The organism is Morganella sp. HMSC11D09 (genome assembly GCF_001807955.1).
Classification (GTDB): domain Bacteria; phylum Pseudomonadota; class Gammaproteobacteria; order Enterobacterales; family Enterobacteriaceae; genus Morganella; species Morganella morganii.
In genome coordinates, this window is sequence record NZ_KV791672.1 from 1 (window position 1) to 57,671 (window position 57,671).

Below are 57,671 nucleotides of genomic sequence, written 5' to 3' on the forward strand. Positions count from 1 at the left end.
CACTCGCTGAGATCACGCAAGTGTTTATTTGAAAAAAATGTTTGTTCGCGTTTTTTTTAGACAAAACAGGTATATTTGAGCTTTTATTCGCCTGTTTTGTCATTAATATGCCCATAATGCTTCTTATATATCATTATCCCGCTTTGTTAATGCATCACACCAAGGAATCAGAATGCAGTTTTCAGAACAACTCAATGCGTCACAAAAGAACCTGTCTTATCTTCTGGCTGAAAAACTGGGACAGCAGATTTTATCCGGCAAGTATCCGCCGGAATCTATTTTGCCGGGAGAGATTGAGTTGGCGGAGCAGTTCGGGGTAAGCCGGACCGCTGTCCGTGAGGCAGTAAAAATGCTGGCGGCGAAAGGAATGGTTTTACCGCGCCCGCGCATCGGCACCCGGGTGATGCCGGTGATAAGCTGGAATTTTCTCGACCATGACTTTATTAAGTGGTGGCTGAGCAGCGGAGACCACCGGCAGGTACTGACGTATTTCCGCGAGCTGCGCGCCGCGATTGAACCCCAGGCCTGCGCACTGGCCGCCATGAATGCCGGAAAAGATCAGAAACAGTCACTTTCGTTTCTGTTAAAAGAGATGACCTTATTATCCGCCCATTTTGAGCGGGATAAATGGATAACCGTTGATCACCGCTTCCACCACCTTATTTATCAGGCGTGCGGAAATCCGTTCTTTTCCTCTTTCGCTAATTTATTCGATTTTGTGTATCACAACTTTTTTGAATCCATCACCACTAATCAGGTTATTGAGATTGATCTCCACAAAGAAATTGTGGATGCCATTATCGACGGGAACGGAGAACGTGCCCGTCAGGCATGTCAGGTGTTGTTGAGTAAAGTGTGAATATGTAATAGTTACACTACTGACTATTCAGAGATAATGCATTAAGGGAAAACATGTTTAAAACAGCCCGGAATATGGCGGGCCTGCCGTGGATTGCCGCAATGGCGTTCTTTATGCAGGCGCTTGATGCCACCATTCTGAACACCGCTCTGCCGGATATAGCAAGAAGCCTGAACCACTCTCCGCTGGCGATGCAGTCCGCTGTTATCAGTTACACACTGACAGTGGCGCTGCTGATCCCGGTCAGCGGCTGGCTGGCCGACCGCTTCGGTACCCGCAGGGTGTTTATTATCGCGGTGATTCTGTTTTCTCTCGGTTCTTTATTATGTGCCTTTTCACCTAACCTGCCGTTTCTGGTGGTGTCACGGATTATTCAGGGGATAGGCGGAGCAATGATGATGCCGGTGGCCCGGCTGGCACTGCTGCGGGCTTATCCGCGCAGCGAGCTGCTGCCGATTCTCAACTTTGTCACCATTCCGGGATTGGTCGGCCCGGTGCTGGGGCCGCTGCTCGGCGGGATCCTGGTGACTTATGCCACCTGGCACTGGATTTTTATCATTAATATACCTATCGGGATTCTGGGGATTATTTACGCCATCCGCCATATGCCTGATTTCACCATGCCGAAACGCCGCTTTGATACACTCGGTTTTGCCCTGCTCGGTGCCGGGCTGGTCTCTGTTTCTGTCAGTCTGGATCTGTTCGGGGATAATGCTCTGGCAGCGGCAACGCCGTTCCTGGTGATGGGCAGCGGTTTTGCGCTGCTGACCTTCTATGCCCTGCACGCCCGCCGTATTTCTGCGCCGATTATTCCGCTGAGTCTGTTCCGCACACGGACATTCAGTGTCGGGATCGCCGGTAACGTTGCCACGCGCCTCGGCACCGGCTGTATTCCGTTTCTGATGCCGCTGATGTTACAGGTTGGTTTTGGTTATCCCGCTGTGGTGGCAGGGATGATGATGGCACCGACGGCGATCGGCTCTATTCTGGCAAAATCGGCGGTCACGCAGATTCTGCGCCGCTACGGTTATCGCCTGACATTATTTGCAATCACACTGGTGATCGGCGCAATCATTTCTTCTTTCTATTTCCAGTCACCGGGAATGTCGATTTACCTGCTGGTGCTGCCGCTGTTTATTCTCGGCATGGCGATGTCCACTCAGTTCACCGCGATGAATACCATTACCCTCGCAGATCTGACTGAGCATAATGCCAGTTCCGGTAACAGTGTGCTGGCTGTGACCCAGCAGCTTTCCATCAGTTTCGGGATAGCGGTGAGTGCGTCTGTATTACGCTATTTTGAGTCTCAGGATTGGGGGTCAATCGTTGATAATTTCCACGCGACCTTTGTAACGGTCGGGGTGATGACGATTCTGTCGGCGTTTGTGTTCCTGTTCCTGAGCCGGACTGACGGGCGGAATATGATTAAGAAGAAAACCCGCCCCTCAGACAGCCCGGCCTCACATTAACCGCAGATAACAGATCCCCGGTTTATCAGTGCCGGGGTCAGCACCAGCAAATCAGAAGGCGCGTCTGCGTCATCCATGCGGCGCAGCAGCTTATCCACCGCCAGTTTGCCCAGTTCATCTTTCGGCTGGTGAATGGTGGTCAGCGGCGGGGTGAGAAATGCAGCCAGATCGATATCATCGTAACCGACAACCGCAATATCCTGCGGAATACGCAACCCTTTCTGCCAGATAGCCTGATAAGCACCGACCGCCATCGCATCGTTACCGGCAAATACCGCCTGCGGCGGCACCGGCAGTGAAAGCAGCTGATTCATGGCACTGAAACCGCCGCTGAATTCAAAATCACTTTCCAGTACATACTCCGGCGGCACATCCAGCCCGGCCTGCGCCATTGCGCGGTAAAAACCGTCCAGACGGGATTTGGCCGGTGATTTATCCAGCGGTCCGGCAATACAGGCAATCCGGGTAAAACCGTTTTCGATCAGATGATTGGTGGCGATTTCACCGCCGAGGAAAGAGTTATCCTGAATCACATCCCCGCCGAACGCAAACGGCGACCAGTCCATCATCACCATCGGCAGACGGGGATAGCGGCTGAACACCTCCGCTGACGGGCCTTTTATCTCGGTGCACATCAGCAGCAGGCCATCCACCCGCTTTTGCAGCAGGGTTTCCAGGCTGCTGTTCATCCGTTTGTGATCCCCTTCGGTATTACAGAGGATCAGGCTGTAGCCGCGCTCGTAGCAACTGCGCTCCACGCCGCGGACGACTTCCGCATAAAACGGGTTATTACTGGTGGTCACCAGCATTCCGATGGTGTTTGTGCGGTTCATTTTCAGGCTGCGCGCAAGTGCAGACGGCGCATAGTTCAGCTCGGCAATAGCATCATTTACTTTCTTGCGCACGCCGTCACTGACAAAACGGTTATTGTTGATGACATGTGAGACTGTCGAGGTGGATACCCCCGCCAGCCGCGCCACATCTTTCATCGTCGCCACAGTCTTAACCACGCTCCGCAAGGAATGCATCAATTTCACGGCGCCACGGCACCGATGGCTGTGCACCCCGGCGGGTGACAGCAATTGCGGCAGCGGCATGGGCAAAACGCACCGCTTCATCTGCCGGTTTTCCTTCCAGCAGCGCCGTGACATACGCGCCGTTAAAGGTATCGCCGGCTGCGATAGTGTCCACCGCATTAACTTTAAAGCCCGGGATCCGGCGGCCTTCACCGTTGACGCTCAGCCAGACACCGCGGCTGCCCAGGGTGATCAGTACCTGTCCGATACCTTTATCATGCAGTACCTGCGCCGCTCTGGCTGCGCCGGTTTCATCACTGACAGAAATACCGGTCAGCTTTTCCGCTTCGGTTTCATTCGGGGTGATAACATCCACCAGCGTCAGCAGGCTGTCCGGTAATTCCCGCGCCGGGGCCGGATTGAGGATCACTCTGGTCTGATGATTTTTTGCAGCCTGTGCGGCGGCAATCACCGTTTCCAGCGGGGACTCCAGCTGCATCAGCAGGGCATCGGATTGCTCAACGAGCCCTTTATAAGGCGCAAAATGTTCCGGTGTCAGTGCGGCATTGGCACCGGCACTGATGCCGATGACGTTTTCACCGTCTTCATTAACAAAGATCATCGCCACGCCGGTGGCCGCTTCCGGCACCACGCTGACTGCAGCAGTATGGATACGGTCGCGCTGCAACTGCGCCAGGATTTCCGCGCCGATGGCATCATCCCCCACACAGGCAATAAAGGTAATATCAGCACCGCTGCGCCCGCAGGCCACCGCCTGGTTCGCGCCTTTGCCGCCGAAGGCTGTCTGATATTGCTTACCGATCACCGTTTCGCCGGGTGCCGGGAACTGTGCAATATTCATAATATGATCGACATTAATACTGCCGAGAACGGTCAGACGGGATGTTGTCATTACCTTTATTTCCTTAATTACTGACAATACTCCCCGGCACGGTGTACCGGGGAGGCTGATATCGTTAGTCTTTTACAATCAGTTCTAACTCAACCGGAATGGTTTTGTCGATTTTTTCGCCTTTCAGGACTTTATCGGCGGTCTGAATACCAATGATACCGATCTGGTCAGGACGCTGTGCCACGGTTGCACCCAGTTTGCCGCCTTTCACAGCTTTGATGCCGTCAGCTGTACCGTCGAAGCCGACCACCAGCACATCATCACGGCCTGCAGTCTGCAATGCACGCTGCGCACCTAATGCCATTTCATCGTTCTGGGCAAATACTGCCTGAACAGCCGGATGTGCAGTCAGCAGGTTCTGCATAACGTTCAGACCTTTGGTACGGTCGAAATCTGCCGGCTGGCTGGCCAGCACATTCATTTTATGCTCAGCAACCGCCTGTTTGAAACCTTCGCCGCGCTCACGGGAAGCTGAAGTCCCGGTGATACCTTCCAACTGGATAACTTTGGCATCCGCGCCGGTTTTACGGGCAATATAATCACCGGCCAGTTTGCCGCCGAGAACGTTATCAGAGGCAACGTGGCTGACCACTTCACCTTTATTGGCTACACGGTCCAGGGTGATAACCGGGATATTGGCTTTGTTAGCCAGGATCACAGCGTTACCGACCGCATCAGAGTCTGTCGGGTTAATCAGCATCAGTTTGGTGCCTTTCACGGTCAGATCCTGCACGTTAGCCAGTTCTTTCGCCGGGTTATCCATGGAATCCAGAACCACCAGGTCGTAACCGAGTTTATCCGCTTCTTTCTGCGCACTGTCTTTCATGGTGACAAAGAACGGATTATTCAGTGTGGAGATCACCAGGGCAATGGACTCTTTTGCCAGTGCATTGGCGCTGATAGTGGCGCTCAGTGCAACAACGGAGAAAAGGGTCGCAATCTTTTTCAGTTTCATGTTTCTGTTCCTTGCAGGATTCGGGTAAGTGGATTATTTACTGCTTTTGTTATCAACGAGTACAGCCAGCAAAATCACAACCGCTTTAACAATCATCTGGTAGTTGGAGGAGATCCCCAGCAGATTCAGCGCGTTGTTCAGAAAACCTAAAATCAGCGCCCCGATCAGGGTGCCCATAATACGGCCTTTACCCCCGGCGAGACTGGTGCCGCCGAGTACCACCGCCGCAATCGCATCCAGCTCATAACCGTTACCGGCCATCGGCTGTGCGGACGATAAACGCGCCACTTCAATCACACTGGCTAATGCCGCCAGCAGACCACAGAGAGCGTAAACAATGATTTTAATTTTATCGACATTAATACCGGACAGGCGGGTTGCGGATTCATTACCGCCCAGCGCATAGATATAACGGCCCAGACGGGTGTGATGCAGCAGATACCAGGCCGCCGCGAAAACGACAATCATCAGCCAGACCGGTGCCGGAATACCAAACAGACGGCCGATACCAAACCAGCTGAACACATCGGCGTTATCACTGAATCCGGTGCTGATCGGGCTGCCGTCGGTATACACACGGGTCACACCGCGCAGTAACAGCATCATCACCAGCGTGGCGATAAAAGCCTGCACTTTCCCTTTCGCGACAATCACTCCTGTCACACCACCGATAGCCGCCCCCAGTGCCAGCGCACCCGCGACAGCAACAATGGCGTTAACATCCGCGCCCACCATGGAGGCCGCCACCGCACCGGTCAGTGCCAGCAGAGAACCGACAGACAGGTCAATCCCGGAGGTCAGGATCACCAGTGTCATACCCACCGCCATAATGGCGTTAACAGAGGTCTGCTGGAGAATATTGAACAGGTTATTCAGGGTAAAAAAGTTCGGGCTGATCATGGAGACAATCACAATCAGGATCAGCAGCGCGATCAGTGATTTCTGCTCAAGCAGCCATTCTTTGGAAAACCAGCGTTTTGACGCCGGGGTTGAATCTGTACGCATATCTTACTCCTGCCCTGCGCCATATTGTTTGCCGACTGCGGCGGCCATTAATGCTTCCTGAGTGACGTTCTCCGCGGCAAACTCCCCGCTGATCCGTCCTTCGTGCATGACCAGGATCCGGTCACTCATCCCCATCACTTCCGGCATTTCAGATGAAATAAGGATGATACTCAGGCCTTCCTGTTTAAATTTGTTGATCAGCTGATAAATCTCTTTCTTCGCCCCGACATCCACACCGCGTGTCGGTTCATCGAGGATCAGGACTTTCGGCCGCGTCATCAGACCGCGGGCGATCGCCACTTTCTGCTGATTACCGCCGGATAAGAACCCGATTATCTGATCCATGCCCGGGGTTTTGATATTGAACAGCTGAATAAAATCGCTGACGGTCAGATGCTCTTCTTTATGGTTAAGACGTCCGGTTTTGCTGCTGAAATACGGCAGCGCCGTCAGAGACATGTTCTCTTTTACTGACATCCCCAGCACCAGACCATCACGTTTGCGGTCTTCGGAGATATACACGATGCCGTTATCCAGCCCGGCTTTCGGTGAGTTTATCTGGCAGGCTTTACCGTCCATTTCAACCGTTCCGCCGGTTTTTGCCATCGCACCGTAAATGATTTTCATCAGTTCGGTACGCCCGGCGCCCATCAGCCCGGAAACACCGAGAATTTCATTCTCATGCAGCGTGAAACTGACATCATGCACATCGCGGCCGCACAGGTTTTTTACCACCAGCTTCTCTTTGCCGCGCGGCAGAGTCAGACGCGGATACTGATCTTCCAGTTTACGCCCGACCATCATTTCGATCAGGCTATCCTCCGTCAGGTCAGACACCGGTTTTTCACCGATAAACTGTCCGTCGCGGAACACCGTCACATCATCACAAATCTCAAAAATCTCTTTCAGACGGTGGGATATATAGACAATCCCGCAGCCCTGCTCGCGCAGTTCGCGGATCACACTAAAGAGGGATTCGGTTTCGGTGTCTGTCAGGGCATCTGTCGGTTCATCCATAATGATGACTTTTGACTCAAAACTGAGCACCTTGGCGATTTCCACCATCTGCTGATCGCCGATAGACAATTCAGCCACCAGCCGGTGGCTGCTGTAAGTGAGATTCAGACGGGCCAGTAATTTATCCGCTTCGGCATACATTTTTTTCCAGTCAATGTTACCGAAACGGCCGGTAAACTCGCGGCCGAGGAAAATGTTTTCTGCAATCGTCAGTTCCGGGATCAGGTTCAGTTCCTGATGAATAATCCCGATACCGGCTTCCTGAGACGATTTCGGCCCCGTAAACTGACGCTCCTGCCCCAGAAACAGAATCTGACCGGCATCTTTTTTGTAGATCCCGGTCAGCACTTTCATCATGGTGGATTTACCGGCGCCGTTCTCTCCGACCAGCGCCATCACTCTGCCGGGATAAACCCGCAGGGCAGCACCGGATAAGGCTTTCACACCCGGGAAAGCTTTATCGATACCTTTGAGTTCAAGTAACGGTTCCATAAACACCTCAGAATGTCACGCCGGAGAACAGCATCACATTGGCAAATGGTGTGCACTCACCGGTCCGGATCACGGCACGGCTGTTTTGTGTCTGTAACTTGAAAGAGGCGTGAGTCACATACTGAATCTGAATCACATTACCCTGCTGTAATTCCAGTGCTTTCAGATGTGCCACGATAGCATCGTGCAGCTCACTGTTATGTGTCTGGATATCTTCCGCCATCAGTGCGGCTTCCACCTGCATCTCCTGCGTGATGACTTTAAACACCGACATAAAATCAGGCACACCCTGTGTTAATGCCAGATCAATACGTGGCGTGGCGGGCGGGATTGGCAGCCCGGCATCAGCAACAGTAATATGGTCGGTATGACCCAGACGCGCGATAACCGCGGAGACATCACCGTTCAGTAAAGCCCCTTTCTTCATAAAATCCTCCTGAGCGAAACGTTTCGCTTTTAAACTATGGTAGGAAAAATACGGGAAAACTCAATGTTCATCCATAAAAAATGTGATGGTGATCGAAACGTTTCGCTTAAGAATATGTTAAATGAAAAAGCTAACTGATTGAATGAGTTATAGCTGAATGGATTCAATTATACCGGCAGAAAAATACCGATTATCCGGCAACTTCCCCCCTGAAATCACCGGTTCTCCCCCCGGATATCCCGGATTTTTTATCACTCTGTTACACCACTAATAAGTTATGACATCGCAAAACATATCCCGGTGTTGTTATGTTGATTTTCCCCTCTCATACCGGAGATCTTCTTATGATGAAAAAAACGGCATTTGCCGGCATACTTTTCTGTTTACTGACTTCTCAGGCGTTTGCTCACGGCTATATCACTGAGCCGGCTTCACGGGCAGCAAACTGCAAAACAGGTAAAAATCCGGCCCACATGTGTGGTGCCGTCCAATGGGAACCACAAAGTATTGAAGCATTATCCGGATATCCTGAAGGATATTATCCGCCGGACGGCCAACTTGCCAGTGGTGGTATTGAGCGCTTTCTGCCGCTCGATGTTCCCCGTGATAACTGGCATCAGATGACGGTAAAACCGGGAACAACTATGTTCACCTGGAAAATTACAGCGGCCCACAAAACCCGTAACTGGCGTTACTACATCACCAGGCCGGACTGGCAGCCGGGAACCCCGCTGACCCGGGCATCATTTGAACCCGAACCATTCTGTAGTTATGACGATAAAAATCAGGTTCCGCCGCAGACAGTGACACATCAGTGCACCATTCCGGAACGGAGCGGCTATCAGGTTATTTACGGTGTATGGGAATTCGCGGATACCGCCAACAGTTTCTATCAGGTGATTGATGTCCGGTTTGACTGATGTTTTGTTTTACTGATTAACAGCATTGCCGGTATCCCCGGCAATTTTTTTATCACCATTTGCGCAAAAAGCAGAAGAAACGTGATTTCACGCAGTAAACGCGGTAGCTTTTTTGGTTTATAAACGCAGAAACTGCATCAGTAAATTCACGGGAGTCCCATGCAACGTTCTGAACGTATTGCCCGGCTGAGCCGCCACCTGGAATCCGGGCTGTATGAACGACAGCACGCCATCCGGCTCTGCTTGCTGGCCACCCTCAGCGGGGAAAGTGTTTTTCTGCTCGGCCCGCCGGGAATTGCCAAAAGTATGATAGCACGGCGCATGAAACTGATTTTCAGTGACGCCCGTGCCTTTGAGTATCTGATGACCCGCTTCTCCACCCCGGAGGAGATCTTCGGTCCGCTCTCGATTGCAGCACTGAAAGATGAAGGGAAATACCAGCGCATCACGCAGGGATATCTGCCGGATGCGGAAATTGTGTTTCTCGACGAAATCTGGAAAGCGGGTCCCGCAATCCTCAACACCCTGCTGACCGCGATTAACGAACGCAAATACCGCAACGGCGACAGCGAAAATGCTATCCCGATGCGGCTGCTGGTGGCCGCCTCCAACGAACTGCCGGACGATGACAGCAGCCTGGAAGCACTCTATGACCGGATGCTGATCCGTTTATGGCTGGATAAACTTCAGGAAAAACAGAGCTTCCGCGCCATGCTTATCAGCACACCGGGGGCATCGGATGAACAGATCCCCGCGCATCTGCAGGTAACCGATGAGGAATACCATCAGTGGCAGGAAGAAATTGACCGTGTTGTGCTGACCGATCAGATATTTGAACTGATTTATCAGCTGCGTCAGCAGATTGAGCGGCTGGATAACGCACCGTATATCTCAGACCGGCGCTGGAAAAAGGCACTGCGGCTGTTACAGGCCAGTGCGTTTTTCAACGACCACAGCAGTATCACACCTCTTGACCTGATTTTGCTGAAAGATTGCCTGTGGCATGATTCCGCCTCACTGAAATCCGTTCCGCTACTGCTGACACAACTGATGTGTGAGCAGGCCTATCAACAACGCAGCCTGCTGCTGAAACTGGAAAAATACTATCAGGAATGGATCCTGGAAACGCAGACTCAGCAACAGCGGGATGCCTTCAGTGTGATCCGCAGCAGTGCCCGTTTCGGGCGCAAAGTCAGTTACGCTCTGCCGGATACGCTGCCGCCCGGCCCGGTCACCCTTTTTCTGCATAACCCGCTGACATTACATGATATGACAGTCACTCATGTGACTATTGAACGCAGTGCCTTTGATACCTTTTTTGATAAAGGCGTCTTTGATAAAGGTGGGAACATTGCGGCAAAACTCAACGGCATCGGCTTTACCCAGTCTGTATCCGCCGCAGTGAATGATAACGGCCTTCTGGAACTGCGTGATGTCAGTCTGCGCAGCAGCACCCTGTTCCCGGCGGGTACCGAAAGCCGGATGACAGAGGCGCAGAAGCAAATCTGGCTGGATAAGCTTTCAGCGATACGCCAGACACTGGTACAGCAGCGCCAGCTGTTTGCACAGCATCAGCCCGCCCTGTTTGTCAGTGATGACTGGATTGCACAGATAGAGGAAAGCTTTCTGCCGGTGACAGAGCGCCTCGATAAACTGACTCAGCAAATGAGCAGCACCCTGTGTTAAGTCTTTCAGCACTGGATCTGGCGCTGGCAGTTAATGAAGGGGAACTCATTGAGGAGATCCTGCTGACACTGCTGGCCGCTCCGCAACTGGCCTGGTTTTTCGAAAAGCACCCGCGGTTACGCCGTGCGGTGCTGACTGATATGCCGTCATGGCGGAAATCACTGGAAGAACGGGTGAAAGAGGCGCTGGTTCCGGCCGCTCTGGCAGATGAATTCCGTCTTTACCAGAAAAGCACCGCTGCAGACCGGACAGAATTTTACCGCCTGCTGCCGGAGATCCTCAAAGCGCTGGAGGACATACACTCGCCGTTCTCGCCGGAAGCACACCGCCTGCACAGAGATGAGCAGGAAACCACCTCCCATCAGATATTATTCAATCAGCGCTGGCGTCTCAGCCTGATTTTACAGGTCACCACCTATCATAAAGAAATCCTGGAGCAGGAAAAAGAACAGCTCCTCGCCGAACTTCAGCAGCGCCTGGCGCTGAGCGGCAATCTTGATCCGCTGATCAGTGAAAATGAGCAGGCTTCCGGTAAGTTATGGGATCTGGCGAAAGGATCACTTAAATCCCCCGGCCCGGCGGACGATCTCCTGCTGCGTTACAGCGAATTTTTAAAATCCCAGCCGGAACTGGAAAAACTGGCCTCACTGCTGGGGCGCAGCCAGACGGCAAAATCCGTTCCTCAGGACAGTGCGGTGACAGAGCCGGTCACCATTACCGAGCTGGTGCCGGATCAGACCCCGGAAGAGGTCAGCGGGGTCGGACTGAGTGATGATGTGCTGCGTCTTCTGCCCGCCGAGCTGGCGTTACTCGGCATCAGCGGTCTGGAGCTGGAATTTTACCGGAAGCTGGCCGAGAAACAGTTATACACCCACCGGTTACAGGGCGATCACTGGCAGGAACGGCAGGTGATGCGGCCTATCGTTCATCATAAAGATGAAAAACAGCCGCGCGGTCCCTTCATTATCTGTATCGATACTTCCGGCTCGATGGGCGGTTTTAATGAGCGCTGCGCCAAAGCATTTTGTCTCGCGCTGGTCAAAATCGCTATGGCCGATAACCGGCAGTGCCATGTCATGCTCTTTTCCACTGAACAGGTGCATTATGATTTTCTCGGCCCGGACGGCATCGAGCAGATGACCCGCTTTCTGCTTCAGAGTTTTAAAGGCGGAACAGACCTGGCGTCCTGTCTGACAGAAGCGGCAAAACGACTGGAAACGCCGCAGTGGCGTGATGCGGATGTGGTGGTGATGTCTGACTTTATTGCCCAGCGGCTGCCGGATGAGGTGGTGAAGCTGGTTAAACGTTCGCAGCAGCAGGGAAAACACCGCTTCCATGCGGTAGCCCTGTCCCATTACGGAAAGCCCGGTATCATGCGGATTTTTGATCACATCTGGCGTTTTGATACCGGCTTAAAAAATCGTCTGTTGCGCCGTTTCAGGCGGTGAGCCTCCGGGCTCACCGTACAACAGTGTATTACAGCATGTCAGTGATGATTTCGCGCACTTCCGGTGCCCACACACTGCATTGTACCTGGCCGATATGGCTGCGCTGGAGCAGTAACATCACCAGACGTGACTGGCCGATCCCGCCGCCGATAGTCTGCGGCATTTCACCGGCTGCCAGCGATTTGTGCCAGTCCAGCTCCATCCGCACCTGCTGACCGGTCAGATCCAGCTGACGCGCCAGGGTGACCGGGTCGACACGGATCCCCATTGAGGATAACTCGAACGCATCCTGCAATACCGGGTTCCACACGAGGATGTCCCCGTTCAGCCCTTTGTAGCCGTCACTGTTCTCAGTGGTCCAGTCATCATAATCCGGTGCACGGACATCATGGGACTCACCATGAGATAATTTACCGCCGATACCGATTAAGAAGACGGCACCCAGTTCTTTCGCGATGGCGCGCTCACGGCCTTTGGCATCCAGGTCCGGGTAGCGTGCAAGCAGTTCTTCAGAGTGAATAAAATGAATTTGGTCCGGCAGGAACGGTGTCAGACCAAATTCCTTACTTACTGCAAGTTCTGTTTCTTTTATTGTCTGATATATTTTACTCACTGTCTGCTTCAGATAAGGCAGCGTACGCTCCTCATCTGCCATCACTTTTTCCCAGTCCCACTGATCAACATAGACAGAATGGATTGGGGTTAAGCGATCCTCATCAGGACGCAACGCTTTCATGTCGGTGTACAGACCCTGACCCGGCTGAAAATCAAAACGCCCTAAGGTTTTGCGTTTCCATTTAGCCAGTGAATGCACGACTTCAAAGGTTGAGCCCGGCAATGATTTAACTTTCACCTGAACCGCTTTCTCGCTGCCGGATAAATTATCCTGAGTACCATCACCCACGCGGCTTAAGATTGGCCCCTGGACTTCAATAAGGCCCAGTTGTTTTTCCAGCAGACGTGAGAAGTAAGACTTCACGAAGCTGATTTGCTGCTGCTGTCGGATGAATGATTTTTCCATGATAATAATCCTTGATATGCGGAACATGTATTGCCTGTGAAATAGATTAAGCAACAGAATGGGGTATAAATTCAATATCCTTTATCAAAAATACCCTTTGCTATTTATAAAATTCATTTTTATGATACTAAAAATGAATTTTCGTTAATTTAAGGGACATAAAATGGCCGAAATTTATCAGATCGACAATCTGGACCGTGACATACTTCACGCTTTAATGGCGAATGCCCGCACACCTTACGCTGAATTAGCGAAAAAATTTGCCGTCAGTCCCGGTACGATCCATGTCCGGGTCGAGAAAATGAAGCAGGCGGGTATCATTACCGGCACCCGGGTGGATATCAGTGAAAAACAGCTGGGATTTGATGTGACCTGCTTTATCGGCATCATCCTGAAAAGCGCCAAAGATTACCCGGCCGCCCTCAAGAAACTCGATAAGCTGGATGAAGTGGTGGAAGTCTATTACACCACCGGGCAGTACAGCATCTTTATAAAGGTGATGTGTAAAACGATAGAATCTCTGCAGGACGTACTTATCAACAAGATCCAGAGTATTGATGAGATACAGTCCACTGAAACCCTGATCTCCTTACAGAACCCGATCATACGGACGATCCGCCCGTAAGAAAAAATTCTTATAACCACATTATCCACAGGTAGATCCCAGCTGTTTCACAGCGTACAATAGCGGCTCTTTACAGCAGGGGATCACCATGACCACAGTTACTCTCATTACCGGCAGTACCATGGGCAGCGCAGAATATGTTGCCGAGCATGTTGCCGAAATCCTGGAAAACGCCGGTTTTACCACGGATGTGCAACACGGGCCGGAAGCGGACGATGTACCGCAGCAGGACAGTACCTGGTTAATTGTCACCTCCACTCACGGTGCCGGTGATCTCCCCGAAAATATACAGCCGTTCGCTGATGCCCTGCGTGAGCAGCAGCCTGATCTCAGTTCCGTCCGTTACGGTGCCATCGGGATCGGCAGCAGTGAATATGACACCTTCTGTGGTGCAGTCCGTACACTGGATGCTCTGCTCACCTCTCTGGGTGCGAAAAAAATCGGTCAGTCACTCGAAATTGATATTCAGAAACACGAGATTCCTGAAGATCCGGCTGAGATCTGGATCGAAGAATGGAAAAATTTACTCTGATTTGCTGATAAAAACAGCAATCAACTGTGGATAACTCGGGGATCAACTTGCGATCAACCCGTAGTTATTCATTGTATAAGATCACTCTCCGTCAGGCCCTGTGAATAAGTACCCGTTTTGATCCCAGCTTATACTGAACAGGATCAACGGTACTTCACAGGAAATGATCCTTTACAGTTTTATGATCTTTATGGGGATTTAACACTTATCCACAGAGGATCGCGATCCTAATAAAAGATCTAATAAAGAGATCTTTAAATAAAAAGATCTTTATATAATTACCTGCGTCTTTACCGCTCATGGTCAGACGGCAAGAGTTGAGTTATATTCTCTCCCCCGATGCGCTACTGCATTTTGTAATGAAGGTTTAACATGTTTTATCCGGATCATTTTGACGTCATTGTTATCGGCGGTGGCCACGCCGGTACTGAAGCTGCAATGGCAGCGGCACGTATGGGCCGTCAAACACTTTTACTGACTCACAATATCGACACTCTGGGTCAGATGTCCTGCAACCCTGCTATCGGTGGGATCGGTAAGGGACATCTGGTTAAAGAGATCGATGCACTCGGCGGACTGATGGCACATGCCACTGACCGTGCCGGTATTCAGTTCAGAACCCTGAATGCCAGCAAAGGACCGGCAGTTCATGCCACCCGTGCTCAGGCTGACCGCGTGCTTTACCGTCTGGCAGTGCGCACAGCACTGGAAAACCAGCCTAACCTGATGATTTTCCAGCAGCCGGTAGAAGATCTTATCGTTGAAAACGATACCGTTACCGGTGCAGTGACCCGGATGGGACTGAAATTCAGAGCCAAATCGGTTGTACTGACTGTCGGGACATTCCTGGACGGCAAAATTCATATCGGACTGGAAAACTACAGCGGCGGCCGTGCCGGTGATCCGCCATCAGTCTCACTGTCACACCGTCTGCGGGAACTGCCGCTGCGTGTCGGCCGTCTGAAAACAGGAACACCGCCGCGTATTGACGCCCGGACCATCGATTTTGCTCAGCTGACACCACAATTCGGTGACAACCCGATGCCGGTATTCTCCTTCATGGGCAGTGCGGATGAGCATCCTGAACAGATGCCGTGCCATATCACGTACACCAATGAAAAAACCCATGAAGTGATCCGCAATAACCTCGATCGCAGCCCGATGTATGCCGGTGTGATCGAAGGGATCGGCCCGCGTTACTGCCCGTCCATTGAAGACAAAGTGATGCGCTTTGCGGATCGTAACCAGCATCAGATCTTCCTGGAGCCGGAAGGCCTGACAAGCAATGAAATTTACCCGAACGGTATCTCCACCAGCTTACCGTTTGATGTGCAGATGCAGATTGTTCACTCGATGAAAGGCATGGAAAACGCGCGTATTGTGCGTCCCGGTTATGCTATCGAGTATGATTTCTTTGACCCGCGCGACCTGAAACAGACCCTGGAAAGCAAATACCTGCACGGCCTGTTCTTTGCCGGACAAATCAACGGTACCACCGGTTATGAAGAAGCGGCTGCCCAGGGGCTGCTGGCCGGTCTGAACGCCGCCCGCTATTCTGCCGATCAGGAAGGCTGGTTCCCGCGCCGTGATCAGGCGTATATCGGCGTGCTGGTGGACGACCTGTGCACACTCGGCACCAAAGAACCGTACCGGATGTTTACCTCACGGGCGGAATACCGTCTGATGCTGCGTGAAGACAACGCAGATGCCCGTCTGACCGAAACCGGCCGTGAACTGGGGCTGGTGGATGACGCACGCTGGGCACACTTCAGTGAAAAAATGGAGCTGATCGAGAAAGAGCGTCAGCGCCTGAGAGATATCCGCGTCCACCCGCAGTCCGAAAGCGTGAAAGAGATCAACGCGATCCTGAACACTCCTCTCTCCAAAGAAGCGACCGGGGAAGATCTTCTGCGCCGTCCGGAAATGGACTATAACCGTCTGATGACCCTGAGTGATTTCGCGCCGGGGGTTAATTCACCGGCAGCGGCACAGCAGGTGGAAATTCAGGTGAAATACGAAGGGTATATCTCCCGTCAGCAGGACGAAATTCAGCGCCAGCTTCGTAATGAGAACGCCACACTGCCAGTTGATCTCGATTACAAACAGGTGAGCGGGCTTTCCAACGAAGTGGTGGCAAAACTCAACGACCACAAACCGACCTCTATCGGCCAGGCATCGCGGATCTCCGGTATCACACCAGCTGCTATCTCTATCCTGCTGGTTTGGCTGAAAAAGCAGGGCCTTCTGCGGCGGAGTGCGTAACGGATGAGTGATTTACAGCAACAACTTTCCGCGCTGCTGCGCAGTGCGGATATCCGGCTGACCGATCAGCAGAAACAACAACTGACCGGTTATGTGGAGATGCTTCACAAATGGAACAAAGCCTATAACCTGACGTCTGTCCGCCAGCCGGAACAGATGCTGGTGCGTCATATCATGGACAGTATCGTGGTCGAACCGCATCTGACCGGCCGCCGGTTTATTGATGTCGGCACCGGCCCCGGGCTTCCCGGCGTGCCGCTGGCGATTGTCCGCCCGGACTCTCACTTTGTCCTGCTCGACAGCCTGGGTAAGCGTGTACGCTTCCTGAAACAGGTACAGCATGAACTGGGGCTGAGCAACATCGAACCGGTTCAGAGCCGCGTGGAAGAGTATCAGGGCGAACCATTTGACGGGGTTATCAGTCGTGCATTTGCATCACTGGATGATATGCTCAGCTGGTGTCATCACCTGCCGGTACCGGAAACCGGGCGCTTTTTTGCACTGAAAGGCAGTGTGCCGGAAGAGGAATTAACCCGGTTACCGGAGGGGATTTCTCTCGTCAGTGTTGAAAAACTGGTCGTGCCGCAACTTGACGAGCAGCGCCATCTGGTGATTCTTAAAGCAAATTGAGTTTGCTGTACGTCAAAAAACAGAAATATTTTTAAGGGGACGGAGTCAGCGCATTTTCTGCACCGTCCCTTTGTTTTGCCGGAGACGAAAATAAAATGCGTAACGGGGCCGTTACAAAGTGACAACGGCAGATTGGTTACTTTCCGGTAAGTTTATCTGCGAAAAATTTCATGCCGGATCGTTTTTACTGATAACGCATTATTTCAAAATTATTTATTTTATTTAAAATTAATCTGTAAATATCAGTTAAATGTTTATTTTTTTAATTAACTGGTTGATAGATATTGCTATTTTTACAACCGCTGATCGCTATAAAATGTTAATTCAACTAATGTATTTTATGTTATGTGATTTTTGTCACGTTTCAGAAATGAGTTGCACGTCGTATTCCGAGGTAGGGTAGACTCTATTTTTTGTACGATTTGTGGCGGCGGCAAAGAAATTAAATTTTTATTCACTTTTTCGCTACTTATTGATTGAAAACAATCTGGCTGCCCGTATAATTTGCACGTTTTTGTCTCTTGACACTCTCGCTCAAAGGCAGTTTTATACATCATTCAGTAAGCCTGACCCCGGAAGGTGCACACGGAGAAACTAAATGTCATGTCTGTCTCCCTTTTCAACGGAAAATTGACCAAAAAACTGTTGTTTTTGCAGTTTATGACGTTTGTTGTTCTTAGTGCGCTTTTTTGCATAAAAAGTATCGAGTGGGGTGCTTCCGCGCTGGCCGGGGGAGTTGCCGCATGGATACCGAATGCGATTTTTTTGCTGATCAGTAACCGGCAGAAAGCGCATGAGGAACCGCAGTCGTACCGGATTGCATGGTTTTTTGTGGTAGGGGAAGGGTTTAAAGTTATCTTCGCGATAGCGATACTGATGATTGCTTTAGGAGTGTTTAAAGCGGCAGTTGCACCACTGGTCTTGACCTATTTAGCGGTGCTTTTCGTGCAGATTATCGCACCGGCCGTGCTAAGCGGTTAGCGGTTTTAACAACAAAGGGTAAGAGGCATCATGTCTGCATCAGGAGAAAGTTTAACCACAAAAGAGTATATCGGTGGCCACCTGAATAACCTTCAGCTGGACCTGAATACTTTCGAGTTGGTCAATCCCCATGCGAACGCGACTCCATCTTTTTGGACGCTGAACATTGACTCCCTTTTCTTCTCAGTCGTATTAGGTATTTTCTTTTTATGGCTTTTCAGAAGGGTGGCAAAGAAAGCGACAAGTGGCGTTCCCGGGAAATTTCAGACTGCGGTAGAAATGCTTATCGGCTTCGTTGACAGCAACGTCCGTGATATGTATCACGGCAAGAGCAAGGTTATTGCACCTCTCGCATTAACTGTGTTCGTGTGGGTGCTGCTGATGAACGCACTGGACTTATTACCAATCGACTTCATTCCGTATATCGGTGAACACATCCTCGGTTTACCTGCGCTGCGTATCGTTCCGACCGCAGACGTAAGTATCACACTGTCGATGGCGATTGGTGTATTCGTTCTTATCCTCTTTTACAGCTTCAAGATGAAAGGCGTGAAAGGATTTGCAAAAGAGCTGACATTACAGCCTTTTAATCATCCGTTATTCATTCCTGTCAACCTGATTCTGGAAGGGGTAAGCCTGCTGTCAAAACCTGTTTCCCTCGGTCTGCGACTGTTTGGGAACATGTATGCAGGTGAGCTGATCTTCATTCTTATTGCAGGTCTGCTACCGTGGTGGTCACAATGGTTACTGAGCCTTCCGTGGGCGATTTTCCACATACTGATTATTACGTTACAAGCCTTTATTTTCATGGTTCTGACGATCGTCTATCTGTCGATGGCGTCTGAAGAGCATTAATTTTATTACCAATAACTGTGATTTAACTGAAACAAACTGGAGACTGTCATGGAAAACCTGAATATGGATCTGCTGTACATGGCTGCCGCTGTAATGATGGGCCTGGCGGCTATCGGTGCTGCGATCGGTATCGGCATCCTCGGTGGGAAATTTTTAGAAGGCGCTGCACGCCAGCCGGATTTAATCCCTCTGCTGCGTACTCAGTTCTTCATCGTAATGGGTCTGGTTGACGCCATCCCGATGATTGCTGTGGGTCTGGGCTTGTATGTAATGTTTGCGGTTGCGTAGTGATACGGCCACTCCCGGATATTTACATCAACTCAATTAGATAAAGAGGTATTGTGCTGTGAATCTTAACGCAACAATCCTCGGCCAGGCCATCGCGTTTGTCCTGTTTGTTTTGTTCTGTATGAAGTATGTATGGCCACCGATCATGGCGGCCATTGAAAAACGTCAGAAAGAAATTGCTGACGGTTTATCTTCCGCAGAACGTGCTAAAAAGGACCTGGACTTAGCGCAAGCCAATGCGACCGACCAAATGAAAAAAGCGAAAGCGGAAGCATCTGCCCTGATCGATCAAGCGAATAAACAACGCGCTCAGATCATCGATGAGGCAAAAGCAGAAGCGGAAGTTGAGCGTAGCAAAATCATAGCACAGGCGCAGGCGGAAATTGACGCCGAACGCAAACGTGCTCGTGAAGAGTTACGTAAACAGGTCGCCATTTTAGCTGTCGCGGGTGCCGAGAAAATTATTGAACGTTCCGTGGATGAAGCTGCTAACAGCGACATCGTTGATAAACTTGTCGCTGAACTGTAAGGAGGGTGGGGCATGTCAGAAATCGTTACTGTAGCTCGCCCCTACGCCAAAGCAGCTTTTGACTTTGCTGTGGAAAACCGGGCCGTTGAAAAATGGCAGGATATGCTGGCATTTGCCGCTGAAGTGACACGCAATGAGCAGATCGACGATCTGATTTCCGGTTCTTTTGCTCCGGAAACCCTGGCTCAGGCGTTTATCACTGTTTGCGGTGAGCAGATTGACGAGCATGTTCAGAACCTGGTTCGTATCATGGCTGAGAATGGTCGCTTAGTGACCCTGCCGGAAGTTAGCCGTCAGTTCGCAACACTGCGGGCTGCGCTGGAGTCAACTGTTGAGGTTGAAGTCACTTCAGCCGGCGAACTCAATGAACAGCAGCTGGCGAAAATTTCTGCAGCGATGGAAAAACGTCTGTCACGCAAAGTTAAGCTGAATTGCAAAATTGATAAGTCAGTTATCGCGGGGTTTGTATTGCGCGCCGGTGACCTTGTCATCGACAACAGCATTCGCAATCGACTCGAGCGTTTAACCGACGTCTTGCAGTCTTAAGGGGACTGGAGCATATGCAACTGAATTCCACCGAAATCAGCGAACTGATCAAGCAGCGCATTGCTCAGTTCAATGTCGTGAGTGAAGCTCACAACGAAGGTACGATTGTCTCCGTCAACGACGGTATCATTCGTATCCACGGTTTAGCCGAAGTTATGCAGGGTGAGATGATCTCTCTGCCGGGCAACCGTTATGCTATCGCACTGAACCTGGAGCGCGACTCTGTTGGTGCGGTTGTGATGGGTCCTTATGCCGACCTGGCAGAAGGCATGAAAGTCAAATGTACCGGTCGTATTCTGGAAGTGCCGGTTGGCCGTGGCCTGTTAGGCCGTGTGGTCAACACCCTGGGTGAGCCTATCGATGGTAAAGGCCAGGTTGAGCACGATGGTTTCTCACCTGTCGAAGTTATCGCACCGGGTGTTATCGACCGTCAGTCCGTTGATCAGCCTGTACAGACCGGTTATAAGTCTGTCGATGCGATGATTCCAATCGGCCGTGGTCAGCGTGAGCTGATTATCGGTGACCGTCAGACCGGTAAAACCGCACTGGCAATCGATGCAATCATCAACCAGCGTGATTCCGGCATCAAATGTATTTACGTCGCAATTGGTCAGAAAGCGTCCACTATTGCTAACGTTGTCCGTAAATTAGAAGAGCACAATGCGCTGGCCAACACAATCGTTGTGGTCGCGAGTGCGTCTGAATCTGCGGCACTGCAATACCTGGCACCGTATTCCGGTTGTGCTATGGGTGAATACTTCCGTGACCGCGGTGAAGACGCGTTAATCATTTATGATGACCTGTCAAAACAAGCGGTTGCTTACCGTCAGATCTCCCTGCTGCTCCGTCGTCCGCCTGGACGTGAAGCATATCCCGGTGACGTTTTCTATCTGCATTCCCGTCTGCTGGAACGTGCTGCGCGTGTTAACGCGGAATATGTGGAAGCGTTTACCAAGGGTGAAGTGAAAGGCAAAACCGGTTCTCTGACCGCGCTGCCAATCATCGAAACTCAGGCAGGGGACGTATCAGCGTTCGTTCCGACTAACGTTATCTCCATCACTGATGGTCAGATCTTCCTGGAATCCGCGCTGTTCAACGCCGGTATCCGTCCTGCGGTTAACCCGGGGATCTCCGTATCCCGTGTGGGTGGTGCAGCACAGACCAAGATCATGAAAAAACTGTCCGGTGGTATCCGTACCGCTCTGGCACAGTATCGTGAACTGGCGGCGTTCTCACAGTTCGCATCTGACCTTGATGATGCAACCCGTAAACAGCTTGACCACGGTCAGAAAGTTACCGAGTTGCTGAAACAGAAACAGTATGCACCAATGTCAGTGGCACAACAGTCTCTGTCACTGTATGCAGCTGAGCGTGGTTACCTGGAAGATATCGAAATTTCGAAAGTCGTGCCGTTTGAAGCTGCTCTGATTGGCTACGCCACTCGTGAACATGCTGATCTTCTGAAAGAAATCGACCAGACGGGTAGCTATAACGATGATATCGAAGCGAAGTTGAAAAACGTGCTCGATACCTTCAAGGCGACTCAGTCCTGGTAATACTAAACGGCCTGTGTGAACAGTACAGGCCGTCTGGTTCATGAGGAGAGCAAATGGCCGGCGCAAAAGAGATACGTTCTAAGATCGCCAGCGTACAAAATACGCAGAAGATCACTAAAGCGATGGAAATGGTCGCGGCGTCCAAAATGCGTAAAACGCAGGACCGCATGGCGGCCAGCCGTCCTTATGCAGAGACCATCCGCAGTGTGATTGGTCACATTGCATTAGGTAATCTGGAATATAAACATCCATACCTCGAAGAACGCGAGGTTAAGCGTGTCGGGTACCTGGTTGTTTCTACCGACCGTGGTTTGTGTGGTGGTTTGAACATTAACCTGTTCAAGAAGCTGATTGTCGAAATGAAAGACTGGTCTGACAAAGGTGTTCAGACTGATCTGGCTCTGATCGGGTCCAAAGCAACATCATTCTTCTCCTCTGTGGGCGGGAATGTGGTTGCTCAGGTAACCGGCATGGGGGATGACCCGTCGCTGGCTGACCTTATCGGTTCGGTAAAAGTCATGCTTCAGGCCTACGACGAAGGTCGTCTTGACAAGCTGTACATTGTAACTAACCGGTTTGTGAATACCATGTCTCAGGTTCCGACCATTGTTCAGGTTCTGCCGTTACCGCCAAGCGATGACGAAAACCTGAAGAAGAAAACCTGGGATTATTTATACGAACCTGATCCTAAAGCGTTACTGGATTCCCTTTTACGGCGCTACATCGAAGCGCTGGTATACCAGGGCGTTGTGGAAAACCTGGCCAGTGAGCAGGCCGCCCGTATGGTTGCAATGAAAGCTGCAACTGATAACGGCGGTAACATGATCAAAGAGCTGAATTTAGTTTACAACAAAGCGCGTCAGGCAAGCATTACACAAGAACTCACCGAGATTGTGTCCGGTGCTGCCGCGGTTTAACACCCGGGTTTTACGAATTACGTAGAGGATTCAAGATGGCTACTGGAAAAATCATCCAGGTTATCGGCGCCGTTGTGGACGTCGAATTTCCTCAGGATGCAGTACCGAAAGTGTACGATGCGCTTGAGGTAACAAATGGTAAAGAAAAACTGGTGCTGGAAGTTCAGCAGCAGTTAGGCGGCGGGGTTGTCCGTTGTATCGCTATGGGTACATCTGATGGTCTGAGCCGTAATCTGGAAGTAACCGATTTAGGCCACCCGATCGAAGTCCCTGTCGGCGTGAAAACCTTAGGACGTATCATGAACGTTCTGGGTGATCCGATCGATATGAAAGGTGACATCGGCGCAGAAGAAAAATGGTCTATTCACCGTGCTGCACCAACATACGAAGAACTGTCTAACTCCCAGGAACTGCTGGAAACAGGTATCAAAGTAATGGACCTGATCTGCCCGTTCGCGAAGGGTGGTAAAGTCGGTCTGTTCGGTGGTGCGGGTGTGGGTAAAACCGTAAACATGATGGAACTGATCCGTAACATCGCGATCGAGCACTCCGGTTACTCTGTATTCGCAGGGGTCGGTGAGCGTACCCGTGAAGGTAACGACTTCTATCATGAAATGACAGACTCCAACGTTCTGGACAAAGTATCACTCGTGTACGGCCAGATGAACGAGCCACCGGGAAACCGTCTGCGCGTTGCTCTGACCGGTCTGACCATGGCGGAAAAATTCCGTGATGAAGGCCGCGATGTACTGCTGTTCGTTGATAACATCTACCGTTATACCCTGGCCGGTACTGAAGTATCCGCGCTGTTAGGCCGTATGCCTTCAGCGGTAGGTTACCAGCCGACACTGGCGGAAGAAATGGGTGTGCTTCAGGAACGTATCACATCGACCAAAACAGGCTCTATCACGTCTGTACAGGCCGTTTACGTCCCTGCGGATGACTTAACTGACCCGTCTCCTGCAACCACGTTCGCCCACCTTGATGCGACCGTCGTTCTGAGCCGTCAGATTGCGTCTCTGGGTATCTACCCTGCGGTTGACCCGCTGGATTCCACCAGCCGTCAGCTTGACCCGCTCGTTGTTGGTCAGGAGCACTACGATGTTGCCCGTGGCGTACAGTCAATCCTCCAGCGTTATCAGGAACTGAAAGATATCATCGCAATCCTCGGGATGGATGAGCTGTCAGAAGAAGATAAACTGGTTGTTGCACGTGCCCGTAAAATCCAGCGCTTCCTGTCTCAGCCGTTCTTCGTGGCAGAAGTCTTCACCGGTTCACCGGGTAAGTTCGTTTCCCTGAAAGACACTATCCGTGGCTTTAAAGGTATCCTGGAAGGTGATTACGATCATCTGCCGGAGCAGGCGTTCTACATGGTTGGTACCATCGAAGAAGCTGTGGAAAAAGCGAAGAAGATTTAATCCGGTTGACAGGAGGCTGATATGTCTGCAATGACGTTTCACCTGACGGTAGTAAGTGCCGAAAAACAACTGTTTAAGGGCTTAGTCCAGAAGATTCAGGTGACAGGCAGTGAAGGTGAGCTGGGTATTTACCCGATGCATACCCCGCTGCTGACTGCCATAAAACCGGGCATGGTACGGATTGTTAAGCAATTTGGTGAAGAAGAGCTTATCTACCTTTCAGGCGGAATGCTCGAAGTACAGCCAAACGGCGTTATCGTACTTGCGGACACGGCTATCCGTGCAAACGATCTGGATGCTGCACTGGCGATGGAATCAAAACGCCGCGCAGAAGAAAACATCCGGAAAGCACATGGTGACGTGGATTATGCTCAGGCATCAGCCGAACTGGCAAAAGCAATTGCAAAATTACGTGTAATTGACGAATTAGCCAAGAAGATGATGTAACCGAGGCAGTTAAAATATAAAAGCCAGTCAGTATCCGCTGACTGGCTTTTTTGCGTTGCGAAATATGTGGTATTTTCGTGTGTAAACAGGTTTACTTGGCACTCTAAAAGAGGAGCGATCAGATTTCTTATGTCTACGAATGCTAAAAGTGTGGTAATTCTCGCTGCGGGTAAAGGTACCCGGATGTACTCCGCGCTGCCGAAGGTGTTACATCACCTGGCGGGCAAACCGATGGTTCAGCATGTGATTGATACTGCCCTTTCACTGGGCGCACAGAATGTGCATCTGGTTTACGGACACGGCGGTGATTTATTACAGAATACGCTGTCGGATCAGAATCTGAACTGGGTTTTACAGGCAGAACAACTGGGAACCGGGCATGCGATGCAGCAGGCTGCACCTCACTTTGCCGATGACGAAGATATTCTGATGCTGTACGGCGATGTTCCGCTGATCGCGGCTGAAACCCTGGAACGCCTGATGGCGGTCAAACCGGAAGGCGGCATTGGCCTGCTGACGGTGATCCTGGATAACCCGGCGGGTTACGGCCGCATCATCCGTGAAAACGGACTGGTGACCGGGATTATCGAACAGAAAGATGCCTCTGAAGAGCAGCAGAAAATCAAAGAAATCAATACCGGTATTCTGGTTGCCAATGGTGGTGATCTCAAACGCTGGTTAGCAAAACTGAACAACAATAATGCGCAGGGTGAATTTTATATCACCGATATTATTGCCATTGCGCATCAGGAAGGACGTCGTATTGAGACGGTTCATCCGGAAAAACTGAGTGAAATGGAAGGGGTGAATAACCGCCTTCAGCTCGCGGCGCTGGAGCGTATTTATCAGCGTGAACAGGCTGATCGTCTGTTGCTCGAAGGTGTGATGATTCTGGATCCGGCGCGTTTTGACCTGCGCGGCACTCTGACACACGGCAAAGATGTCATCATTGACGTGAATGTCATTATCGAAGGCAATGTGACTCTCGGTAATAATGTGGTAATTGGCGCCGGTTGTGTGCTGAAAGATTGCGTTATCGGTGATGGCTCGGTGCTCAGCCCGTATACCGTGGTGGAATCATCTGAAATGGCCCGCGACTGTACTGTCGGTCCGTTTGCCCGTCTGCGTCCCGGCTCTGTGCTGGCAGACAAAGCCCATGTCGGCAACTTTGTTGAAATGAAGAAAGCGACACTCGGCGTCGGCTCGAAAGCCGGACATCTCAGCTATCTTGGGGATGCGGAAATCGGTAACGATGTGAATATCGGTGCCGGAACCATCACCTGTAACTATGATGGCGCAAATAAATTCAAAACCGTGATCGGCGATGATGTTTTTGTCGGCTCTGATACTCAGCTGGTGGCGCCGGTCACTATCGGGAAAGGCGCGACCGTCGGTGCCGGTACAACCGTAACAAAAGATGTGGGTGATAATGAACTGGTGATAAGCCGGGTCAGACAAACCCAGATTGCCGGCTGGAAACGTCCGGTAAAAATGAAAAAGTAAATACAATAATAACCCCATATCTACACAGCCCGGGGACACGGCAACGCCGTAAAAACAATCAGGCAGGACATCGTTAAATCAGGAATTTACAACTATGTGTGGAATTGTTGGTGCAGTAGCACAACGTGATATCGCTGAAATTCTGTTAGAAGGGCTTCGTCGTCTGGAATACCGCGGGTATGACTCTGCCGGTATGGCGGTTGTGGACAGCGAAGGGCACCTGACCCGCCTGCGTGAAGTCGGTAAAGTGAAAATGCTGGCGGAAGAAGCAGAAAAAACGCCGGTTTCCGGCGGCACCGGTATCGCGCACACACGCTGGGCAACGCATGGCGAGCCTCTGGAACGCAACGCACACCCGCATGTTTCCGGAAATATCGCCGTTGTTCATAACGGTATTATTGAAAACTACAGTGAATTACGGGAATTACTGAAAGGCCGCGGCTATCAGTTCACTTCCGACACTGACACTGAAGTTATCGCACACCTGGTGAACTGGGAACATTCACAGGGCGGTACGCTGCGTGAAGCCGTACAGCGCGCTATCCCGCAGCTGCGCGGTGCATACGGTACGGTGATTATGGATTCCCGCACACCGGAACTGCTGGTTGCTGCCCGTTCAGGCAGCCCGCTGGTGGTCGGCCTGGGTGTCGGTGAAAACTTCCTCGCCTCTGATCAGCTGGCGCTGCTGCCGGTTACCCGCCGCTTTATCTACCTGGAAGAAGGGGATATCGTCGAAATTACCCGCCGTCATGTTCATATTTTTGACCGCAATGGTGATGAAGCAGAACGCGATGTGATTGAATCCAACGTTCAGTATGATGCCGGTGATAAAGGTATTTACCGTCATTATATGCAGAAAGAGATCTATGAGCAGCCGCTGGCCATCAAAAACACGATGGAAGGGCGTCTGCGCAATGAAACGGTCGAATTCAGCGAGCTGGGTGAAAAAGCCCGTGATGTGCTGTCCGGTATTGAGCATATCCAGATTGTTGCCTGCGGTACGTCATTCAACGCCGGGATGGTCTCCCGCTACTGGTTTGAAGCTCTGGCAGGTATTCCGTGTGATGTGGAAATCGCCTCTGAATTCCGTTACCGCAAACCGGCCTGCCGTAAGAACAGCCTGCTGATCACCATTTCACAATCCGGTGAAACCGCAGATACCCTGGCGGCACTGCGTCTGGGTAAAGAGCTGGGCTATCTGACTTCTCTGGCTATCTGTAACGTTGCCGGTTCATCACTGGTGCGTGAATCTGATTTTGCTGTGATGACCAAAGCCGGGACTGAAATCGGTGTGGCCTCCACCAAGGCATTCACTACTCAGCTGACTGTTCTGCTGATGCTGGTGGCTTACCTCGGCCGCCTGAAAGGCAAAGGTGAAGCACTGGAGCACAGTATTGTGACAGCACTGCATGCGCTGCCGAGCCGTATTGAGAGTATGCTGTCTCAGGATAAAGTCATTGAGCAGCTGGCGGAAGATTTCTCAGACAAGAGCCACGCACTGTTCCTGGGCCGCGGGGATCAGTTCCCGATCGCGGTGGAAGGCGCGCTGAAACTCAAAGAGATCTCCTATATCCACGCAGAAGCCTATGCCGCCGGTGAATTAAAACACGGTCCGCTGGCACTGATTGACGCGGATATGCCGGTCATTATCGTGGCACCAAACAACGAACTGCTGGAAAAACTGAAATCCAACATTGAAGAAGTCCGTGCCCGTGGTGGTCTGCTGTATGTCTTCGCAGATAAAGACGCCGGTTTCAGCGACAGCGAAAATATGAAAATTATTCCGCTGCCGTATGTGGAAGAGCTTATTGCTCCAATCTTCTACACCATCCCGTTACAACTGCTCTCTTATCACGTTGCCTTAATTAAAGGTACTGATGTGGATCAGCCGCGTAACCTGGCGAAATCAGTGACGGTTGAATAAGCTGAGACTGATTTAGTTTCAGATAATTAATTAGTAAAGCCCGGCGCGTATCACCGTGATACACGCCGGGCTTTTTCTATCCCGCCATTCTCATCCTTAAGAAAAACAACATCATTATTTGACTAATAATCATATTTATAAACTAAATGTGATTAGGTTCACTTACTTATCAGTAATAGAATTTGAATTTATTTCTTTAATAACCAATTATATAGAAAGCCAAAAGAAAAAATAAATTAAGATTCAGGCACTAAAAATATCGCAAAATACCAATACTGGAGTAAGTTATGCTTAAACATATCAGTATAAGAACCGTCATTGTCGTCTTTCTCATCTGTAATTTCACTACAATTAATATTATCTTTCTCTTGCCCCTGTCCGCACTAATTAAATTAGTTATGCTTAATATTGTTAGTGTTTTTACGTTCGCCTGCTCATGGTTTTACATTACGAAGTATCTGGTTATGCCGATCAATGCCGTGAAAAACAGTATTGATGAGGTTAACGCCGGTAACTTGTCGGTGCGGATCCCGGTATTTGGTAATAACTGTGCCGGACGCCTGATCCCCGGGGTGAATCAGCTGGCGGAAAGCCTTTCTCTGCTGGTCAGTGAAATTCGCAGCTCATCAGATTCCGCATCTGTGTTGTCTGAGCAACTGGCAATGCGCAGTTTTGAGCTGTCTGCCAAGACGGAGCAGCAATCAGCCATGCTGGTGGAAACAGCGGCCAATATGGAGGAGATTGCCGCCGGGACTAAAAATAATGCGGAGAATACGGTGCTGGTCAGTGAGCATGCACAGGAAGCAACGGTGTTTGCCGGACATGGCGGTAAGCTGATGGAGGAAGTGGCCACCAATATGCATTCTATTAATGAATGCACCAATAAGATGACTGAAATCATCACCCTGATTGATTCCATTGCCTTCCAGACCAACATTCTGGCGCTGAATGCCGCTGTAGAGGCCGCCCGTGCCGGTGAGCACGGCAGAGGGTTTACTGTTGTGGCCGGTGAGGTCAGAAATCTGGCTCACCGCAGTTCAGAATCAGCGAAAAATATTAAATCCCTGATTGCGGTGACAACCGATAATGTTAAGCAGGGAGAGGATATTGTTCACCGCGCCGAAGTGAATATGAATAAGATTGTTGAGGGTGCGGAGCGGGTAAACGGCCTGATGGCGCAGATCTCTGTTTCCACACAACAGCAGCAGCAGGGGATTGAGCAGATAGCAACGGCCCTTTCCGAGCTGGAACAGGCAACTCAGGGCAGTGTGATGATCGCCGATGAGCTTGCCGGTTCTTCTGATGCGCTTAAGGCTCAGGTTGCGGATTTACAGTCACGGACACGGGATTTCCGCCTGACGGATCACGCCGCTGCTCAGTCACACAGCAAACCGGCATTAAACACCGGTAAACGGGTTGCGCGGTTTGCCGCATCAGCTCAGGCATGATTGCCGAAAACCTGAATTGCCTGCTGTAATCGCGAGGAGCGCCGTGTCAGTTCAGAGGTGGCACCGGTGACATTATTGACCATTTCAGTATTGTTGCCGGTCATGGTGCCGATACGGGCGACGGATTCATTGATAAGTTCCAGTGCCTGAGTCTGTTCTTTGGTGGCAAGACCGATTTCATTGATCATGGATGACATTTTCAGCACATCGGTGACCATTTCCCCGAGCTGGGTTTCGGTCTGCTCTGCCATTGTCACGCCGGTGCGGACATTGGCCGCGTTTTTCTCAATCAGGGTTTTTATCTCTTTGGCGGCAGAGGCGGAATGCAGCGCCAGGTTGCGCACCTCTGCGGCCACAACAGAAAAGCCCCGTCCGGCATCCCCTGCACGGGCGGCTTCCACCGACGCATTCAGCGCCAGAATGTTAGTCTGAAAAGCAATACGGTCAATCACACCGATGATATCAACAATCTGATTATTATCCGCAGAAATGGTATGCATCATATCGATGGTTTTCTGCATGGTTTCGTTGCTTTGTGTTGCGCTGTTACTCGCATTACCGGCGATATTCATCGTCAGATAAACACTCTCGGCAGTCTGCTGCACCGCACTGCTGATTTCCTCAATGGCGACTGCGGTTTGCTGCAGATGGGCGGATGCCTCTTCAGAGCGGGTATGCAGCGCGGTGGTTTCCTGTGAAACCCGCTGGTTGATAGCGCGGATCCCGGCAACCTGTGTGCTGACATCATCCACCAGCGAGTTCAGATTAAGCCCGGACTGATTCACCAGACGCATCAGTAATCCGATCTCATCAACCCTGTCCATATGCACCGGATCCGGTTTCCGTCCGGAAACGACTTTTTTCATCTGTGACAGCAGTAATTTAACCGGCTGAGAGACTTGTGACTGAAGGTAAACCGACAGCAGAATAAATAAAGCCGCCACACCGCCCGCCTGAATAAACGGATTTAACGGTGAAAATACCAGAGCCAGGGTTAATAACATTACAGTTAATAAGGAATAATTAATCCGCTGCCCGACCGGCAACCATTTCAGTAATGATAAAAATGCCAGTTTACCTTTGCGGATAATAATACCTTTAAAAAGACGATATCCGTTTAATTTATTACTCTTTAACCTGCTGTAAAGTGAGGCGCTTTTTTTTATTTCATCACGGGTTGGTACTGTCCGGACAGAAATATAGCCTGTCAGTTTTTTATCGTGCCAGACCGGGGTGACATTTGCCCGCACCCAGTAATGGTCGCCGTTACGGCAGCGGTTCTTGATAATACCTGTCCAGCTGTCACCCTGCTGCAGGGTATACCACATATCGGCAAAGGCTGCCGGGGGCATGTCCGGGTGGCGGATAATATTATGAGGCTGTCCGGTTAATTGCCCTTCCTCAAACCCGCTTGCGGTAATAAATGCAGAGTTTGCATAGGTTATATGGCTCTGAGTGTCAGTGGTTGACATTAATATTGCATTATCGTTAAGCGAGTATTCATGCTGTGTGACAGGCATGTTGTTTTTCATGATAACCCCGGGTGATATAAAATAATTAACAAATAGCCCTCCGCACTGTAAAAAAACAGTACAGAATGGTTGTTTTATTTTTTGGCTAATATATTAGCAATTGACCGGGAAATATAGATTTTTTTATTTTTAAAAATTATTTTTTGTCATGAAAATGAAACAATTTAAGCGATCTTTAATTATTAAATTAATATTATGGTTGTTCTTTTTTATTGATGTGACAACGGTTTTTATGTTATTCGTTTTTTATATCGGATAGGAATTTTAAATTTAAATAAATCTCAGTTTCGGAATTTTTAAATCATTACTTAACCGTAATTTTCAGTCAAGACAATGGCGGCATTTTTAAGGTAAATGTGTACCGGTTATCTGGCCGGATGATCCGGAATGTGGCGCAGCGTCATTTCGGCGATATTCAGTGATTCCGGCAGAGCGATACGGTAAGTGCAGAACACTTTTCTCAGGTTCATGTCCACAACGACGGTGTCGGGTGGGCACCACACCAGTAATTGAGGTTATCCGGTGTCTGCGGCGGGTGTGATGACACCGGGTCATTATCCCCGGCGTACTCTGCCCGTCCCTGCCAGGTCCGGCCGAAAAAACCGAAACCGTCCGGGCGGAGTATCTGACTGATATGCTCTGCCGGGATATCCGGGGATTCTATCTGATGCGCCGGTAACTGTGTTTTATCACACTGAGCCAGAAATTCCGCCGGATACCAGCCCATACCAACCGGGTTTGCCGGAGAGGTAAAAACCGTATCACCGGCGCTGTATGTACCGCCGGAGGCATGCTCATAACGGATATCAAGATAACTGATCGGTTCAGATTCTGTGAGAAACCACTCGTCATCCTCCTTTACCCAGTAACGGGGACCGAATATGCGCAGGACTTTCTGATATTTTCCGATCTGAATACCGACATCAAAAACCGGAACCGGATTATTTTCCGGGACAAATGCTGTGGCGTTAATGACAATATCAGTTTTTGGTTTATAAGGGGCTAAATCACTTTCGTATTCAATACTGGTATCAACCATTTCATTGTAGCTGACATCCGTATAATTCAGCAGGGATTGTTCCGGGGAAATAACAAGCTGGCTCTGTCCGTCACGGTTATTTATCCGGATATCATAGGTAATACGTGATGCAACGATATGAAATGTATCATGTTGCTGATTATCGCTGTCATAATTCAGCGCCGGAAAAATAGTGTGGTTGATAAAATTCATGACATTAGCCTTTATAACAGATAAAAAATCACAAAAATACGCAATTTCCCTCAGGCTGATGTAATACAAGGCAGATATAATAATATCCTATGTATAAACACGATATTTTTACGGATTCAGCCGGTTTTTAATATCGCTAATGTAGTCTTTTTCCGGGAAAAGAATATAAGAGTTAGCCGATATTCTTTTTATTATTTACCGCCCGCACCGCAGGCGGTAAATAAAGGTTTATCAGCCGGAAAAATTGAGACAGGCTGCGCCCCGGGCGCCGCCGGAATCTCCGTAGCGGGCTTTATGAATGGCGGGCAGTGAGGCAACGCCATAGAGATACTGCGGCAGGTATTCCGGCAGCAGGCGGTAAATATCCTCAAACTGTGATAATCCGCCGCCGATCACCAGCAAATCAGGATCAAAGACACTCAGCACATTTCCCAGATAGTGCGCGAGCAGCGACATATACCGCTCAACGTGCAGTTTTGCATTATGATCACCGTCGTAGTAACGGGCGATAATATCAACTGCACTGAGCTTTTCGCAGTAAAATGCCGTGAAAATCCGCTCAAATCCGGGGCCGGAAAGATAAGTTTCAAAACAGCCGGTTTTTCCGCAGCCGCAGAGGGTCTCCGGAACCTGATGCCCGAGAAGCTTATCCCCTTCCAGCGTCATATTGATGTGGCCGATTTCACCGGCGATCCCGTTTTTCCCCGGTAACACGGTGCCGTTAATCACAAAGCCGCCGCCGACACCGGTACCGAGGATCAGCCCCAGTACTGTCGGATAGTGGCGGAATGCCGGATCCCAGGCTTCGGAGAGTGCAAAGCAGTTGGCGTCATTTTCAATTTTTACCGGGCGCTGCAATATGGTTTCCAGATCATGACGCAGCGGCTGATACTGAGCGGCAGGCACATTGGTGGTAAACACCGTTCCTTTTTCATGATTCACAATGCCGGGAACGCCGATGCCGATTTTTCCTTTGCATCCGAGTTCGCTATCCGCCTGTTCTGTCAGTTGTCTGAGTGCTTCAAGCAGCGCGGCGTAGCTCTCTTTCGGTGTCGCAATACGCTTTTGCCAGACCGGTTCCAGTGCTTCATTAAAAACGGCAAGCTCAATTTTTGTCCCGCCCATATCAAAACCGTAATACATGATGATTCCGCCCTGTTCTGATCACTGTTGTGTTATCCCCAGCATAAAGCACCGGCGGCCGGATGAGAACCCGTCGTCTGATATAAGTCCCGCTTCTGAACAGCGGGGGATCATCAATAAATTCACTTGCACCGTTATCTATATTTTGTCAGGTTAAGAGTATTGCAAACGCAGTTCAGATGAGAATAAAAGGAAACATCGCGATGAAAAATGTGGGATTTGTCGGCTGGCGCGGGATGGTGGGGTCTGTGCTGATGCAGCGCATGACAGAAGAGCGGGATTTTGACGGGATCCGTCCGGTATTTTTCTCAACCTCGCAGAGCGGCGGGGAAGCGCCGTCATTTGGCGGACACTGCAGCACGTTACAGGATGCATTTGATATTGATGCACTGCGCGCGCTCGACATTATTATCAGCTGCCAGGGCGGCGATTACACCAATGATGTCTATCCGAAGCTGCGTCAGAGCGGCTGGGACGGCTACTGGATTGATGCGGCATCAGCACTGCGGATGAATGATGACGCCATTATTATTCTCGACCCGGTGAACGGTAAGCATATAGAAGAAGGGCTGAACCGCGGCATTAAAACATTTGTCGGCGGTAACTGTACGGTCAGCCTGATGCTGATGTCCCTGGGCGGCCTGTTTGAGGCTGATTTGGTGGAGTGGGCCTCTGTGGCGACCTACCAGGCGGCATCCGGTGCCGGTGCGCGTCATATGCGTGAACTGCTGGCGCAGATGGGGGCACTGAATGCCCATGTGGTGAAAGAGTTACAGGACCCGGCGTCCGCAATTCTGGATATTGAGCGCAAAGTCACTGAATTTACCCGCAGTGGTGCATTACCGGCGGAACAGTTCGGTGTACCGCTGGCCGGGAGCCTGATCCCGTGGATTGATAAGCAGCTGGATAACGGCCAGAGCCGCGAAGAGTGGAAAGGGCAGGCTGAAACCAACAAAATTCTGTCACGCGGTCAGAATATTATTCCGGTGGATGGCTTGTGTGTCCGTATCGGCGCTCTGCGCTGTCACAGCCAGGCATTTACCCTGAAACTGAAGAAAGATCTGCCGGTTGCAGAGATTGAGTCTCTGCTGGCTGCCCATAATGAGTGGGTTCGCGTGGTACCGAATGATCGCGATATTACCGTGCGCGAGCTGACCCCGGCGGCGGTTACCGGCACACTGAAAACGCCGGTCGGGCGCATCCGTAAACTGAATATGGGGCCGGATTATATCTCCGCGTTTACTGTGGGTGACCAGCTTCTGTGGGGTGCTGCAGAACCGTTACGCAGAATGCTGAATATTTTGCTGAAATAACGATAATAATCTGAAGATAGATTTCGATGTAGACCTATGTGTTGATTTTTTTACATGGGTCATTTTTTTTGTTTGCGTTTTGCTTTTTTTGCAGAATCTGCATCTTCTCACTGACTGAACCGGTTAAACAACCGGATGTGTGTGTTTTCTTCAGCTGAAAAATGCCTGTCAGGTCTATATTACCGGAATTATTGATACACTCCGTTTATTGTTTGTTATTTGCGCAAAATGCACCGGTAACATTTCGTTCCTGTCCCGTTTTTATTTTATTGTTAAAACTGTACATATAATATGTTGTATATCCCCGGTGCTGTTTTATAGCAGCTATTTAATCTTTCTGAGAATTAAAATCCGCGTCAGCAGCCGGAGAGACTGACTTAATGTTTATATTTAGTTGTATGTTTTAAATCACCCGCTGTATCTGTCCCTTTCCTGTTTTTTTGTCTGCGGTTCCCGGCGCTGTAAAAATGGCTTGATTCGGGTAATAAAAAAAGGCTCTGATTTCTGATCCTTCGTACCACCTGCTTTTTCCTGTCATTCATTCTTCTTTCGTTAATTTTAGTCTGTGAGTTTCTTATATAAACACATCCGGATTTCACAAAACCGTAACGAAATAAATAAATGTTTCTTTTGTGTTAATCCGGTTTTTTATTAACGGAATTTATTTATTATCGCAATGGTTAAATCAGATCACATAAGAAAATATAATTATTAACCTGTTTTACGGGTTTGAAAATTGCGCATTTCATAAGCTAATATACTTAGGTTGCTTCACTGAATGCACATTTTCAGCAGGAGATATCCTGTTTTTCCGTAAATTCCCGTGTTCAGAATGACAGAAGCGTTAATTAATTTTAACTATCAATAAGTGATCTGAGAAGGAGGTTTTATGTCTCTTCATGCAGTGAAAGGTAAAAATAGTTCAGAATTTATTGATATTTACGCATCAACGGACTCGGATGCAAAACTCCCTAAATACAAAATGCCGGACGACAGCAGTGACCCGCGAATTATTTACAGCGTGGTCCGTGACGAATTACTGCTGGATGGTAACTCCCGTCAGAATCTGGCGACATTTTGTACAACATGGGTTGAGGATGAAGTCAAACAGCTGATGACCGACAGTGTCGATAAAAACATGATCGACAAAGACGAATATCCGCAAACTGCAGAAATTGAAAGCCGCTGTGTGCATATTATTGCCGACCTGTGGAATTCCCCGCAGGCACAGGAAACTATCGGCTGCTCTACCACCGGCTCCAGTGAGGCGGCAATGCTCGGCGGGCTGGCAATGAAATGGCGCTGGCGTAAAAACCGCGAAAAACAGGGGAAAGAGACCGGTAAGCCGAACCTGGTAACCGGCCCGGTACAGGTGTGCTGGGAAAAATTTGCCCGCTATTTTGATGTGGAACTCCGGCAGATCCCGCTGGAAGGTGATGCCCTCGGTATGCAGCCGTCTGATCTGCGCAAATATTGCGATGAAAACACCATCGGCGTGGTGGCGACACTGGGGGTCACGTTTACCGGAATTTATGAGCCGGTGGCGGAACTGGCAAAAGAACTGGATGCAATACAACGGGATACCGGCCTTGATATTCCGCTGCATGTTGACGGTGCCAGCGGCGGGTTTATCGCGCCGTTTATCCAGCCGGAACTGGTGTGGGATTTCCGGATTGAGCGGGTGAAATCCATTAACAGCTCCGGACACAAATACGGCCTGTCACCGCTGGGTGTCGGCTGGGTGGTCTGGCGCAGCAAAGAAGACCTGCCGGAAGAGCTGGTTTTCAATGTCGATTATCTCGGCGGCAATATGCCGACATTTGCACTGAACTTTTCCCGTCCCGGCGGGCAAATCATTGCACAGTATTATAATTTCCTGCGTCTGGGACGCGCCGGTTATACCAAAATTCAGCAGGCGTGTGCAGATACTGCGCAATGGCTTGCGGATGAACTGAACAAGCTGGGGATTTTCGACCTGGTGTATGACGGCCGCGGCGCACTGCCGGCGGTGGCTTACAAGCTGAAACCGGGCGTGACACAGTTCAATCTGTATGACCTTTCCGACCGCATCCGTACACGCGGCTGGCTGATAGCCTCTTATCCGCTCCCGGCGGACAGAGAGAAAACCGTTGTTCAGCGCATTATGATCCGTCACGGCGTCAGCCGCGACCTGGCTGCACTGCTGCTGGATGATATCAAGCGGGCTATCGATCACTTCAGACAAAACCCGGTAGTGAACTCGACTGCCAAAGCCACCTTCCATCACGGTTAATTTTTATACAATGACCTCCGGCCGGTATCAGCGGCCGGAGGATCTCACTCATTATCCTCCGGGGTGCTTTTATGACTGATACTTCAACTAAAAAACCGTCTTCCGGTGCAGCAAAACTGACTGTCGGCACACTTATCGTCATGAATATTGTGGCGGTGGTGAGCCTGCGCGGTTTGCCTGCCGAAGCGGAATACGGTCTCAGTGCGATTTTCTATTATCTGTTTGCTGCGGTGTTTTTCCTGATCCCGGTATCACTGGTTGCTGCTGAACTGGCCACCGGCTGGTCAGAGAAAGGCGGGGTGTTCCGCTGGGTCGGCGAGGCGTTCGGGCCGCGTCTGGCGTTTCTGGCGATGGCGATGCTGTGGATTGAGGTGACGGTCTGGTTCCCGACCGGGCTGACATTCGGGGCGGTATCTCTCGCCTTTATCGATCCGCATCAGACATTTGACGAAGCGCTGGCGGCAAATAAATTCTTTGTGCTCGGTATTGTCCTGTTTATCTACTGGCTGGCGACCTTTATTGCCTTTAAAGGCGTGGGCGCGTTTGCCCGGGTATCAAAATGGGGCGGGATTATCGGGACGATTGTTCCGGCGATCATTCTGATTGTGCTCGGTTTCTCCTACCTGTTCAGCGGCCAGACGCCGCAGATTGACCTGGCGTGGGATCAGGTTCTGCCGGATTTCTCAAACTTCGATAACATTGTGCTGGCGGCCAGTATTTTCCTGTTTTATGCCGGTATGGAAATGAACGCTATCCACGTGAAAGACATTGATAACCCGACCAAAAACTACCCGAAAGCCATCATTCTGGCGGCGGCGGGTACGGTGGCTATCTTTGTGCTGGGTACGCTGGCAATCGCCTTTATCATTCCTCAGTCCGATATCAGCCTGACCCAGAGTCTGCTGGTGGCTTACGATGACATGTTCAAATGGGCACACATTCCGTGGATGGGGCCGATTGTCGCCGTCATGCTGGCTATCGGTGTGCTGGCGAGTGTGGTGACCTGGGTTGCCGGGCCGTCTTCCGGTCTCCTGGAAGTGGCGAAAGCGGGCTATCTGCCGCACTGGTTCCAGCATACCAACAAGAACGGGATGGCAACACATATCCTGCTGGTACAGGCTGTGCTGGTCTCTCTGCTGGCGGTACTGTTTGTGGTGCTGCCGTCCGTGCAGGCGGCTTATCAGATCCTCAGTCAGCTGACGGTTATTCTCTATCTGATTATGTATATGCTGATGTTCAGCGCCGCGATTTACCTGCGCTTCAGTCAGCCGCAGCGTGCGCGTCCGTACCGGATCCCGGGCGGTAATGCGGGGATGATTATCCTCGGCGGTATGGGGCTGCTCGGCTCATTAACCGCGTTTCTGTTCAGCTTTATCCCGCCGGCTCAGATTGCGGTCGGCAGCCCGGAAGTGTATGTGGGGGCGCTGATCGGACTGACCGTTCTGTTCGTTCTTCTTCCGTTTGTTGTTTATCAGATCCGTAAACCCGGCTGGCGTGATCCGGACAGTGATTTCGCACCGTTTACATGGGAAAACAAAGGAAAAGCATCATGACAGATTTAACAGCAATCAAACAGGCAGTGACCAATGCCTGGCAGCAGTTTCATCAGGCTCCCGGCGGTGCGAATGCGGATTATATTCCGTTCCTGGCTAATATCCCGTCCGACCTGGCGGCGGTTGCGGTAGTCACTGCTCAGGGCGATATTATCAGCAGCGGTGATGCTGATTACCGGTTTGCCATCGAGTCAATTTCCAAAGTCTGCACGCTGGCACTGGCACTGGAGGATATCGGCCCGCAGGCGGTTCAGGATCAGATTGGTGCGGATCCGACCGGGCTGCCGTTTAACTCTGTGATGGCGCTGGAGCTGCATAACGACAAGCCGTTGTCGCCGCTGGTGAATGCCGGTGCGATCGCGACCGTCAGTGCGGTCACCGCAAAATCTGCCGATGAACGCTGGCAGCGCATCCTGACCATGCAGCGCCGTCTCGGGTCGGAGAATATTGCTCTGTCGGACGAACTGAATCAGTCAGAGCAGACCACCAATTTCCATAACCGGGGCATATCCTGGCTGCTTTACGCCGCTCAAAACCTCTATTGTGACCCGATGGAGGCCTGTGATGTGTATACCCGCCAGTGCTCCACACTGCTGACCACCAAAGAGCTGGCCACAATGGGCGCGACACTGGCCGGACACGGCAAAAACCCGGTGACCGGTGAGCAGGTGCTGAACCCGGCACATACTCCGTTTATCCTGGCAGAAATGACCATGGAAGGGCTGTACGGCCGCTCCGGTGACTGGGCATACACAGTCGGGTTACCGGGCAAAAGCGGGGTCGGCGGGGGGATCCTCGCAGTGGTACCGGGTGTGATGGGGATAGCGGCATTTTCACCGCCGCTGGATGATGACGGAAACAGTGTCAGAGGCCAGAAAATGGTGGCTTCGGTTGCCGCCGCACTGGGATATAACCTTTACCGGTGATCCCGCTGATAACGATAACGCCCGGGCTTCCGGGCGTTATCAGATATAAATAAACACCAGCGGCAGCACATGTTTTATTTCAGGAGCGGGTTATGAAGCCAGTGTCATCAGAAAAGCCGTTAACGTTGTTACAGGTTATTGCGCTGGGGATCGGCGCAATGGTAGGTGCCGGGATTTTTGCCCTGCTGGGGCAGACGGCACTGATTATGCAATCTGCAACATGGATTGCCTTTGCCTGCGGCGGTCTGGTTGCGTTATTTGCCGGTTATGCCTATGCCCGGTTATCCGCCTGTTATCCCTCGCCGGGCGGTATTATTGATTTCTTCCGGCTGTCATTGCCCGCCGTGCTGACGATCGCCTTATCCTTTTTGTATCTTGTCACGCTGATCCTGACGGTTGCGATGGTGGCAAGGGCGTTCGGGGCTTACGCCGTTCAGCTTTTTCATCGGGGAAATGAATCGGCCTTATTACCGGAAGTGTATACCGCGTTTATTATCATCGCGGTTGGTCTGATGAATATCACCGGCAGCCACGCTGTCGGTAAAGTGGAAGTCCTTCTGGTGGGCACCAAACTGGTGATTATTATCGCCCTGGTGGCGACGGGCGTATTTACCGTGGATACAACACTGCTGAATATCAGCACGTTTTCCGGAGATACCCTTTTTTCCGCCGTCGGGCTGACGTTTTTCGCCTATGCCGGGTTCGGCATGATGGCAAATGCCTCAGACAAAGTGGCAGACCCCGGCCGGGTGATGCCGAGGGCATTTATGATCGCCATTTTATTCACGATTGTACTGTATATCAGCCTGGCGCTGGTATTGCTCGGTAATCTCTCGCCGTCTCAACTGGTCCGTTATGCCGATACCGCTGTGGCTCAGGTGGCTTATCCCGTATGGGGAAAAACCGGTTTTGTGATTGTGGCCGCCGCCGCGCTGCTGGCGACAACATCCGCCATTAATGCCACCCTGTTTTCCGCCTTCAATATCACCGACAGAATGTGCAGCACCGGTATTCTGCCGGATTCCTGGGGCAAAACGGTATTCCGGCAGGGAACAACCGTGAATATTCTGCTCATTCTGCTGACACTGCTGCTGGCGCTGTTCCTGAATCTCAGTGATCTGGCCAATGTCGCCAGTTTTACGTTTCTTCTGTGCTATCTGATGGTGCTGGTGGTGGCGTGGCGTCAGAGCGCAGTTATCCGGGCATCAAAACTCATTACCGGGACCGGGATTGTCCTTGTCACCGCTGTATTGGCTGGTTTTGTGGTGACGTTGCTGAGCGGAGGATTTATTTCTGTCAGTGTGATTGCCGGGGCCCTTATTCTCTGTCTGTTTGCCGGTTATCTGCGGAAACGGAGCCGGAAAGATGAATGAATGGCTCGATAATATTCTTCTTAATTATGTGACTTTTGTGTCGCTGTTCAGTCCCCCGGCAACTATCACCGCCGCCACGATTATCCTTGGCCGGATTGACCGGAACATATTGTGGCAAATTGCCTGGAAAATTGCGGCGGGATACACGCTGGTCATGCTGGTGGTTATCTGGCTGGGGAACTGGCTGCTGACGGCTCTCGGGCTGAGTGCGGATGCCCTGACCGTCACCGGCGGTATTGCGTTACTGGCACAGGGATGGCCGATGCTTATCCGCGGGGTGAAAGAGGAGCACAGTGATATTCCGGTCAGTGTGACCCCGCCGAAAGATATCATGCGGCTGGCAATGGTACCGCTGCTTTTTCCGCTGTCGATGGGCGGCGGCACGATAGCGGTCGGGATTTCGCTGGCCGGACACAGTGATTCCCTGTCCGGGCTGATACAGCTTTCTGTTGTGATCCTGCTGATGCTGCCCACTATTGCGCTGACTTTTCTCGCAACCGGGCCGCTGCACGGGCGTTTATCCCCGGGGGTGATGGACACCCTGGCGCGGATCTCCGGCATTATTCTGGTTACACTGGCGATTCAGTTACTGGTTTCGGGAATGGTCGGTCTTATCACCACGAATCTGAAGCATCTTACGGGGTGATAAAAAATAAAGCCCGGAAAACCGGGCTTTATGGGGTCTCAGAGAGAGGAAAAAATTATACGTCGATGTTTGCCGCTTTCAGGGCATTCTCTTCGATAAAGGCACGGCGCGGTTCAACATCATCACCCATCAGTGTGGTGAATAACTGATCCGTTGCAATTGCATCTTTTACCGTGACCTGCAACATACGGCGGGTTTCCGGGTTCATGGTGGTTTCCCACAGCTGTTCCGGGTTCATTTCACCCAGCCCTTTATAGCGCTGTACAGCCAGACCACGGCGTGATTCTTTCATCAGCCAGTCCAGTGCCTGCTCAAAGTTGCTGACGTTCTGACGGCGTTCACCACGGACAACATAAGCACCTTCTTCAATCAGACCACGGATAAGCTCACCCAGTTTGGAGATACGGGCATATTCGCTGCCGTGAACAAAATCGAAATCCAGATTGTAGTCAGTATCCACACCGTGGGTACGGATAGTCAGTACCGGCTCAAACAGCTGGCGCTCTTTGTTTTCCGCAATACGGTAGCTGTAGGTGCTGCCGTGCTCTTCATGACGGGTCAGGCGCTCTGTCAGGCTCTGTGCCCAGGCTTCCACCTCGGTTTTGTTCAGCAGTGCGGATTCTTCCAGTTTCGGCTGGTAGACCAGGCTGTTTAACAGTGCCAGCGGATAGAGACGCTCTAAACGGCGGATAATTTTGTGTGCGCCGTTGTATTCGTGCAGCAGTTTTTCCAGATGTTCGCCCTGAATCGGAGCTGCATTTTCGTTTACATACAGTGCCGCGCCATCCAGTGCGATAGAGACCTGATACTGCTCCATCGCTTCGTCATCTTTAATATACTGTTCCTGCTTGCCTTTTTTCACTTTATACAGCGGCGGCTGTGCGATATACACATAACCGCGCTCAATGATTTCCGGCATCTGACGGTAGAAGAAAGTCAGTAACAGGGTACGGATGTGTGAACCATCGACGTCGGCATCGGTCATGATGATGATGCTGTGATAGCGCAGTTTGTCCGGGTTGTATTCGTCGCGGCCGATACCGCAGCCGAGTGCGGTGATCAGGGTGGCAACTTCCTGAGAAGCCAGCATTTTATCAAAACGCGCCTTCTCAACGTTCAGGATTTTACCTTTCAGCGGCAGGATAGCCTGGTTCTTACGGTTACGCCCCTGTTTTGCAGAGCCGCCCGCAGAGTCCCCTTCCACTAAGTACAGTTCGGAGAAGGCCGGGTCGCGTTCCTGACAATCCGCCAGTTTACCCGGCAGACCGGCTAAATCCAGCGCGCCTTTACGGCGGGTCATTTCACGGGCACGGCGTGCAGCTTCACGGGCGCGTGCGGCATCAATAATTTTGCCGACAATGATTTTGGTGTCGTTCGGGTTTTCATCCAGATATTCAGACAGCTTTTCGTTCATCAGGGTTTCAACCGCCGTTTTCACTTCGGAAGAGACCAGCTTGTCTTTAGTCTGAGAGGAGAATTTCGGATCCGGCACTTTGACGGAAATTACCGCCACCAGCCCTTCACGGGCATCATCCCCGGTGGTGCTGACTTTGGATTTTTTATTCAGCCCTTCTTTCTCAATATAGCTGTTGAGGGTACGGGTCATGGCGGCGCGGAAACCGGCGAGGTGAGCACCACCGTCGCGCTGCGGAATGTTGTTGGTGAAGCAGTATACGTTTTCCTGGAAGGAGTCATTCCACTGCATGGAGATTTCCACGCCGATATCGTCTTTCTCAGTGGAGAAATAGAAAACGTTGTTATGAATCGAAGTTTTGGCGCGGCTTAAATATTCCACGAACGCTTTGATACCGCCTTCGTAGTGGAAGTGATCTTCTTTGCCGTCGCGTTTATCGATCAGACGGATCGATACACCGGAGTTCAGGAAGGAGAGTTCGCGCAGGCGTTTTGCCAGAATGTCGTACTGGAATTCAGTCTCGCCTTTGAAGGTGTCCATGCTTGGCCAGAAACGCACGCGTGTCCCGGTTTTATCGGTTTCGCCGACAACAGTCAGGCGATCCTGCGGTTCACCGTGGCGGTAAATCTGCTCGTGAACTTTGCCGTCACGGCGGATAACCAGTTCCAGTTTTTCAGACAGGGCGTTAACAACAGAGACCCCGACGCCGTGCAGGCCGCCTGAGACTTTATAGGAGTTATCATCGAACTTCCCGCCGGCGTGCAGAACAGTCATGATAACTTCTGCGGCGGAGACGCCTTCTTCTTCATGGATCCCGGTCGGGATACCGCGACCGTCATCCTGTACGGAGACTGAATTATCATTGTGAATGGTCACAATGATGTCTTTACAGTAACCGGCGAGGGCTTCGTCGATAGCGTTGTCAACAACCTCGAAGACCATGTGGTGTAAACCGGTTCCGTCATCGGTATCACCAATGTACATTCCCGGGCGTTTACGCACCGCGTCCAGCCCTTTTAATACTTTGATACTTGAGGAGTCATAGGTATTCGACATCAACGTTTCCCGCTCATCTAATCCTGATTATTGAACCTGTATTTTACCTTTTTCCACGACAAAGAGGCGACTGTTTTCATCCGCCATATCACTGACCTGTTCAGGGGTGATGGCACTGACAAAAACCTGTGCCTGTGTGGCTTTCAGCCGGTGAGCCAGTAAAAGACGGCGCCCGGCATCCAGTTCGGAGGCAAAATCATCAAGCAGATACAGGCATTGCTGCCCGCTCTGACGGGTGAAATATTCACCCTGTGCTAACCGCAGCGCGCACATCAGCAGTTTTAACTGACCACGTGAAAGTAAATCTTCCACCGGCACCCCGTCCGCTCTGATCCGTAAATCCGCTTTATGCGGGCCGGAGGCGGTGTAGGTCAGTGCGCGGTCCCGTTCAAACTGGCGCTGCAGAAGCTCTGAATAATCGGTCTCTTTATCCCATCCGCGCTGGAAAGAGACACTCAGCGAAAATTCAGGTAAAAACTGCTGACAGGTCTGCTCAATATCCTGAGCAATCGCTGTCACATAATTCTCCCGCCACTGACTGACCTGCTCAGCAACCGGAATCAGCTGCTGATCCCAGTGGCGGATCTGACCGTAATTCGATACCTGGCGGAGGGCGGCATTGCGCTGTCTCACCAGACGTTTTAAATCACTCCACAGCGCAAAAAATTGCGGTTCATTGTGGAAACAGCCCCAGTCAATATAAGCCCGGCGGAATTTCGGCCCGCCGTTGAGCAGGGTAAAGCCTTCCGGGGTGATAAGCTGCATCGGCAGTAATTTTGCCAGCTCGGCAATTTTATGGCCGTCAGTGCCGTCAATGCGGACCTTGCTGTCACCCTGGCGGTTTTTACTCAGGCCGACGCTGGTGGCCCGGTCTGTCTGTTCCTGCCCGAGTTTGCCGTGCAGGATAAATTCGTCGTTATCATGGCGGATAACACGCCCCGCCTGTACTGAGCGGAATGCCCGGCCGTGGCCGAGTGTGTAAATGGCTTCCAGAACACTGGTTTTACCGCTGCCGTTCGGGCCGACCAGAAAGTTAAACCCGGTGGCCAGCGGTAAATCCGCATTTTCGATATTGCGAAAATCACGGATAAGTAAACGCGAGAGGATCATCGTGTTACAGGCGCATCGGCATCACAACGTAAGCGGCTGCATCACTGGCGTCATCTTCAATCTGCACGCTGGAGGTGGCATCGGTCAGTTTCACCGAGACATCTTCGCATTTCAGTGTGTTAAGAACATCAAGGACATAGCTGACGTTGAACCCGATTTCCATGTCCGTTCCGTCATAGGTGACATCCACGATCTCTTCGGCTTCTTCCTGCTCCGGGTTATTGGCGGTAATTCTGAGCTGATTGTTGCTCAGGTAAATCCGCACGCCGCGGAATTTCTCGTTCGATAAAATCGCCGCACGGGAAAAAGCCTGCTTCAGCATATCACAATTTGCCGTCAGCGTTTTGTCCGGGTTCTTCGGCAGGACACGGCGGTAGTCCGGGAAGCGGCCATCCACCAGTTTGGAGGTGAAAATAAACCCGCCGACATGGGCGCGGATGTTGTTGCTGCCGATTTCGAGTTTCAGCAGGGCATCGCCGCCGTCGAGCAGGCGCATCAGTTCGATAACCCCTTTACGCGGCACGATCACCGAATGGTCCGGCAGTTCCTGTCCGATATCCAGCGAGCAGACCGCCAGGCGGTGCCCGTCTGTGGCGACAGTACGCAGCACAGAGCCGCTGGTTTCAAACAGCATGCCGTTTAAGTAATAGCGGACATCCTGATGTGCCATGGAGAACTGGGTGGATTCAATCAGGCGTTTCAATGTTGCCTGCGGCAGAGAGAAAGTGACATCACTCTGCCAGTCATCCAGATTCGGGAAATCCGAGGCCGGTAAAGTGGACAGCGAGAAGCGGCTGCGCCCGGAGCGGACCAGAAGACGGTCACCGTCAAGCTCAACACTGATTTGCGCGCCGTCCGGCAGACCCCGCCAGATATCCAGGAACTTCCGGGCCGGTACCGTGGTTTCGCCGTTTTCATGCGGCTGGTCCAGCGGAACGGCGGCCATCATTTCCATCTCAAGGTCTGTCCCTGTGAGATGCAGTACGCCATCAGAGACTTTCAGCAGTAAGTTACCCAGAATCGGTAGGGTCGGGCGACCGCCCAACGGACTGCTGACCTGTTGTAAGGGTTTTAACAATTGCTCACGTTCAATGATAAATTTCATAGCGCTATGATGATAATGTCCGGATTAAGTTAGAAAAATCTTCTTTGATGTCGTGGCTTTCCTCACGCAGCTGCTCGATCTTACGGCAGGCGTGCAGAACGGTCGTGTGGTCACGGCCGCCAAAAGCATCCCCGATTTCTGGCAAACTGTGGTTTGTCAGCTCTTTTGCCAGTGCCATCGCCATCTGGCGCGGCCGGGCGACAGAGCGCGAACGGCGTTTGGAGAGCAGATCAGCCACCTTAATTTTATAATACTCAGCAACAGTTTTCTGAATATTATCGATGGTGACCAGTTTCTCCTGCAGTGCTAACAGATCCCGCAGTGCTTCACGCACAAAATCGATGGTAATCGCCCGCCCGGTAAAGTTGGCGTTGGCAATCACCCGGTTCAGTGCACCTTCCAGTTCACGGACATTGGAGCGCAGACGTTTCGCAATAAAGAAAGCCACTTCATCCGGCAGGCGGATGTTGTTTTCATCGGCTTTTTTCATCAGGATGGCGACCCGCGTTTCCAGTTCCGGCGGTTCAATGGCAACGGTTAATCCCCAGCCGAACCGCGATTTCAGGCGATCTTCCACCCCGTTAATTTCTTTCGGGTAGCGGTCGGAGGTCAGGATTATCTGCTGATTACCTTCGAGTAAGGCATTGAAGGTATGAAAAAATTCTTCCTGAGAACGCTCTTTGTTAGCAAAGAACTGAATATCATCTATCAGTAAGGCATCGACAGAACGGTAGTAACGTTTGAACTCTTCAATCGCGTTGTTCTGTAAGGCTTTGACCATATCCTGCACAAAACGTTCTGAGTGCATATAGACCACTTTGGCGTTGGCTTTGCTTTCCATAATGCTGTTGCCGACGGCATGTAATAAGTGGGTCTTACCCAGACCGGTTCCGCCGTATAAGAACAGCGGGTTGTATGCGCCACCCGGGTTATCCGCCACCTGACGGGCGGCTGCGCGCGCCAGCTGGTTCGATTTACCTTCCACAAAGCTGTCAAAGGTGTGTTTCGGGTTAACGTTGGAACGGTAAGCCACATCCGGTTCCGCGCTGTTATCATGCCAGCTCGGGCGCAGTGCGGGGGCTTTTTCCCGCGAAGGCGGCTGTTTCATCGTCCGTGACGGGGGAATACTTCTTTCCGGTGTGCTGACAGCGCCGGCCGGCTTATTACCGACCTCAAAGCGCAGTTGCGGAATTTCGTTGCCGCAGAAATCGGACAGGAGCGCATTAATGTTATTAATGTACTTCTCCCGTACCCAGTCGAGCACAAACCGGTTTGGGGCATAGAGCGCCAGAGTGTCATCACTCAGCTCAGCCTGAAGGGGGCGTATCCACATACTGAATTCTGTGGCAGGTAATTCATCCTGCAAACGGGCAAGACATTGCTGCCAAAGCGAAAGAGACACGGTGAACTCCCCTAAACAAGACCAGTCAAAGAAACAGAATAAGATTTTTCACGCAGACACAGCACATACAGACGAATTGTCCTCTGCATGTTTCAACGGACACGTCAGTGTACAAAAGTGGGGCTGTGTTATGGACGATCATTCCCTGCACCGGCGATCACCGCACGGGTGAAAATGATCGTGACGACGGATCATATCGCAAAAGCGGGACAAGATCCTCATCCTTTTACACAGTTTTCCGGGTTTTTATCCACAGGGGCTGTCAGCCCGTCCGGAGCGGGATTCAGGCCGGAGTATAACGAATCCGGGCAGGAGAATACAGCGGGAAAATCCCGTTTGGGGATAAGTTTTGGTGAATTATCTTCAGGCTGAAAAAACGCATTCAGGATCAGGCGCGCGATCGAATATTCACGGATCGCGGATCGATCCTTGCGCTTTGCCGGGGAGTCCGTATAATCTTGCACCCTGTGCGCGTTATCTGTGTCTTGATGCGGTGATGTGTGCAGGCAGGTTATGGGTAAATGCAATTATGTGCAGAAATCTGTGTTATCGCGCCATCTTTGATTGACGGACAGGCCCGGATTTTATTACAATCTCGCATCTTTCCATATTGATGTTGCGATAAGGCACAGAGGTCAGCCACTTTCCGTGATGACCCTTTCAGCAGAAAGATGAGAATCCGCCGCTGAATTTACTGTTTGCCGATGCGTTTACTGAATCAGTAATAATTTAAAGTTTAGGTAGAAACCGCTATGAAACGCACTTTTCAACCGTCCGTACTGAAGCGTAACCGTTCCCATGGTTTCCGCGCTCGTATGGCCACTAAAAATGGTCGTCAGGTTCTGGCTCGCCGTCGTGCTAAAGGCCGCGCTCGTCTGACCGTTTCTAAGTAATAAAGCTAACCATACGTGGTTAAGCTCGCTTTTCCGAGGGAGTTACGTTTGTTAACTCCCGAGCATTTCAACTTTGTCTTCCGGCAACCACAACGGGCAAGTACTCCTGAAATAACACTTCTGGGACGCCGTAATGAGCTGGAACATCCCCGCATTGGTCTTACCGTCGCTAAAAAAAACGTTAAACGGGCTCATGAGCGCAATCGCATTAAACGGTTAGCGCGTGAATACTTTCGTCTGCACCAACATGAGTTGCCCGATATGGATTTCGTGCTTCTGGTAAGAAAAGGGGTATCGGAGTTGAGTAATCGCGAGATTACGGAAGCATTGGGTAAGTTATGGCGTCGTCACAGTCGCTTGGCGCACGCTTCCTGATCCTGTTAATCAGAGGTTACCAGCTGGTGATAAGTCCGCTGCTGGGACCACGTTGCCGCTTCACACCAACATGCTCGCAATACGGAATTGAGGCATTGCGCAGGTTTGGTATGATAAAAGGCGGTTGGTTAACGGTGAAACGCGTATTAAAATGCCACCCTTTACACGAAGGTGGTGATGATCCTGTCCCACCTAAAAATGATGATAACAGAGAACATTAACGATGGATTCGCAACGTAATCTTCTATTCATCGCTTTGCTACTCGTATCCTTCTTTGCATGGCAGACGTGGGAAAGTGATAAGACACAAGCACTTAACGCGGCTACTCAGGCAACGCAGCAGACGACAACGCCAAGTGGTGAAAGCAGCGGGCAGAACAAATATATTACGGTCAAAACAGATGTGCTGTCACTGAACATCAATCTGCGCGGCGGTGATATTGATGAAGCTGACCTTTTGGCTTACCCGGCAACCTTAAAATCCGCAGATCCGTTCCGTTTACTGGAAACAACTCCTGAATTTGCCTACCAGGCAATCAGTGGTTTAACCGGTGTGAATGGTCCGGATAACCCGAATAATTACAAAGATCGCCCGCTGTATACCACTGAAAGCGATACATTTGTGCTGGCGGAAGGCCAGGATGAACTGCGTGTTCCTCTGACTTTCGTTCTGGATGGTGTCACGTATGTGAAAACCTATACCCTGAAGCGCAAAGATTATGCCATCAGTGTTGATTACACCATCAAAAACGACACCTCAGCTCCGCTGGAAATGGCGTTTTTCGGTCAGTTAAAACAATCTGTGAATTTACCGGAACGTCTTAACAACGGCAGCAGCAACTTTGCGCTGCATACCTACCGTGGTGCGGCGTACTCGTCTGAAGACACTAACTACAAAAAATACAGCTTCAGTGATATCGAAGATAAACCACTGAACATCAACAGCAATGTTGGCTGGGTAGCGATGTTACAGCAGTATTTTGCGACAGCGTGGGTTCCTGAGAAAGGCACCACCAATAACTTCTATACGCTGTACAGTGCCAAAACCGGCGATGCATTCATCGGCTATAAGAGTGATGCAATCCGTATCGGGGCAAACAGCGAAGCGAAATATAACGCAACACTGTGGGTCGGACCGGAACTGCAGAACGAAATGGAAGCCGTGGCACCGCATCTGGACTTAACCGTTGATTACGGCTGGTTATGGTTCATTTCTCAGCCGCTGTTCAAGTTACTGAAGTTTATCCACAGCTTCATCGGTAACTGGGGCTTCTCCATCATCGTTATCACCTTTATCGTCCGCGGTATCATGTATCCGCTGACCCGTGCGCAATACACCTCAATGGCGAAAATGCGTATGCTTCAGCCGAAGCTGAAAGCAATGCGTGAGCGCATCGGTGATGATAAACAGCGCATGAGTCAGGAAATGATGGCGCTGTACAAAGAAGAGAAAGTGAACCCGCTGGGTGGCTGCTTACCGCTGATCATCCAGATGCCTATCTTCCTGGCACTGTATTACATGCTGATGGGCTCAGTGGAACTGCGTCACGCGCCGTTTATCGGCTGGATCCATGACTTATCCGCACAGGATCCGTACTACATCCTGCCGATTCTGATGGGTGCAACGATGTTTGTGATCCAGAAACTGTCTCCGACAGCGGTCACCGACCCGTTACAGCAGAAGATTTTCACCTTTATGCCGGTGATCTTCACAGTCTTCTTCCTGTGGTTCCCGTCAGGTCTGGTGCTGTACTATATCGTCAGTAACCTGGTGACTATCCTCCAGCAGCAGATTATCTATCGCGGCCTGGAAAAACGCGGTCTTCACAGCCGCGACAAAAAATAAGCCCGTGACCGGCGGGGAATCTCTGCCGGTCTTATAGTATTATTTAAAGGCGGTCATATTGACCGCCTTTATTGTTTATCACACGGTGAGAAAGAGAGACATGGTCATGAATAACGCTGAAATTCAGAGCACCGATACCATTGTGGCACAGGCAACCCCGCCGGGACGCGGCGGAGTCGGTATTTTGCGTGTGTCCGGCCCGCAGGCGGCACAGGTGGCTCAGATTGTACTGGGGAAACTCCCGAAAGCGCGTTATGCCGATTATCTGCCTTTCCGTGATGAAACCGGCAAAGTGCTGGATCAGGGGATTGCAATTTTCTTCCCCGGCCCGAACTCCTTTACCGGTGAGGATGTGCTGGAACTCCAGGGGCACGGCGGACCGGTTATCCTCGATTTATTGTTAAAACGTATTCTGCTTATCGATAATATCCGCATCGCCAATCCCGGTGAGTTTTCAGAGCGTGCATTCCTTAATGACAAACTGGATCTGGCACAGGCGGAAGCCATTGCTGACCTGATTGATGCCAGTTCGGAACAGGCGGCCCGTTCGGCGATGAATTCATTACAGGGCGCTTTCTCCGGGGAAGTGCATCAGATGGTGGAAGCACTCACTAACCTGCGGATTTATGTCGAAGCAGCAATCGACTTCCCGGATGAGGAAATTGATTTTCTCTCGGATGGTGTGATTGAAGCCAAACTCGATACCGTTATTGCTGACCTGGAACGGGTTCGTTCTCAGGCGCGTCAGGGCAGCCTGCTGCGTGAAGGGATGAAAGTGGTGATTGCCGGGCGCCCGAATGCCGGAAAATCCAGCCTGCTGAATGCTCTTGCCGGACGCGAAGCTGCGATTGTCACTGATATTGCCGGAACCACCCGTGATGTGCTGCGTGAACATATTCATATCGACGGTATGCCGCTGCATATCATTGATACCGCCGGGCTGCGCGAAGCCGGGGATGAAGTGGAGCGGATTGGTATTGAACGCGCCTGGCAGGAAATTGCACAGGCAGACCGCGTCCTGTTTATGGTGGACGGTACCACGGTGGATGAACAGACCCCGGAGCAAATCTGGCCGGAATTTATGTCCCGCTTACCGGCCGGTATCCCGGTCACCATTATCCGCAATAAAACCGATATCACCGGGGAAACCACCGGTATCACAGAGCGGAACGGCGATACGCTGATTAAACTTTCTGCCCGCGAAGGCCACGGTATTGATTTGCTGCGCGATCACCTGAAAACCACCATGGGATTTGAAGGCAACACTGAAGGCGGATTCCTCGCCCGCCGCCGTCATTTACAGGCACTGAACACTGCGGCAGAGCATCTGATCTCCGGTCACGAGCAGTTAGTGGTTGCCCGCTCCGGCGAATTACTGGCAGAAGAATTGCGTCTCGCCCAGCAGGCACTGAGCGAAATCACCGGTGAATTTACCTCCGACGATCTGCTCGGGCGCATTTTCTCGAGTTTTTGTATCGGGAAGTAAGCTGACAAACCCTAACACTGATTCGGTTTAACGACAGCCACATTCACTGCCTGTGCCTTACGCCGGGCAGGTAGTGTAATACAGACCAGACAGGTGAAAATCAGTGCGACTCCGGCCCAGCCGGCGGTGGTGAGTTGTTCGCCGACAATAATGGCGGCGAGTGCGGCGGCGACAACCGGTTCCAGCAGTGTAATTGTGGTGGCGGTACTGGCGGGAATACGTGCCAGTGCATAACCGAAACAGACATAGCCCAGAAACATCGGTACACAAGCCATGTAAATGCCGACTGCGGCGTTCTGCCACGAATCCAGGAATGGTGCGCCGTAAAGTGCTAATACTGGCATCAGCAGTAATCCCCCGATCCCGAAAATACCGCCCATAGCTGCCCGTGACGGAATGTTGCGCTGCATCAGGCGGCGCGCGGCCCAGGAATAAAGCGCATAAGTAAAGGCGGCGAGTAATCCCAGTATGACACCTGTCAGTGTGGCGGATGCATCCGCTGCAGCAATCTGTTCCGTGCCGCCGGAAAGGGAAAGAAGCGCAATACCTGTCAGGCCGAGTACTGCACCGCTCAACCAGCGCAGTGTCATGCGGGCTCCGTCCATGATAATTTCAATAATTGCCGATAAAACCGGTGCCGTTCCGATCGATACTACGGTGCCGATAGTCACCCCGGCCAGTCGCATTGAGCCGTAAAAGGCGAGCGGATATACGGCAACAGCAACGGCACCCAATAACAGCAAATGCCATTGCTGCCGGAAAGTGCCGAGGCTGCGGCGGATCGGTGTGATAGCAATCGCGGCCTGGAGCAACCCGCCGAAACCCATGGCGGCAGCACCGATAGCAACAGGACTGACATCCGGTGCGAAGGTGGCAGAAACCCCGGTGGTTCCCCATAAGAAGGAGGCCAGGATAATGACGGCAATTCCGGCAAAGTGGCCTTTGGGTGTCTGGATCACAGCGCCTCCAGCATGGTTTTTGCCATGGCGGCAGCCTGTAATACCCGTGCCCCGTGCTCTTCCAGCCCGGCGAGTACAATCGCACCTTCCAGTAAGAACGCCAGGTGTGCGGTCAGTTGCTCTGCTTTCGCGGTGTCTTCCGGCAGCAACTGATAAAGGTTCTTGCGGATAATATCAGCTACTTCAGATTTGTGAGCACACACTTCGCGACGTTCCTCACTGCCGGCCGGAAACTCAGCGGCTGCGTTCAGCAGGCCGCATCCCCGGAATCCCCGTTCATAGGCAAACTCAGCATGGTCGTGATAAGCATCAAATACCGCCAGGATCCGCTGTACCGGGGTTGTTGCCTGTTGCAGACGGACATCATATAACGCCAGCCATTCTTCATGCCGCAGCCGGATGTAAGTGGTTACCAACTCAGCTTTGGAGCTGAAATTGTTATACAGACTTTTTTTAGCGACACCGGCCTTTTTGGTGATCGTATCAATACCGGTTGCCGCAATGCCCTCGTTGTAAAATAAGATGCCTGCGGCTTCCAGTAAACGGTCTCTGGCACTGAGCCGGGTCTGTGTTGCGTCGGTGTCCTTCATCCGGAAAATCTCTTGTAACTAATAAGTAGGTAGACCAGTATACCTATTAACTCTGTGTGCACAAGAAATAATCACTGTCGTGAATATACTCAGCCGTTAAAAACCCTTGTTCAGCTGAAAACGTAATGAGAATGTCACCCTCCGTTTTGCACCCGGCGGCGGCGTACCGACAGCAGCAACCCTGATGACAGCATCCATTGCGGCGTTATCCAGTAATTCATAACCGGAAGAGCGGGTAACGACCGGTGCAAAAGGTTTGCCGTTATCGTCGAGAGAAAAGGAAATGGTGCTGATCCCCCGCTGCCCGGCGCTGCGGGCCCGGCGGGGGTAATGTTTTTGCTCCTCAATTTTTTGCCGCAGCAGGTTAAAGTAATCCTCCTGTGCTTTCCGGTTATCGGCTCCTGCGGTGGCAGAATTTGTCGGGGATACTGCCTGTCCGCCGGACTGCTGCTGTGTGGTTTTATCCTCTCCGGTATCCGCGGTGGTTTTTGTGGTGATCGGTTCTGATTTCTCCGTTTTTTTGTTCACAGCGTTTACTGCCGGTTTTGCTGATGGCGGTTTGGTTGTTTTCTCCGGTGTTTTCCGGCGGGCTGTTGCCAGTTCTGCCTGAGACGGTGATTCCTGTGGTGGTGGTAATTGTTCCTCCTCCGGCTCTGTCTCCTGATATGCCGGTGCTGCACTCATCTGAATGGCAACGGAAACCGCCGGGGTTTGTCCCCGGTTATCAATCTGATGTTGTTGCGGGGCGGTCACCGGGGGGCTGCCCGTGATGAGCAGCCCGGCGACGGAGAAACACACACCGATCGCAGCAGCAGAAACCATCTGCTGCCACGTTCCGGTTCTTTCCCGGGAAAACAGGAAAGGCGGATGCGGTAATGCTATTGCGCTGTACATAAATCAGAACCTCGCGGAAACATTGAATTTTACGGCCCGGCCCGGTGCAGGCATCATCGAACGGGTGAGCGGGTCGAGGTAATATTCATTGGTCAGGTTGGTGGCCGTCAGTTCGAGGGCAACATCCGGTGTGATTTTATATTTGGCGTAAGCATCCACAGTCAGTACCGAATTCCAGCGCATCGGGTAGTTATTAAAATTGCTGTATTGGTTAGGGACAATCGTCATCAGACGTTTCTCCTGGCTGTTTTCCACCGCACTGTGGTAGAGCCAGCGACTGCCGATTTCTAATGACTCCTGCAATAAACGCCCGCCGAGGTTAAAGGTCACAGAGTAGTGCGGCTGGATTTGGGTGCGCAGGAACCCGCCCGGATAACCGCCGTCAATGCATGACGGGATATCTTTCAGCCCGGTCGGATCCATAAAGGCATGGGATGTTTCATCACAGACTTTATTGGTGAGGTTATAGGTCACACCCAGATCACTGAAGATCCAGCCATGATCATAACGGGCCTGGATTTCAATCCCTTTCAGGATCTGCTTATCCATCTGTGTAAAACGGAAATAATTATCACGATCAAAGACATTGAGGATATCCGTATGGAAGTAGTTCAGCCGGATATCTGCATGGCGGTCAGCATGAAGCAGTGATTTCCCGTTAAAAACTACACCGTATTCCCGTGTTACCGCACGTTCCGGTTTATAACGGTAACCGATATGCGGGACAGAGGAACCGGAAAACCCGACAGTATCCTCAAACAGGCTCGGCATACGTACGGTTTCCGCATAGCGGCCATACAGACGCAGATCATCAGTCAGATGCACCGAGGCAGACAGCATCGGTGTCCAGGCGCTAGCCTGGCGGCGGGGTTTTTCTTTCCAGGTGTGGGTGACTGCCTGAAGTTCTCTGTCACCGTGCGAAATAGGGAGGCTGCCATACTCATAGAGATAGGTTTCCTGCCCGGTATAGGGATCAATACCCCGTAATGCGGTATCGATATCCGGCCGGTCTTTCTGTTTCAGGCGTCCGTCACTGGTATCCACCGGCCAGAATGCCTGCTCATGTACCATTGGCCGGTCTTTCCGGTTGTTGAGGTAATCACGACGCCATTTTGGGTATATAGACTGAAAAATTTTTCCCCATGTTGCTTGTTTTTCTTCCGGGGTCAGTTCGTGCCACATACCCTGCTGCCGTTTTTTATAAACCTGTGATTCTATTTCGGTCATATTCCGGAAATAATTCAGGTAATAACCGGTAACTTCATAGTTTTGTTTGCAGTAGGGGTCTTTGCGGGCGGCGCACTCATTGGAGAGATCATCCACACTCCAGTATACGGTTTGTCTGCCGCCGGCACTAAGTGACAGCCAGGAGACCGGCTGCCAGTCCAGGCTGACGGATTGCTGATATTCAAAGCGGCGGCCTTTACGGGCGGGAACAGCGAACATAAAGAGTTTATAGTTTTCCAGGCTGGTATTACTGTCCAGATGCTCAAACTGCATATTGGCGGCCAGAGTCACCGACAGTTCCGGGGTAAAAGCAAACTTATTGCTGAAATCCAGCCCGTAGCGCTGATTCTGTACATTCAGGGCAGCGGTGTTAATCAGTGTTCCATCGATTGCCGGGTTGATGGTGTTGATATCCCCCTGTTTATAGCCGTAGTCCATATTCTTCGGGTAACGCGGCCAGCCGCCGCCGGAGTTGGTATTGCTGGTGGTCAGGGTGGTCCACAGGAGGATATCTGCATCAATATAGGTAAAATGTGCCGGTTGGGATTTCAGGTGAAGATAACCGGCCTGTGCATGCAGGTCAGCCAGCGGCCACTGCGGAATAATATTATCCTCAGCGCGGATCCAGCCCAGCCGGGAAGGCATAATATCGCCGAAATCCGAGCGGGTATCGCGCCAGCTGAGTTGCAGCGCGTGGTCATCATTCAGATACCAGGTATTTTTTATCAGCCAGGATTCCGTTTTTGCCGATGTATTGGGAACTTCATTACCCTTGCGGTAAATACGGGACACAAACGGCATATACGGGTCGTAAGTCATATTCGACATTTGCAAAATACCGATATCACTGTCAGACATTTCATCATTATAGTTTTCGCTGTGGCGTTTACCGGCAAAATAGTTTCCCCGGTCGCGGTAAGCATAAGCCAGCAGCAGATCCATATTTTCCTGACGGGTACCCACTGCCAGACGCCAGGCGTAGTCGCTTTTATTCAGTGTGGGGGCATTATCACGATTTTCCGGGGTTAAATGGGTGCCGGGGTCGTCAATGATAAGCCAATCAAATTGCATATTATCCACAAGGCGGTAATCTTCCCCGAGCCCCAGATTGGGTATCCGGGCTTTGGTGGTGTTACTGCTGTTTTCCAGCATCAGTGCAGCACCAAACTGGTCACCGTTTTTCACCACGTCATTGATAGTGAGCGTTTTCATGGCAACACCGCCGCCTACCGACGTTTTCAGGAGCGGGTTAAGGGACGGGCCTTTTTCAATCTCAATTTCACTGATCAGCATCGGGTCAAGGTAGTTACGGTTATTGGCACCGTTATAACCCCGGTACACCGTCACGGCCTGTTCGGTGCCGTCGATGGTGACCGGTACACGGCCCGGCCCCTGTATTCCGCGGATATTGACATCCAGCGCGTTGCCGTTGCGGGCATCACCGCTGAATACCCCGTTGGCGCCTTTGAGAATATCGGCGGCAGAGGCGCCTTTATAGCGCTCTATTTCTTCTTTGGTGAGGATCAGGGTGGAGACATTTTTGTCATAGATTTTATCTTTGGCGCTGTCAGCAGTGGTCTGTTCATTACGGAGCGTAATATCGCCCAGGTGCTGATCTTTTTCCTCTGCCGCCAGT

General features: G+C 51.2%; 50 protein-coding genes (1 of these 50 running past the window's edge). 32 read left to right on the top strand and 18 right to left on the bottom strand.

All coding sequences use genetic code 11. The annotated features are described in order from the left end of the window. Window positions 1–172: 172 nt before the first annotated feature. Window positions 173–859, top strand: coding sequence for a FadR/GntR family transcriptional regulator (locus tag HMPREF3119_RS06075; protein WP_024473734.1), 687 nt, complete (start codon window positions 173–175; stop codon window positions 857–859). A 53-nt stretch (window positions 860–912) separates the two neighbouring features. Beyond that, window positions 913–2,328: a multidrug transporter subunit MdtD gene (mdtD, locus tag HMPREF3119_RS06080; protein ID WP_004240227.1), complete on the top strand. Its 1,416-nt coding sequence runs from the start codon at window positions 913–915 to the stop codon at window positions 2,326–2,328. On the opposite strand, the gene rbsR is transcribed toward mdtD, so the two are convergent. The 6 genes from rbsR to rbsD form a co-directional block, all read right to left on the bottom strand. Continuing rightward, window positions 2,325–3,326: a ribose operon transcriptional repressor RbsR gene (gene rbsR / locus HMPREF3119_RS06085; RefSeq protein ID WP_368733986.1), complete on the bottom strand. Its 1,002-nt coding sequence runs from the start codon at window positions 3,324–3,326 to the stop codon at window positions 2,325–2,327. The genes mdtD and rbsR overlap by 4 nt on opposite strands. Window positions 3,327–3,330: 4 nt before the next feature. Next, a complete protein-coding gene (gene rbsK / locus HMPREF3119_RS06090) occupies window positions 3,331–4,257 on the bottom strand; it encodes a ribokinase (RefSeq protein WP_070578972.1) in 927 nt (308 codons plus the stop codon). A 64-nt stretch (window positions 4,258–4,321) separates the two neighbouring features. Further along, the gene (gene rbsB / locus HMPREF3119_RS06095) at window positions 4,322–5,212 is read right to left on the bottom strand and encodes a ribose ABC transporter substrate-binding protein RbsB (protein WP_024473730.1); all 891 of its coding nucleotides are present in this window, start codon (window positions 5,210–5,212) and stop codon (window positions 4,322–4,324) included. 33 nt (window positions 5,213–5,245) lie between these two features. Continuing rightward, window positions 5,246–6,217, bottom strand: a complete 972-nt coding sequence (rbsC, locus tag HMPREF3119_RS06100; RefSeq protein WP_004236751.1) for a ribose ABC transporter permease — start codon at window positions 6,215–6,217, stop codon at window positions 5,246–5,248. A gap of 3 nt (window positions 6,218–6,220) precedes the next feature. Further along, window positions 6,221–7,726 (bottom strand): ribose ABC transporter ATP-binding protein RbsA, encoded by a 1,506-nt coding sequence (gene rbsA / locus HMPREF3119_RS06105; protein WP_004236750.1) that lies wholly within the window; start codon window positions 7,724–7,726, stop codon window positions 6,221–6,223. 7 nt (window positions 7,727–7,733) lie between these two features. Further along, window positions 7,734–8,153 carry a D-ribose pyranase gene (gene rbsD, locus HMPREF3119_RS06110; RefSeq protein ID WP_004236749.1) on the bottom strand — a complete coding sequence of 140 codons (420 nt, stop codon included), beginning with the start codon at window positions 8,151–8,153 and terminating at the stop codon, window positions 7,734–7,736. Between the two features lie 344 nt (window positions 8,154–8,497). Between rbsD and HMPREF3119_RS06115 the strand changes: the two genes are divergently transcribed. The 3 genes from HMPREF3119_RS06115 to viaA all read left to right on the top strand — a co-directional run bounded on the left by HMPREF3119_RS06115 (window position 8,498) and on the right by viaA (window position 12,207). After that, window positions 8,498–9,073 (top strand): lytic polysaccharide monooxygenase, encoded by a 576-nt coding sequence (locus HMPREF3119_RS06115; protein WP_070578975.1) that lies wholly within the window; start codon window positions 8,498–8,500, stop codon window positions 9,071–9,073. A gap of 159 nt (window positions 9,074–9,232) precedes the next feature. Further along, window positions 9,233–10,759 (top strand): ATPase RavA, encoded by a 1,527-nt coding sequence (ravA, locus tag HMPREF3119_RS06120; protein WP_070578978.1) that lies wholly within the window; start codon window positions 9,233–9,235, stop codon window positions 10,757–10,759. Continuing rightward, window positions 10,753–12,207 (top strand): ATPase RavA stimulator ViaA, encoded by a 1,455-nt coding sequence (gene viaA / locus HMPREF3119_RS06125; protein WP_070578981.1) that lies wholly within the window; start codon window positions 10,753–10,755, stop codon window positions 12,205–12,207. The genes ravA and viaA overlap by 7 nt, the downstream gene beginning before the upstream one ends. A 28-nt stretch (window positions 12,208–12,235) precedes the next feature. Here viaA and asnA read toward each other — a convergent pair whose 3' ends face one another. Then, window positions 12,236–13,228 carry an aspartate--ammonia ligase gene (asnA, locus tag HMPREF3119_RS06130; protein WP_070578986.1) on the bottom strand — a complete coding sequence of 331 codons (993 nt, stop codon included), beginning with the start codon at window positions 13,226–13,228 and terminating at the stop codon, window positions 12,236–12,238. 163 nt (window positions 13,229–13,391) lie between these two features. Between asnA and asnC the strand changes: the two genes are divergently transcribed. From asnC to HMPREF3119_RS06210, 16 genes are all read left to right on the top strand, one after another. Next, window positions 13,392–13,853 (top strand): transcriptional regulator AsnC, encoded by a 462-nt coding sequence (gene asnC, locus HMPREF3119_RS06135; RefSeq protein ID WP_004240216.1) that lies wholly within the window; start codon window positions 13,392–13,394, stop codon window positions 13,851–13,853. An 88-nt stretch (window positions 13,854–13,941) separates the two neighbouring features. Then, window positions 13,942–14,385, top strand: coding sequence for an FMN-binding protein MioC (gene mioC / locus HMPREF3119_RS06140; RefSeq protein ID WP_004240215.1), 444 nt, complete (start codon window positions 13,942–13,944; stop codon window positions 14,383–14,385). Between the two features lie 372 nt (window positions 14,386–14,757). After that, window positions 14,758–16,647, top strand: a complete 1,890-nt coding sequence (gene mnmG, locus HMPREF3119_RS06145; RefSeq protein ID WP_004236742.1) for a tRNA uridine-5-carboxymethylaminomethyl(34) synthesis enzyme MnmG — start codon at window positions 14,758–14,760, stop codon at window positions 16,645–16,647. Between the two features lie 3 nt (window positions 16,648–16,650). Continuing rightward, a complete protein-coding gene (rsmG, locus tag HMPREF3119_RS06150) occupies window positions 16,651–17,277 on the top strand; it encodes a 16S rRNA (guanine(527)-N(7))-methyltransferase RsmG (RefSeq protein WP_004236740.1) in 627 nt (208 codons plus the stop codon). Window positions 17,278–17,880: 603 nt separating this feature from the next. Further along, window positions 17,881–18,258 carry a F0F1 ATP synthase subunit I gene (gene atpI / locus HMPREF3119_RS06155; RefSeq protein WP_004236739.1) on the top strand — a complete coding sequence of 126 codons (378 nt, stop codon included), beginning with the start codon at window positions 17,881–17,883 and terminating at the stop codon, window positions 18,256–18,258. Between the two features lie 30 nt (window positions 18,259–18,288). Further along, window positions 18,289–19,113: a F0F1 ATP synthase subunit A gene (gene atpB / locus HMPREF3119_RS06160; protein ID WP_004236738.1), complete on the top strand. Its 825-nt coding sequence runs from the start codon at window positions 18,289–18,291 to the stop codon at window positions 19,111–19,113. Between the two features lie 48 nt (window positions 19,114–19,161). Beyond that, complete coding sequence (atpE, locus tag HMPREF3119_RS06165) at window positions 19,162–19,401, top strand: F0F1 ATP synthase subunit C (RefSeq protein ID WP_000429386.1); 240 nt, start codon at window positions 19,162–19,164, stop codon at window positions 19,399–19,401. A gap of 58 nt (window positions 19,402–19,459) precedes the next feature. After that, entirely contained in the window at window positions 19,460–19,930 is a 471-nt protein-coding gene (gene atpF / locus HMPREF3119_RS06170) for a F0F1 ATP synthase subunit B (RefSeq protein WP_004240211.1), read from the top strand. 12 nt (window positions 19,931–19,942) lie between these two features. Beyond that, entirely contained in the window at window positions 19,943–20,476 is a 534-nt protein-coding gene (gene atpH / locus HMPREF3119_RS06175; RefSeq protein WP_004236736.1) for a F0F1 ATP synthase subunit delta, read from the top strand. Between the two features lie 14 nt (window positions 20,477–20,490). Next, entirely contained in the window at window positions 20,491–22,032 is a 1,542-nt protein-coding gene (atpA, locus tag HMPREF3119_RS06180) for a F0F1 ATP synthase subunit alpha (RefSeq protein ID WP_004236735.1), read from the top strand. Window positions 22,033–22,085: 53 nt separating this feature from the next. Beyond that, entirely contained in the window at window positions 22,086–22,949 is an 864-nt protein-coding gene (gene atpG / locus HMPREF3119_RS06185) for a F0F1 ATP synthase subunit gamma (RefSeq protein WP_004240209.1), read from the top strand. Window positions 22,950–22,984: 35 nt separating this feature from the next. Beyond that, a complete protein-coding gene (gene atpD / locus HMPREF3119_RS06190; RefSeq protein WP_004236732.1) occupies window positions 22,985–24,367 on the top strand; it encodes a F0F1 ATP synthase subunit beta in 1,383 nt (460 codons plus the stop codon). 21 nt (window positions 24,368–24,388) lie between these two features. Continuing rightward, on the top strand, window positions 24,389–24,814 hold the full coding sequence (locus HMPREF3119_RS06195; protein ID WP_004236731.1) for a F0F1 ATP synthase subunit epsilon: 426 nt from the start codon (window positions 24,389–24,391) through the stop codon (window positions 24,812–24,814). 129 nt (window positions 24,815–24,943) lie between these two features. Then, window positions 24,944–26,317, top strand: a complete 1,374-nt coding sequence (glmU, locus tag HMPREF3119_RS06200; protein WP_070578990.1) for a bifunctional UDP-N-acetylglucosamine diphosphorylase/glucosamine-1-phosphate N-acetyltransferase GlmU — start codon at window positions 24,944–24,946, stop codon at window positions 26,315–26,317. Window positions 26,318–26,411: 94 nt separating this feature from the next. Beyond that, window positions 26,412–28,241 (top strand): glutamine--fructose-6-phosphate transaminase (isomerizing), encoded by a 1,830-nt coding sequence (gene glmS, locus HMPREF3119_RS06205; protein WP_004236729.1) that lies wholly within the window; start codon window positions 26,412–26,414, stop codon window positions 28,239–28,241. Between the two features lie 287 nt (window positions 28,242–28,528). Beyond that, window positions 28,529–29,689 (top strand): methyl-accepting chemotaxis protein, encoded by a 1,161-nt coding sequence (locus tag HMPREF3119_RS06210; protein ID WP_225310096.1) that lies wholly within the window; start codon window positions 28,529–28,531, stop codon window positions 29,687–29,689. On the opposite strand, the gene HMPREF3119_RS06215 is transcribed toward HMPREF3119_RS06210, so the two are convergent. The 3 genes from HMPREF3119_RS06215 to nagK form a co-directional block, all read right to left on the bottom strand. Next, entirely contained in the window at window positions 29,680–31,221 is a 1,542-nt protein-coding gene (locus HMPREF3119_RS06215; protein WP_004236727.1) for a methyl-accepting chemotaxis protein, read from the bottom strand. The genes HMPREF3119_RS06210 and HMPREF3119_RS06215 overlap by 10 nt on opposite strands. A 466-nt stretch (window positions 31,222–31,687) precedes the next feature. Continuing rightward, a complete protein-coding gene (locus HMPREF3119_RS06220; protein ID WP_015422364.1) occupies window positions 31,688–32,452 on the bottom strand; it encodes a DUF2169 family type VI secretion system accessory protein in 765 nt (254 codons plus the stop codon). Window positions 32,453–32,683: 231 nt separating this feature from the next. Beyond that, on the bottom strand, window positions 32,684–33,595 hold the full coding sequence (nagK, locus tag HMPREF3119_RS06225) for an N-acetylglucosamine kinase (RefSeq protein ID WP_064483654.1): 912 nt from the start codon (window positions 33,593–33,595) through the stop codon (window positions 32,684–32,686). 203 nt (window positions 33,596–33,798) lie between these two features. On the opposite strand from nagK, the gene asd reads away from it, so the two are divergent. The 6 genes from asd to HMPREF3119_RS06260 all read left to right on the top strand — a co-directional run bounded on the left by asd (window position 33,799) and on the right by HMPREF3119_RS06260 (window position 41,678). Next, complete coding sequence (asd, locus tag HMPREF3119_RS06230) at window positions 33,799–34,908, top strand: aspartate-semialdehyde dehydrogenase (protein WP_070578992.1); 1,110 nt, start codon at window positions 33,799–33,801, stop codon at window positions 34,906–34,908. A gap of 889 nt (window positions 34,909–35,797) precedes the next feature. Continuing rightward, on the top strand, window positions 35,798–37,180 hold the full coding sequence (locus HMPREF3119_RS06240; RefSeq protein ID WP_004236721.1) for a glutamate decarboxylase: 1,383 nt from the start codon (window positions 35,798–35,800) through the stop codon (window positions 37,178–37,180). Between the two features lie 71 nt (window positions 37,181–37,251). Next, window positions 37,252–38,733 carry a glutamine/gamma-aminobutyrate antiporter GadC gene (gene gadC, locus HMPREF3119_RS06245; RefSeq protein WP_004240194.1) on the top strand — a complete coding sequence of 494 codons (1,482 nt, stop codon included), beginning with the start codon at window positions 37,252–37,254 and terminating at the stop codon, window positions 38,731–38,733. Then, entirely contained in the window at window positions 38,730–39,659 is a 930-nt protein-coding gene (gene glsA, locus HMPREF3119_RS06250) for a glutaminase A (RefSeq protein WP_004236718.1), read from the top strand. The genes gadC and glsA overlap by 4 nt, the downstream gene beginning before the upstream one ends. A 92-nt stretch (window positions 39,660–39,751) precedes the next feature. Continuing rightward, a complete protein-coding gene (locus tag HMPREF3119_RS06255) occupies window positions 39,752–41,032 on the top strand; it encodes an APC family permease (RefSeq protein WP_070578995.1) in 1,281 nt (426 codons plus the stop codon). Further along, the gene (locus HMPREF3119_RS06260; RefSeq protein WP_004236716.1) at window positions 41,025–41,678 is read left to right on the top strand and encodes a MarC family protein; all 654 of its coding nucleotides are present in this window, start codon (window positions 41,025–41,027) and stop codon (window positions 41,676–41,678) included. Before HMPREF3119_RS06255 ends, HMPREF3119_RS06260 begins: the two co-directional genes overlap by 8 nt. Before the next feature lie 55 nt (window positions 41,679–41,733). Here the strand turns inward: HMPREF3119_RS06260 and gyrB are convergent, their stop codons facing one another. From gyrB to dnaA, 4 genes are read right to left on the bottom strand one after another with little or no spacing between them, the layout of a single operon-like run. Then, entirely contained in the window at window positions 41,734–44,148 is a 2,415-nt protein-coding gene (gyrB, locus tag HMPREF3119_RS06265) for a DNA topoisomerase (ATP-hydrolyzing) subunit B (protein ID WP_004236715.1), read from the bottom strand. Window positions 44,149–44,175: 27 nt separating this feature from the next. Next, window positions 44,176–45,258: a DNA replication/repair protein RecF gene (recF, locus tag HMPREF3119_RS06270; protein WP_004236714.1), complete on the bottom strand. Its 1,083-nt coding sequence runs from the start codon at window positions 45,256–45,258 to the stop codon at window positions 44,176–44,178. A 4-nt stretch (window positions 45,259–45,262) separates the two neighbouring features. Next, a complete protein-coding gene (gene dnaN, locus HMPREF3119_RS06275; protein ID WP_004236713.1) occupies window positions 45,263–46,363 on the bottom strand; it encodes a DNA polymerase III subunit beta in 1,101 nt (366 codons plus the stop codon). A gap of 4 nt (window positions 46,364–46,367) precedes the next feature. After that, entirely contained in the window at window positions 46,368–47,765 is a 1,398-nt protein-coding gene (gene dnaA / locus HMPREF3119_RS06280) for a chromosomal replication initiator protein DnaA (RefSeq protein WP_015422366.1), read from the bottom strand. 752 nt (window positions 47,766–48,517) lie between these two features. On the opposite strand from dnaA, the gene rpmH reads away from it, so the two are divergent. The 5 genes from rpmH to mnmE all read left to right on the top strand — a co-directional run bounded on the left by rpmH (window position 48,518) and on the right by mnmE (window position 52,365). Beyond that, a complete protein-coding gene (gene rpmH / locus HMPREF3119_RS18730) occupies window positions 48,518–48,658 on the top strand; it encodes a 50S ribosomal protein L34 (protein ID WP_000831330.1) in 141 nt (46 codons plus the stop codon). A 15-nt stretch (window positions 48,659–48,673) separates the two neighbouring features. After that, the gene (rnpA, locus tag HMPREF3119_RS18735) at window positions 48,674–49,033 is read left to right on the top strand and encodes a ribonuclease P protein component (RefSeq protein WP_071592722.1); all 360 of its coding nucleotides are present in this window, start codon (window positions 48,674–48,676) and stop codon (window positions 49,031–49,033) included. After that, window positions 48,997–49,254, top strand: a complete 258-nt coding sequence (gene yidD, locus HMPREF3119_RS18740; RefSeq protein ID WP_015422368.1) for a membrane protein insertion efficiency factor YidD — start codon at window positions 48,997–48,999, stop codon at window positions 49,252–49,254. The genes rnpA and yidD overlap by 37 nt, the downstream gene beginning before the upstream one ends. Window positions 49,255–49,256: 2 nt before the next feature. Next, window positions 49,257–50,879, top strand: coding sequence for a membrane protein insertase YidC (yidC, locus tag HMPREF3119_RS06290; RefSeq protein ID WP_015422369.1), 1,623 nt, complete (start codon window positions 49,257–49,259; stop codon window positions 50,877–50,879). A 121-nt stretch (window positions 50,880–51,000) separates the two neighbouring features. Continuing rightward, window positions 51,001–52,365 (top strand): tRNA uridine-5-carboxymethylaminomethyl(34) synthesis GTPase MnmE, encoded by a 1,365-nt coding sequence (mnmE, locus tag HMPREF3119_RS06295; RefSeq protein ID WP_024473709.1) that lies wholly within the window; start codon window positions 51,001–51,003, stop codon window positions 52,363–52,365. Between the two features lie 11 nt (window positions 52,366–52,376). Here the strand turns inward: mnmE and HMPREF3119_RS06300 are convergent, their stop codons facing one another. The 4 genes from HMPREF3119_RS06300 to HMPREF3119_RS06315 form a co-directional block, all read right to left on the bottom strand. Next, window positions 52,377–53,324, bottom strand: a complete 948-nt coding sequence (locus HMPREF3119_RS06300; protein WP_032098052.1) for a DMT family transporter — start codon at window positions 53,322–53,324, stop codon at window positions 52,377–52,379. After that, window positions 53,321–53,914 (bottom strand): TetR/AcrR family transcriptional regulator, encoded by a 594-nt coding sequence (locus HMPREF3119_RS06305; RefSeq protein WP_004236707.1) that lies wholly within the window; start codon window positions 53,912–53,914, stop codon window positions 53,321–53,323. The genes HMPREF3119_RS06300 and HMPREF3119_RS06305 overlap by 4 nt, the downstream gene beginning before the upstream one ends. Window positions 53,915–54,010: 96 nt before the next feature. Continuing rightward, complete coding sequence (locus tag HMPREF3119_RS06310) at window positions 54,011–54,808, bottom strand: energy transducer TonB (protein WP_064483652.1); 798 nt, start codon at window positions 54,806–54,808, stop codon at window positions 54,011–54,013. A gap of 3 nt (window positions 54,809–54,811) precedes the next feature. Then, window positions 54,812–57,671: the 3' portion of a TonB-dependent receptor domain-containing protein gene (locus HMPREF3119_RS06315; protein WP_070578998.1), read on the bottom strand. 83 nt of this gene lie beyond the right edge of the window; the window shows 2,860 of its 2,943 coding nt (coding positions 84–2,943); the start codon falls outside the window, past its right edge; it ends in the stop codon at window positions 54,812–54,814.

Excerpts from the sequence above, each read along its gene's own strand:
- HMPREF3119_RS06075 (WP_024473734.1), top strand. The coding sequence starts at position 173 with ATGCAGTTTTCAGAACAACTCAATGCGTCACAAAAGAACCTGTCTTAT.
- mdtD (WP_004240227.1), top strand. The coding sequence starts at position 913 with ATGTTTAAAACAGCCCGGAATATGGCGGGCCTGCCGTGGATTGCCGCA.
- rbsK (WP_070578972.1), bottom strand. The coding sequence starts at position 4,257 with ATGACAACATCCCGTCTGACCGTTCTCGGCAGTATTAATGTCGATCAT.
- rbsB (WP_024473730.1), bottom strand. The coding sequence starts at position 5,212 with ATGAAACTGAAAAAGATTGCGACCCTTTTCTCCGTTGTTGCACTGAGC.
- rbsC (WP_004236751.1), bottom strand. The coding sequence starts at position 6,217 with ATGCGTACAGATTCAACCCCGGCGTCAAAACGCTGGTTTTCCAAAGAA.
- rbsA (WP_004236750.1), bottom strand. The coding sequence starts at position 7,726 with ATGGAACCGTTACTTGAACTCAAAGGTATCGATAAAGCTTTCCCGGGT.
- rbsD (WP_004236749.1), bottom strand. The coding sequence starts at position 8,153 with ATGAAGAAAGGGGCTTTACTGAACGGTGATGTCTCCGCGGTTATCGCG.
- HMPREF3119_RS06115 (WP_070578975.1), top strand. The coding sequence starts at position 8,498 with ATGATGAAAAAAACGGCATTTGCCGGCATACTTTTCTGTTTACTGACT.
- ravA (WP_070578978.1), top strand. The coding sequence starts at position 9,233 with ATGCAACGTTCTGAACGTATTGCCCGGCTGAGCCGCCACCTGGAATCC.
- asnA (WP_070578986.1), bottom strand. The coding sequence starts at position 13,228 with ATGGAAAAATCATTCATCCGACAGCAGCAGCAAATCAGCTTCGTGAAG.
- asnC (WP_004240216.1), top strand. The coding sequence starts at position 13,392 with ATGGCCGAAATTTATCAGATCGACAATCTGGACCGTGACATACTTCAC.
- mioC (WP_004240215.1), top strand. The coding sequence starts at position 13,942 with ATGACCACAGTTACTCTCATTACCGGCAGTACCATGGGCAGCGCAGAA.
- mnmG (WP_004236742.1), top strand. The coding sequence starts at position 14,758 with ATGTTTTATCCGGATCATTTTGACGTCATTGTTATCGGCGGTGGCCAC.
- rsmG (WP_004236740.1), top strand. The coding sequence starts at position 16,651 with ATGAGTGATTTACAGCAACAACTTTCCGCGCTGCTGCGCAGTGCGGAT.
- atpI (WP_004236739.1), top strand. The coding sequence starts at position 17,881 with ATGTCTGTCTCCCTTTTCAACGGAAAATTGACCAAAAAACTGTTGTTT.
- atpB (WP_004236738.1), top strand. The coding sequence starts at position 18,289 with ATGTCTGCATCAGGAGAAAGTTTAACCACAAAAGAGTATATCGGTGGC.
- atpE (WP_000429386.1), top strand. The coding sequence starts at position 19,162 with ATGGAAAACCTGAATATGGATCTGCTGTACATGGCTGCCGCTGTAATG.
- atpH (WP_004236736.1), top strand. The coding sequence starts at position 19,943 with ATGTCAGAAATCGTTACTGTAGCTCGCCCCTACGCCAAAGCAGCTTTT.
- atpA (WP_004236735.1), top strand. The coding sequence starts at position 20,491 with ATGCAACTGAATTCCACCGAAATCAGCGAACTGATCAAGCAGCGCATT.
- atpG (WP_004240209.1), top strand. The coding sequence starts at position 22,086 with ATGGCCGGCGCAAAAGAGATACGTTCTAAGATCGCCAGCGTACAAAAT.
- atpD (WP_004236732.1), top strand. The coding sequence starts at position 22,985 with ATGGCTACTGGAAAAATCATCCAGGTTATCGGCGCCGTTGTGGACGTC.
- HMPREF3119_RS06195 (WP_004236731.1), top strand. The coding sequence starts at position 24,389 with ATGTCTGCAATGACGTTTCACCTGACGGTAGTAAGTGCCGAAAAACAA.
- glmU (WP_070578990.1), top strand. The coding sequence starts at position 24,944 with ATGTCTACGAATGCTAAAAGTGTGGTAATTCTCGCTGCGGGTAAAGGT.
- glmS (WP_004236729.1), top strand. The coding sequence starts at position 26,412 with ATGTGTGGAATTGTTGGTGCAGTAGCACAACGTGATATCGCTGAAATT.
- HMPREF3119_RS06210 (WP_225310096.1), top strand. The coding sequence starts at position 28,529 with ATGCTTAAACATATCAGTATAAGAACCGTCATTGTCGTCTTTCTCATC.
- HMPREF3119_RS06215 (WP_004236727.1), bottom strand. The coding sequence starts at position 31,221 with ATGAAAAACAACATGCCTGTCACACAGCATGAATACTCGCTTAACGAT.
- HMPREF3119_RS06220 (WP_015422364.1), bottom strand. The coding sequence starts at position 32,452 with ATGAATTTTATCAACCACACTATTTTTCCGGCGCTGAATTATGACAGC.
- nagK (WP_064483654.1), bottom strand. The coding sequence starts at position 33,595 with ATGTATTACGGTTTTGATATGGGCGGGACAAAAATTGAGCTTGCCGTT.
- asd (WP_070578992.1), top strand. The coding sequence starts at position 33,799 with ATGAAAAATGTGGGATTTGTCGGCTGGCGCGGGATGGTGGGGTCTGTG.
- HMPREF3119_RS06240 (WP_004236721.1), top strand. The coding sequence starts at position 35,798 with ATGTCTCTTCATGCAGTGAAAGGTAAAAATAGTTCAGAATTTATTGAT.
- gadC (WP_004240194.1), top strand. The coding sequence starts at position 37,252 with ATGACTGATACTTCAACTAAAAAACCGTCTTCCGGTGCAGCAAAACTG.
- glsA (WP_004236718.1), top strand. The coding sequence starts at position 38,730 with ATGACAGATTTAACAGCAATCAAACAGGCAGTGACCAATGCCTGGCAG.
- HMPREF3119_RS06255 (WP_070578995.1), top strand. The coding sequence starts at position 39,752 with ATGAAGCCAGTGTCATCAGAAAAGCCGTTAACGTTGTTACAGGTTATT.
- HMPREF3119_RS06260 (WP_004236716.1), top strand. The coding sequence starts at position 41,025 with ATGAATGAATGGCTCGATAATATTCTTCTTAATTATGTGACTTTTGTG.
- gyrB (WP_004236715.1), bottom strand. The coding sequence starts at position 44,148 with ATGTCGAATACCTATGACTCCTCAAGTATCAAAGTATTAAAAGGGCTG.
- recF (WP_004236714.1), bottom strand. The coding sequence starts at position 45,258 with ATGATCCTCTCGCGTTTACTTATCCGTGATTTTCGCAATATCGAAAAT.
- dnaN (WP_004236713.1), bottom strand. The coding sequence starts at position 46,363 with ATGAAATTTATCATTGAACGTGAGCAATTGTTAAAACCCTTACAACAG.
- rpmH (WP_000831330.1), top strand. The coding sequence starts at position 48,518 with ATGAAACGCACTTTTCAACCGTCCGTACTGAAGCGTAACCGTTCCCAT.
- yidD (WP_015422368.1), top strand. The coding sequence starts at position 48,997 with ATGGCGTCGTCACAGTCGCTTGGCGCACGCTTCCTGATCCTGTTAATC.
- yidC (WP_015422369.1), top strand. The coding sequence starts at position 49,257 with ATGGATTCGCAACGTAATCTTCTATTCATCGCTTTGCTACTCGTATCC.
- HMPREF3119_RS06305 (WP_004236707.1), bottom strand. The coding sequence starts at position 53,914 with ATGAAGGACACCGACGCAACACAGACCCGGCTCAGTGCCAGAGACCGT.
- HMPREF3119_RS06310 (WP_064483652.1), bottom strand. The coding sequence starts at position 54,808 with ATGTACAGCGCAATAGCATTACCGCATCCGCCTTTCCTGTTTTCCCGG.